The sequence below is a fragment of the Micromonospora sp. NPDC048909 genome (assembly GCF_040649635.1).
GTDB lineage: Bacteria > Actinomycetota > Actinomycetes > Mycobacteriales > Micromonosporaceae > Micromonospora.
Genome location: NZ_JBEZFU010000006.1, coordinates 344,853 through 401,367, shown reverse-complemented (window position 1 = coordinate 401,367; position 56,515 = coordinate 344,853). Strand labels below are relative to the sequence as shown.

The following is a 56,515-nucleotide window of genomic DNA, read 5'->3' as shown; positions in this document are numbered from 1 at the left end:
CGGGACGGCCGGATGCGGATCGTCGACACCGACCGTGGGCAGCTCGACCGCGACACCACCTTCGACCGGGCGATCGGGCCGATGCAGTTCATCCCGACCACCTGGCAGGAGATCGGCGCGGATGCCGACAACGACGGCCGCAAGGACCCGCACGACCTGGACGACGCGGCCCTGGCCGCCGGCAACTACCTCTGCAAGAACGGCCGCAACCTGAGCATCCCCGGCGACTGGTGGAACGCGATCCTGTCGTACAACGATGTGCGCCGTTACGCCCAGGACGTCTACAACACCGCCAACCGGTACGGACAGACGAGCCGTACGTGAAGTGATCGTCCGCCTACATTTGGAGAGCTGGACACTTCCCCCGGGCTGCGGTTAGCGGCAAGCTAGACAGGTGATGGTGCGCGAGTGGGACCCCAGGACCGCGTCGTCCGCCGAGATCTCGTCGCTGCTGGAGACGCTCAACGCGGTTCTCGCGGCCGATCTGCCACAGGATCCGCCGTGGCAGGAGAGTTCCCTGCGGGAATACCTCACCGAGGTGATGCCGGGCGAGCGCCGGATCTCCTGGGTCGGGCAGGAGGAGCCGGCCGCCAACGGGGCGCCGGGTGCCATCCTCGGCCAGGTGCACGTGCTGCTCCTCGGCGACATCGGCGTGCTGGAGGTGCTGGTGCACCCCTCCGCCCGGCGCACCGGCCTCGGCCGTGACCTGGTCCGGGTCGCGGCCCGACGGGTCTACCAGGAGGGCTTCTCCTCGATCGGCGTCGAGGTCGTCGGCGACACCCCGGCGATCGCGTTCTACGAGTCGCTCGGCTTCACCCGGGAATATGTCGAGACCCGCAGCGTGCTCGACCTCGCCGCGGTCGACTTCACCGAGCTCGCCGAGATGTCCACAGGGGTCGGCGCGGGCTACCACGTGGAGTTCCACCCGGGCGGGCCACCGGACGAGTTGATCGAGGCGTACGCCCGGGCCAAGTCCGAGGTGCGCGACGTCGACGACGGTGAGCTGCGGCCCAGCTCCTACGACCCGCAGCGACTGCGGGACAGCCTGGACTGCCTGCACCGGCGGGGCATGAAGCCCTACATCGTGCTCGCCCAGCACGAGCAGTCCGGTGAGGTGGCCGGCCTGACCGAGGTGGTGGTGCCGGCGCAGCACCCGACCCGGGCCGACCAGTACGACACGATCGTCGTGCAGGATCACCGGGGCTACGGCATCGACCGGGCGATCAAGGCGCGGATGCTGCTGGAGCTGCGCTCGGCCGAGCCCCAGCTGGCCGAGGTGCAGACCTGGAACGCCCAGGCCAACGAGGCGATGTTGAAGGTCAACGCCGAGCTGGGCTACCGGCCCGACCGCGACTGGTGCGAATACAGCGTGGACGTGGCCGAGCTGGTGCACCGCCTCGATCCGCCGCGCTGACCAGCTGTTCACGAAACGGTCCCGCGGGGGATGGACGCTGGCCACTGTGTGCCCTTAACGTGCGTTAGTTCACCGTCCACCCATCGTGGAGGCTTCATGCGCCCGCGCCGCACTCTCGCCGCGCTCGCCACCGCCGCCGCCGTCACCACCACGGCCATCGGCGTCGCACCAACCGCGGCCAGCGCCGCGCCCACCGACCTGTTCATTTCCGAGTACGTCGAAGGCTCGTCGAACAACAAGGCCATCGAGCTGTTCAACGGCACCGGAAGCGCGATCGACCTGGCCGCCGGGGGCTACCAGCTCCAGCTCTACTTCAACGGCTCCACCACGGCCACCAACCTCGCGCTGACCGGCACGGTCGCCGCCGGCGACGTGTTCGTCTTCGCCGCCACCTCGGCGGGGCCGGCGATCCTCGCCCAGGCCGACCAGACCACCGGCGCCAGCCTCTTCAACGGCGACGACGCGATCGTGCTGCGCCGCGGCGGGACCGTGCTGGACTCGCTCGGCCAAGTCGGCGTCGACCCGGGCACCGAGTGGGGCAGCGGCGTCACCAGCACCGCGGACAACACCCTGCGCCGGCTCGGCACGGTGACCGCCGGCGACACCGACCCGTCCGACGCGTTCGACCCGGCCGGCCAGTGGGCCGGTTTCGCGACCGACACCTTCGACGGTCTCGGCGCGCACACCGTCGACGGCGGCGGCCCGGTCGACGCGCCGGCCACGCTGAACTGCGGAGCCGCCCTGGTCACCCCGGCCGGCACCGCGGCGACCCGGGAGGTCACCGCGACCGACCCCGACGACACGATCGTCGACCTGGCGGTCAGCGCGGTCAGCCCGACGCCGAGCACCGGCTCGATCAGCCGCACCGCCCTCACCCCGGCCGACGGGGTTGGCGGCACCGCCCGGGCCACGGTGAGCACCAGCGCCGACCTGGCCGCCGGGGCGTACACCGTCACGCTGACCAGCACCGACGCCGGCGGCGGCACCGCGACCTGCACCCTGTCGGTGCAGGTGACCCGGGAGCTGACGGTCGGCGAGGTGCAGGGCCCGACCACCGACGGCGAGTCCGGCCCGGTCGACCGCTCGCCGCTCGCGCCGGCCAGCGGCAACGGCACCAGCAGCAACCTCTACGACGTCCGTGGCGTGATCACCCAGCTCACCCTGGCCCGGACCTCGGCCGGCGCGGAGCAGCGCGGCTTCTTCCTGCAGAGCCGCCGGGACGCCACCGACGGTGACCCGACCAGCTCGGACGGCATCTTCGTCTTCATGGGTGCCTTCACGTCGTTGATCGGCGGCTATGTGCCGACGGTCGGCGACGAGGTGGTGCTCCGGGCCCGGGTGTCGGAGTACTTCACCATGACGCAGCTCTCCGGCGCCTCGCTGGTCCGCAAGCTGGCCTCGGGCCTGGATGTCGACACGGCCGTCGAGGTGACCGACGCGGTGCCGCCGACCGAACTCGCCGACGCCGCCCGCTTCTGGGAGCGGCACGAGGGAGCCCGGCTGCGGGTCCGGGCGGGTAGCGGCGCGGTGAGCGGACGGGACGTCTTCGCCTCCACCGCCGACGCGGAGATCTGGGTGGTCGACCGCGACGACCCGCTGCTGGACCGCGCCGACCCGTACGCCCGCCGGGTCTTCCGGGACTCGCACCCGCTGGACAACGACCCGACCCGGCGCTTCGACGACGGCAACGGGCAGCGGATCATGCTGGGCAGCATGGGCGTGAAGGGCACCAGCGGGGACAGCACCGCCCTCCTCCCGCCGGCACACACCTTCGACACCCTGGGGCAGGACGCCATCGGCGGGCTGTACTACTCGTTCGAGAAGTACGGGGTGCAGGTCGAGCGGGCCGAGTTCACGGCCGGCGCGGACCCGTCGAAGAACAACCCGCCGAAGCCGGCCGACCGGTCCAAGGAGGTCGCCGTCGCGACCTACAACGTGGAGAACCTCTACGACTACCGCGACGACCCCTTCGACGGCTGCGACTTCACCGGCAACTCCGGCTGCACCGGGGTCAGCCCGCCGTTCGACTACGTGCCGGCCAGCGAGTCCGACTACCGCGAGCAGCTCACCTCGCTCGCCGACCAGATCGTCACCGACCTGCACGCCCCGGACCTGATCCTGGTGCAGGAGGCCGAGGACCAGGACATCTGCACGGTCACCGGCGCGGCCCTGAGCTGCGGCAGCACCGACAACGCCGACGGCGCGCCGGACACCATCCAGGAGTTGGCGCTCGCCGTGGCGGCGGCCGGCGGCCCGGCGTACGCCGCCGCGTACGACCGCACCGGTGCGGACGCCCGCGGCATCACGGCGGCGTTCCTCTACCGCACCGACCGGGTGCGGCTCGCCGAGGCGACCGCCGGAGACCCGGTGCTCGGCTCGGCGCCGACCGTGCAGTACCGGGCGCCCGGGCTGCCGGCGAACGCGGACGTGCAGAACCCGAAGGCACTCAACGCCCTGCTCCCGTCCGACGTGGACACGTCGACCGGGCGCGACGGCGACAACGTCTTCACCCGGGCCCCGCAGGTCGGCAGGTTCAGCGTGGCCGCCGCACCTGGCTCGGCCGAGCGCTACACCCTCTGGGCGGTCAGCAACCACTACTCGTCCGGCCCGGACAGCCGGGTCGGGCAGCGCCGGGAGCAGGCCGCGTACGGGGCCGCGATCGTGACCGCGATCGAGGCCGCCGACCCGAACGCCCGGGTGGTCTACGGCGGGGACCTGAACGTCTTCCCCCGCCCCGACGACCCGATCGCCACCGCCGCCCAGCCCACCCCGTCCGACCAGTTGGCCCCGCTGTACACGGCCGGGCTGCACAACCTCTGGGACGACCTGGTCGCCGAGGTGCCGGCGTCGGCCTACTCGTACAGCTTCGAGGGGCAGGCGCAGACGCTGGATCACCTCTTCGTCAACGACGCGATGCACCGGGACCTGGTGCAGGTGCGGGCGGCGCACATCAACGCCGACTGGCCCGCCGAACACGCCGGTGACGGTTCCCGCGGGTCCAGCGACCACGACCCGCAGGTGGCACGGTTCAGCTCCCGCGCGGCGCTGAGCGTCGCCGACGTCACCGTGGCCGAGGGGGACAAGGGCACCCGGCAGCTCACCTTCACCGCCACCGTCTCCCGACCGCTGTCGCAGCCGGTGCTGCTCTGCGCCGCCACCTACGGCACCACGGCGCAGGCCGGCTCGGACTACGACCCGTACGTGGGCTGCAAGGTGCTGCCCGCCGGCCGGACGTCGGTGGCGTTCCCGGTGACCGTCAACGGTGACCGGCGACGCGAGGCCGACGAGAAGCTGACCCTGCTGGTCGCCGGCGTGCCCGGCCTCCAGCTGGCCGACCCGCTCGCGGTGGGCACCATCAGCAACGACGACTGATCCCGAACCGGTCGCCGACGGCCCCGTCACCCGCCACCGCGGGTTGGCGGGGCCGTCAGTCATAGCCGCGCGGATCGGGCGGCGGCGGAACGTTGCGGTACTTGGCCACCCGTACCTCCCACTGGCTGCGGCGGCGCCGCACCTCGCGGTCGTACTGCGAGCGGTGGAAGGTCTCCGGCGGGCGGGCCAGCCCGTAGATGTCGGCCCACCACTCGCCCGGCTCGGGGTCGAGGATCGTGTTCAAATGGGACGGGTAGCGCCGGCCCGCTCCGTCGCGGATCCCCTCCCAGTCGGCCATCGGTTGGATGACGCGGCCGTCCTGGTCGACCACGGCGAGGTAGAGCCCGGCGGCACCCAGCAGCCGTTCCAGGACGGCGAGGCTCGGCGTCATCGTCCCGGCCTCGACCTTGCCCACGGTCGACGGCGCGACCTTGGCGAACCGGGCCATCTGCCGCTGACCGAGCCCGGTGGTCCGCCGGGCCCGGCGGACCAGGCCGGAGATGGGGAACGGGCCGACGGTCGGCCCGGTGGGCACAGGGTCGAGTGCGGAAGCCATGGCCCGACCCTCCCGGGCCGGCGACCACCCGGGCAACCCCTGTGGACAAACCTGTGGACACACCAGGTGATCGCCGCAATGGCGGGTGCTCGGGCGCCCCGCCCGTGCAGGCGCCCGCGCCGCCCGCCGCCCTCGGCTGGCAGGAACGATCGCCAGCAGTGAAGGCCGGCGGTGGAGGCCGGCGGCGCGGCAGGTACCCACGCGGGTCCTTTGCTCTGCTTCAGCCGAGGCAACAGATCATGGGGCTGAGTGTTGCCGGGAGTGAAGCAGAGCAAAGGACGCGAAGCATGCCCGTCCCCCGGGGCGCGGGAGCCGAGGCGCGGGAGCCCGAGACGCGAAAGCCCGAGACGCGAAAGCCCGAGGCGCGGGAGCCGCGCCGGCGGTCGTCCGCGGGCGCGGGGGCGCTGCGCTCAGTAGCGCTGGCGGAGGAGCTGTGCGGCCTCGACAGCCCAGTAGGTGAGGATGATCTGGGCACCGGCGCGCCGGATCGAGGTCAGCGTCTCCAGCATCACCCGCTCCCGGTCGATCCAGCCGTTCGCGGCGGCCGCCTCGACCATCGCGTACTCCCCGGAGACCTGGTAGGCGGCGACCGGGACGTCCACGGCGGCGCGGACCGCGGCGACCACGTCGAGGTACGGCAGGGCCGGCTTGACCATCACCAGGTCGGCACCCTCGGCGACGTCGAGCGCGACCTCGCGGAGCGACTCCCGCAGGTTGGCCGGGTCCTGCTGGTAGGTGCGACGGTCCCCCTCCAGCGCGGACTCCACCGCGTCCCGGAACGGGCCGTAGAACCCCGAGGCGTACTTGACCGCGTAGGCCAGCACGGCCACGTCCTGGTGACCGGCCGCGTCGAGCGCCCGGCGGACCACCCCGACCTGGCCGTCCATCATTCCGGACGGCCCGACCATCCCGACCCCGGCGTCGGCCTGGGCCACCGCCATCTCGGCGTACGCCGCCAGGGTCGCGTCGTTGTCCACCTCGCCGGCCGGGGTGAGCAGCCCGCAGTGCCCGTGCGAGGTGAACTCGTCCAGGCAGAGGTCGCTCATCACCACGGTGGCGTCACCGACCTCGGCGACGACGTCCCGGATGGCCACGTTGAGGATGCCGTCCGGGTCGATCCCGCCGGAGCCGGTGGCATCCCGCGAGGAGGGCACCCCGAAGAGCATGATCCCGCCGACCCCGGCCTGCACCGCCTCCACCGCGGCCTTGCGCAGCGAGTCCCGGGAGTGCTGGAGCACCCCCGGGAGCGAGGCGATCGCCCGGGGCTCGGTCAGCCCCTCCTTGACGAACATCGGCACGACCAGCTCGGCCGGGTCGACGCGGGTCTCGGAGACCAGCCGCCGCACCGCCGGGGTACGGCGCAGCCGGCGGGGCCGGATCTCGGGGTACGACATGGAGTGCCTCCTGACGACTACCGGAACCTCAGGGCGGTCGGCCCCTGCACCTTCGAGCCACGGCGCTGCTTGGCCGGCATGGCGGCGAGCTTCTCGCGCAGCTCGACGGCGTAGGCGGCGAGCGCCTCCACCAGGTCGGGCACCGAGGCGTGCGGCGGCTGGACGTCGACCCGCAGGCCGAACTCCGTCGCGGTCTCCGCCGTCTTCGGTCCGATGACGGCGACAACGGTACGCGCGTGCGGCTTCCCGGCGATGCCGACCAGGTTCCGGACCGTCGAGGACGAGGTGAAGAGCACCGCGTCGAAGCCGCCCGACTTGATCGCGTCGCGGATCTCGGCGGGCGGCGGCGCGGCCCGGACGGTCCGGTACGCGGTCACGTCGTCGACCTCCCAGCCGCGCTCGGTGAGCCCGGCGGCGAGCGTCTCGGTGGCGATGTCGGCGCGCGGCAGCAGCACCCGGCCCACCGGGTCGAGGATCTCGTCGTGCGGCGAGAACTCGGCCAGCAGCCCCTCGGAGGACTGCTCCCCGGCGGGGATCAGCTCCGGCTGGATGCCGAACGCGCGGACCGCGTCGGCGGTCGCCTCGCCGATGCAGGCGATCTTCACACCGCCGAAGTGGCGGGCGTCCAGACCGTGCTCGGCGAACTTCTCCCAGACCGCGCGGACCGCGTTCACCGAGGTGAAGATCACCCAGGCGTACCGGCCGTCGACGAGGCCCTTGACCGCCCGCTCCATCTGCGCCGGGGTACGCGGCGGCTCGACCGCGATGGTCGGGACCTCGCACGGGATGGCCCCGTACGCGCGCAGCCGGGCGCTCATCACGCCGGCCTGCTCCTTGGTCCGCGGCACGAGCACCTTCCAGCCGTACAGCGGCCGGTTCTCCCACCAGCTGAGCTTGTCGCGCTGGCCGACACCGACGCCGATGGTGAGCACCACCCGGCCGGTGAAGCCGAGCGCGGCGGCGACGAAGCTGTCCACCGTCGAGGTGGTGGTGTACTGGGTCTCGCCGGTGCCGTCGCCGGTCACCGCGACCGAGGTCGCGCCGTCCACCCCGGCGGCCAGCAGGCCGTCCCGGACGGCGGCGAGGTCGCCGGCGTCCACCGCGACCGCGAGCGAGCCCCGGCCGACGGCCGCGGCCAGCGCCTCGAAGTCCAGCGTGCTGACGTCCTCGACGTCGGCCGCGGTCCGTACGCCGGGCAGCGGAACGCCGGCGTAGGTGGCCACGCCCTCGGCCTGGCCGACGCCCGGCACCACCTCGAAGTGGGCGGCGGTGCGGGCCACCGCCTGCACCTCCTTGACCACCGAGTCGTGGCCGAACGGATCCCCGGCAACCAGGTGTACGGCGTTCTGCCCGGCGCGGGCCGCAGAGATCAGCACCTTCGCCACGTCCCCTGGCGCACCTTCGGCCGGGGTGAACTCGGCATCCTCGCGGGCCTCGGCACGCACGGCGGCGAGCAACGACTCGGGTACTCCCCGGTCGTACACCACCTGGTCGGCGTCGACCAGGGCGTCGTGCGCCCGGCGGGTCAGCAGGCCCGGGTCGCCGGGGCCGGCCCCGACGAACGCGATACGGCCTACGGGCTTACGGGTGCGGGTCATTCTGTGCTCCCAAATTGCTGGGTCCCCGGGCCGGCGTGTCCTTCTTGGCCGAGGATCGAGTCGGCGCCGAGTTCGAGGAGTTCGGCGGCGAGTGCCTTACCGATCTCCGCCGCGTCGGCGGGCGTTCCGGTGCGGGACAGCCGGAGGTCTCGGGAACCGTCCGGGCTGATCACCGCCCCGCGCAGGTAGATCTCATCACCGGCGTCGCCCTCGGCGACCTCGGCAAAGGCGGCGACGGGTGCGCTGCACCCGGCCTCCAGGGTGGCCAGCAACGCCCGCTCCGCGGTGACCGCGGCGCGGGACGGTGCGTGGTCGAGCACTGCGAGCAGCTCGACCAGGTCCGGGTCGTCGATCCGGCACTCCACCGCCAGCGCACCCTGAGCGGGCGCGGGCAGCATCAGCATCGGGTCGAGCGTCTCGGTGATCTCGCCGGCCCGACCGAGCCGGGCCAGCCCGGCCCGGGCCAGGACGACCGCGTCGAGGTCGGCGTCCGGGCCGAGCACCCGACCGAGGCGGGTGTCGACGTTGCCGCGGATCGGGGTGACCTCCAGCTGCAGCCCGAGCGCGTGCAGCTGGGCGATGCGGCGCAGCGCGCCGGTGCCGATCGTCGCACCGGGCGGCAGCTCGGCGAGGGTACGGCCGTCCCGGGCGACCAGCGCGTCGCGCGGATCCTCCCGGGGCGGCACCGCCGCGATGTGCAACCCGGCGGCGGTCGCCGTGGGCAGGTCCTTGTACGAGTGGACCGCGAGGTCGATGGTGCGGGCGATCAGCGCGTCGCGCAGCGCGGAGACGAAGACGCCCACCCCGAGCCGGTGCACCGGCGCGGCGGAGCGGTCGCCGGCGGTGACCACCTCGACCAGCTCGACGGGGCGGCCGGTGGCCGCAGTGAGGGCCTCGGCGATCTGGCCGGACTGGGCCATCGCCAGGGCGCTGCCTCGGGTACCGAGACGCAGGGGGGCGGTCATCGCTCACCTCCGGTGGACGGGGTGGGGTCGCTCTCCACGACCTCGGGGACGGTGTCGACCGGGGAGGTCTGTGGCACCTGGAGGTCGAACAGCTCGCGCAGCAGGGCGGCGTACTGGTCGCCGCCGGGCTCCGCGGCGAGCTGGCGGACCCGCACCGTCGGCTGGTGCAGCAGCCGCTGCACCACCCGGTGCACCGTCCGGGCCACCTCGGCCCGCTGGTCGTCGCTCAGGTCGGGCCGACGCTGGGCCAGTCGGCGCAGCTCGGCGGTGACCACGTCGTCGGCGCGGCCGCGCAGGGCGGCCACGGTGGGCGCCACGTCGGCGCCGCGCAGCCAGGTGAGGAAGGCCTCGACCTCGGTGGTGACGATCCGCTCGACGGCGGCGGCGTCGTCGGCGGTGGGGCCGTCGGCGAGCAGCGCGGCCATCCGGTCGATGTCGATCACCTCGACCCCGGGCAGCTCGGCCACGCCGGGCTCGACGTCGCGCGGAACGGCCAGGTCGAGCAGGACCAGCGGCCCTCGGGCCGGGCTCCGGTCGGCGAGCGCCCGGGCCACCACCGTTCGGGTGAGGACCGGTTCGGTGGACGCGGTGGCGGCCACTACGATGTCCACTGTGGAGAGCGCGGCGGTCAGCTCGGCCATCGGGACGGCGCTGGCCCCGTACGACTCGGCCAGCCGGACGGCCCGGTCGGCCCCCCGGTTGGTCACGGTGAGCGGCCCGGCGCCGAGCCGGGAGAGCGTCGCCACCCCGAGTGAGCCCATCGCGCCGGCCCCGATCACCAGGGCGGGCCGGCCGGTCAGGTCACCGTCGAGGTGACCGGCGGCCAGCTCCAGCGCGGCGGTGACCACGCTCTGGCCGGCCCGGTCGATGCCGGTCTCGGCGTGCGCCCGCTTGCCGACCCGCAGCGCCTGCTGCATCAGCTCGTGCAGCAGCCGGCTGGCCGAGTCGGCGCCGGTGGCCCAGTGGTACGCGTCACGGAGCTGACCGAGGATCTGCGCCTCGCCGACCACCATCGAGTCGAGCCCGGTGGCGACCCGGAAGACGTGGTCCACCGCCGCGGCGTCGTAGTGCACGTAGAGGTGGTTGGCGAGCGCCGCCGGCGCGCAGCCGGCCTGCTCGGCCAGGACGGCGCAGACGTCGCCGAGGCCGCCGTGGAAACCGGACACGGCGGCGTAGACCTCCACCCGGTTGCAGGTGGAGACGAGCACGGCCTCGCTCACGTAGGGCTGGGCGACCAGGCGGTCCAGGGTCCGGGTGAGCTCGGCGGTGGGCACCGCCAGCTGCTCCAGCGTGGCTACCGGGGCGGTGCGGTAGGACGCGCCGACGACGAGCAGTTTCACGTGCCGATCGCCTCCTGGGTGTCGGTGGCCGCGAGCCCACCGGGCAGAGCGGTGAGGGCGGACCCGCCGGTGGCGGGCAGCGCGGTCAGCGACGCCTTGCGGTGCTCGTGGAAGGACAGGATCTGCAGCTCGATGGCGAGGTCGACCTTGCGCACGTCGACCCCCTCCGGAACCGAGAGTACGCACGGCGCGAAGTTCAGAATGCTGGTCACGCCGACCGCGACCAGTTGGTCGGCCACCCCCTGGGCGGCGCCGGCCGGGGTGGCGATCACGCCGATGGCGATGGACTCCTCGGCGACGACCTGGGGAAGCTCGTCGACGTGCCGGACGATCATGCCGTTGATCTCCTCGCCGACCCGGGCCGGATCGGCGTCGAGGAGCGCGGCGATCCGGAATCCGCGGCTGGCGAACCCGTCGTAGCCGGCCAGGGCGTGACCGAGATTACCCACGCCGACCAGGGCGACGGCCCGGCGCTGGGTGAGCCCGAGGACGTACTCGATCTGCTCGATCAGCAGCGCCACGTCGTAGCCGACCCCGCGGGTGCCGTACGAGCCGAGGTGGGAGAGGTCCTTGCGCAGCTTGGCCGAGTTGACCCCGGCGGCGCTGGCCAGCCCCTCGCTGGAGACCGTCTCGTGGCCGCTGTCGGCGACGTTGTGCAGCGCGCGCAGGTATTCCGGGAGCCGCGCGACGGTCGCCTCGGGCAGGTCCGGGAGCGCCGGTACGGCACCGGCGCGGCCGGGCGCGCCAGGGTGACGATGCTGACTCATGAGACTCCGTGCGGTGCGATCCTCGGCCAACTCCGCTGGTCGGCCGCTTCGGGACTCCCGCTGGCGACCGAGATTGCCGGCTGTGCTAGCAGGGCGCGTCGGAATCACAGAGTAGGCGCTTGTGAAGACGTGCACAAATCGCGATCTTGTCAGCTCGCGACGCGGCTTCACCTGGCCCTCCATTCCGCAAGATCGATCCGGCGGCCTTCGCCGGCGCCGCGCGGTAATTATTGCTCAATCCCGACTTCTCTGACCAATCCCGCGCCGGTGGCCAAGACGGTTACGGGCGGCGGTAGGGCCAGCCCTACGGCGGAGAGGCTGGCCGACGGGATGGGGCGACAGTTCCCCGCTGCCTAGCCTTTGAGGCATGACCGCCGTTCCCGCCGCCGCCGGCCACCCAACCCTGGCGCCGAGCATCCCCCGCCAGCTCTTCCTCGACTCCGGCTACGTGCTGCTCGGATTTCCGCTGGCGCTGACCAGCTTCGTCGTCCTGCTGGTCGGCCTCTCGCTCGGCGTCGGCCTGGTGGTGACGGTGATCGGGCTGCCCATCCTCAGCGGCACCCTCTACGCCGCCCGGGGCTTCGCCGACATCGAACGGCTGCGGCTGCCGGCCGTGCTGCGCCAGCCGCGGGTCCGCCCGCGCTACCGGCTGGCCGAGCCGGGAGCCAGCGCCTGGCGGCGGATCTTCATCCCGATGGGCGACGCGCAGTCCTGGCTCGACCTGGCGCACGGCGTGCTCAAGCTGATCGTGGCGGTCGTGACCTTCGTCCTGACGCTGTCCTGGTGGGCGGGGGCGATCACCGGCACGCTCTACTGGGCGTACGACTGGGCGCTGCCGCGCGGCGGCGACGACAGCGACCTGGCGCAGCTGCTCGGCCTGGGCGACTCGGCCCTGGCGCGGGTCGGCCTGAACACTGCGATCGGGCTCTTCTTCCTGATCACCCTGCCGATCGTGGCCCGCGGCTGCGCGCTGCTGCAGGCCAGCTTCGGCCGGGCGATGCTGACCGGGGTGGCCGAGATGCGCAACCGGATCACCGTGCTGGAGGAGCAGAAGCGGGCCGCGGTCTCCGCCGAGGCATCCGCGCTGCGCCGACTCGAGCGGGACATCCACGACGGCCCGCAGCAGCGGCTGGTCCGGCTGGCGATGGACCTCAGCCGGGCCCGCCAGCAGCTCGCCACCGACCCGGAGGCGGCCGGTCGGACGCTGGACGAGGCGGTCACCCAGACCCGGGACACCCTGGCCGAGCTACGCGCGCTCTCCCGCGGCATCGCCCCGCCGATCCTGGTCGACCGGGGCCTGCCCAGCGCCCTGGCCGCGCTGGCCGGGCGCGGGCTGATCCCGATCGAGCTGCGGGTGGACCCCGAGCTGGGCACCCCGGACGGCCGGCTCGACGCGGCGGTGGAAAACACCGCCTATTTCGTCGTCGCGGAGGCGCTGACGAACGTGGCGAAGCACAGCCGGGCGGCCGCGTGCCAGGTCAGCGTGCGCCAGTCGGGGCGGCAGCTGACCGTGAGCGTGGGCGACGACGGTCAGGGCGGCGCGCACCTGGCGAAGGGACACGGGTTGGTGGGCATCGCCGACCGGGTCCGGGCCGCCGGGGGCGAACTGGCGGTGGTCAGTCCACCCGGCGGGCCCACCGAGATCCGTGCCGAACTCCCGCTCTGAGGTCGACGTGATAGACAACACCATCATGCAGATCGTCATCGCGGACGACGCCGTCCTGCTCCGGGAGGGGCTGGTCCGGCTACTGACCGAACACGGGCACCAGGTGGTGGCCGTGGTCGGGGACGGCGACGCGCTGGTCGAGGCGGTGGTGGCCCACCGTCCGGACGTGTCGATCGTCGACGTGCGGATGCCGCCGTCGCACACCGACGAGGGGTTGCGGGCGGCGGTGGAGGCCCGGCGCCTCGTGCCGCGCAGCCCGATCCTGGTCCTCTCCCAGTACGTCGAGGTCTCGTACGCCGACGACCTGCTGGCCACCACCGGAGGCTCCGGCGGCGGGATCGGCTACCTGCTCAAGGACCGGGTGGCGGCGATCGACGAGTTCCTCGACGCGCTGGCCCGGGTGGCCGCCGGTGGCACCGTGCTCGACCCGGAGGTGGTCGGCCAGCTCTTCGCCCGACGCCGCCGGGACGACCCGCTGCGCGAGCTGACCCCGCGCGAGCGGGAGGTGCTCGCCCTGATGGCCGAGGGGCGCTCCAACACGGCCATCGCGCGCACCCTGGTGGTCAGCGACGGCGCGGTGGAGAAGCACGTCCGCAACATCTTCACCAAGCTCAACCTGCCGCCCGACACCGAGCAGCACCGCCGGGTCCTCGCCGTGCTCGCCTACCTGCGCAACTGACCCCGGCTCAGGAGAGGGTCCGGGCGAGGGTGACGGCCTCGGTGAGGGTGTCGGCGACCGGGTGGCCGGAGGCGCGCAGCCGGGCCGGGTCGGTGAAGCCGCCGGTGTAGAGCACGGCCCGACCGCCCACTGCGGCGGCGGCGTCGGCGTCGTCGATCGAGTCGCCGATCAGCACCACCGAGCCGCCGTCCACGTCCAGCTCGGCGAGGTGCAGCCGGAGGGACTCCGCCTTCCGGTCGCCGCCGACCGTGCCGCGCAGCCCGTCCACCCGCACAAAGTGCCGGGTGAGGCCGTAGGTGTGCACGGTCGGCACCAACTCCTCGTGGAACCACATGGAGAGCAGGGACTGGTCTCCCGGCCACGCCGCCATCGCGTCCCGCGCGTCGGCGGCCAGCTCACAGGTGGTCAGCCCGCTGCGGTACGCGTCGTGGAAGATCCGGTCCAGCTTGCCGAACTGCTCGTCGTCGACGGCCTGCCCGAGCACCTCGGCGTAGTAGTCGGCGACCGGCCGGCGGAACCGCACCCGGTGCTCGTCGGCGGTGACCGTCGGGCCGCCGACGGTGGCGAAGACGGCGTTGGTGGAGGCCACCACCAGGCTGAGGTCGTTGAGCAGCGTTCCGTTCCAGTCCCACACCAGGTGCGGTCGTACAGGGGTCATCGGCGCACCTTATCGCCCCCGCTCAGAGCTGCGGCGTGGTCAGGTCGCGCAGCAGCCGGTCCTCCTCGACCCGCCAGTAGCCGTGCTCCCTGCCGTCCAGCAGCACCACCGGGAGCCGGTCACCGTACTCGCGCTCCAGCTCCAGGTCGTCGGTGACGTCCCACTCGACCCACTGGTCGCCGGTGACCGCGACCACCCGTCCCAGCGCGTCCCGGGCCTCGTCGCAGAGGTGGCAGCCGGGTCGGGTGATGAGGGTGAGCCGAGGGTCAGTGGACATCGGGTACCTCCGTGCGCGGGTCGATCGGGGTGGTCGCCGGGCGGAGCTGGGTCTTGCGGACCTTGCCGATCACCGAGTGTGGCAGGGCGTCGACGAACTCGACGCCGGTGGGGCACTTGAACCGGGCCAGGTTCCGCGCGCAGTGGGCGAGCAACTCCTCCGCGGTCACCGGCTCACCTGGTGTCCGCACCACGTACGCCCGGACAGTCTCGCCGGTCCGTGGGTGCGGCACACCCAGTACCGCCGACTCGGCCACCCCCGGGTGCGCTCCGAGCGCCAGCTCCACCTCGTGCGGATAGACGTTGAAGCCGTTGACCAGGATCAACTCGCCGAGCCGGTCGACCAGGAAGAGATCGCCGTCGTCGTCGGCGTAGGCCACGTCGCCGGTCGCCCACCAACCCGCGGCGTCCGGGCCGCCCCGGCCGTCCGGCCAGTAGCCGGCGAACAGGTTCGCCCCCCGGACCACGATCTGCCCTGGGTCGGTGCCGGGCGCGGCGTCGGTGAGATCCAGCTCGTCCGGGTCGTCGTCGGGCTCCACCGCGCCGTCGCGCCACAGGTCCGTGCCGTCCGCGCCGACCAGGCGCAGTTCGACGCCGGGCAGCGGCCGGCCGATCGAGCCGGTCTTGGGCACCCCACCGACCAGGGTGGAGGTGAGCACCGGCGCGGTCTCGGTGAGGCCGTAGCCGACGTGCACCGGCCGGCCGGCGACCTCCGCGAAGCGGGCCGCGACGGCGGGCTCCAGCGGGGCCGCGCCGCAGACCACCCGCCGGACCGACGCCATCGCCGCGGCGAGCGCGTCGGCGTCCGCCGCGCACCAGGCCAGCACCATCGACGGTACGCCGACGAGCACGCTCGCCCGGTGCCGGGCGATCTCGGCGAGCCCGGCGTCGGGGCCGAGGTCGTCCACGAGCACCCCGGTCGCGCCATGGTGGACCACCGCGCCGAGCCCCGAGTTGAGCCCGTACGCGTGAAAGAGCGGCAGCGCCAGCAGCACGGTGTCGGCCGGCCCGACCACCGGCGGGTCGATCCGGCCGATCTGCTCGTGGTTGGCCAGCAGCACGGCGTGCGAGAGCATCGCCCCCTTGGGCCGGCCCTCGGTACCCGAGGTGTAGAGCAGTACGGCCAGGTCGTCGCCGCCGCGGGCGGGGAACCCGGCGGCGTCGGGCACCGCTGCCGTCGGCGGTCTGCCGTGTACGGCGGTGAGCGCGGGCAGTTCTGCGGCCACCGCGGCGACCAGGTCACGGACCCGGTCGGTGGCGATCAGCACCGACGCGCCCGAGTCGGCGAGCACGTGCCGTAGCTCGGGCGCGGTGAAGCCGGGGTTGACCGGCACCGCGATCAGTCCGGCGCGCAGGGCGCCGAGGTAGCTGACCACGAAGTCGGGCGAGTTGGGCAGGGCGACGGCCACCCGGGCCGGATGGCCGGCGGCGTCCGGGGCCGGCGTGGCGGCGGCCAGGGCAGCGGCCACCTCGGTCACCAGGTCGTCCAGTTCGGACCAGTTGATCGTCCGGTCGCGCCAGTGCAGCGCGGGTCGGTCGCCGTGGGCGACGGCCGCCTGGCGGACCCGGTCGGCGAGGTTCGGCGCGGGGCTGCTCGCTGCGTCCTGCACGGTCGCTGAGTCTGGCACAGCGGACGGCCGACGGCCATGCCCCGCCGTCGGCCGCCGTCCGGCGGGAGGGTCCCGTACACGGGACGCGTTGGTGTGCCGTCGGTGGTGCAATCAGGTCTCGTCGGTGGGACGTGCGACACGCCGGGGAACGGGCCTCGTCAGTGCTGTCGGCTAGCTGACCGAGCCGGCCCGATCACGCCCGCCATCGCGGGACTGACCTGGCGTTCCATTGCAGACCACCGGAACCGTCGAAAGTCAACCACCCGCGACGGACAACCGGTCCGCCATCGGTGCGACACAGCGGGAAATACTTCCGCCCTGTGTAACGGACTTGCCACGCGCGGGTGACGTTGGCCCTATCATCACTCGGGTCGGCTCACCCCATTTTGCCGTGAGTCGACACCCCTCAGCCCGAGGAGGCCCCCGTGCCCGTGAGCGCATTGGACCAGCACCTCAAGGGGAAATGCCGCCCGTCGGCATACCCCGGAACCGCCCTGCCCGACCGCGGCACAGCCGCTCGGGCCGCCCGCGCGGCGTGTCGACCGGCTCGGCCGGCGACCAGCGGGACGGAGGCGGCACGGTGACCACCTTCGGCTACGCGGAACGACCGCTCGGCCTGACCGGACCGACGGTTCGCGCCACGGTCAACGAACGACCAGCGCCGGAGGATCCGGGCGGCACCGCCGTGCGGAGCGACGCGGGCAAGCGCCTCCGCAGCCGGCCCCACCACAACGAGCCGCCCGCCCGCCCCGCGGTGCCCGGCGGGAACGCCATGCCGACCGGCGGACGGGTGGCGGTGCCGGCCCGGCCGATCATGCCGGCCCAGAACCGCCGGGTCGGCGACTCACCGGCCGTGACCGACCCGTCCGCGAGCGAGACCGCCGTGCTGCCCGCGGTGCCGGCCGCCGCCGCGCCGGTGGCCGCCACGCCCGCCGGGACCGGCAGCACCACCGGCTACCCGAGCCGCCCCGACCCGTCCGACCCGGCGACCGAGGTCTGGGGGCTGGTCGAGCGCGCCCAGGCCGGCGAGGCCGAGGCGTTCGGCCTGATCTACGACCGCTACGTCGACACCGTCTTCCGGTTCGTCTACTTCCGGGTCGGCAACCGGCAACTGGCCGAGGACCTGACCTCCGACACCTTTCTGCGGGCGCTCAAGCGGATCGGCAGCTTCACCTGGCAGGGCCGCGACCTGGGAGCCTGGCTGGTCACCATCGCCCGCAACCTGGTCGCCGACCATTTCAAGTCCGGCCGGTACCGGCTGGAGGTGACCACCGGCGACGTGCTCGACGCCGACCGCGAGGATCGCGGTCCGGAGGGCAGCCCGGAGGCCGCGGTGGTCGAGCACATCACCAACGTCGCCCTGCTCACCGCCGTCAAGCAGCTCAACCCGGAACAGCAGGAGTGCATCGTGCTCCGGTTCCTGCAGGGCTTCTCGGTCGCCGAGACGGCGCGGGCGATGGGCAAGAACGAAGGCGCGATCAAGGCGCTGCAGTACCGCGCGGTCCGGGCGCTTGCCCGGCTCCTGCCGGACGGTTTCCAACCGTAGTCCCGTGGCCGGGACCGGTGACGAGGCCTAATTTTGCGAAATCGCAGGCCAGGCCCTGTCACGTGGGGTGACGCCGGTCACTTTCTGTAATTTCCGCCCCGCCGGCCCCGTAACCCGTGCCCGGCAAGGACCGTTTCTCCGGGTGCGACCGGTGGTTGCCCCGGCATCCCCCCGGGCTCCCGAGGTCGACGGCGCACCCGCGCCGCGATCTCGCCTCCCGCGGCGTCACGTTGCCGCCGGTCGCTGGCTACGACGGCGGCCGACCGGCCGTGACCAGCGAGAGGAGGTGCCCGCGGTGGATAACATCCTCTTCTCCCGCCGGCGCGCCGAGCGCTTCGCGCAGCTGCTCGACGAGGCCAACGGCGGCCGGCGGCACCATGTCCGGTCCCGGGTCGACGACCAGCTCGCACCGCTCGTCGCGGTTGGGCAGCGGCTCAGCGCCGAGCGCCCCAGCGTCGAGGTGGACCCGGAGTTCCGCACCGGCCTACGGGCGATGCTCCTGGCCACTGCGGAACGCGAGGGCCTCGGCACCCCGGCGGCCAGCACGGCGGCCGACCCGGACGGCAAGCGCACCGCGGGGAGCACCCGTGGCTCGTTGCTGCCCGCGGTCACCGCGCGTCGGGCTCGGGCCCGGGGCGCCATCCTGGTCGGCATCGCGGCCGGCGCCGTCGCCGTCTCCGGCATCTCCGCGGCCAGCGAGAACGCGGTGCCGGGCGACGCCCTCTACGGGATGAAGCGCTCCACCGAACGCGCCCAGCTCGCCCTGGCCAGCTCGGACATCAGCCGCGGCCAGCTCTTCCTCGACTTCGCCCGGACCCGCCTCGGCGAGGCCGCCGAGCTGCGCGGCGACCAGGTCGGGTTCAGTGCCGTGCTCGACGACATGGACGCCGACACCCGTCAGGGTGTACGGCTGCTGACCACCACCGCCGCGCAGCGTTCCGACGCGGCGGGTCTGGACGCGGTCAACACCTTCGTCACCGGGCAGCGGCGTGCGGTGAGCGATCTGCTCGACGGCGCCGGCCGGGCCGACCGGGAACGCACCCGCCGTTCGCTGACCCTGCTCGACGCGGTCCGCGAACGCTCCGACGCGCTACGCGCCGCCATCGGCTGCGGCCTCCCCGCGCCGAAGGCCAGCGACACCCTGGGTCCGGCCCCGGCCAGCTGCCCCGCCGACCGCTGAGCCGCCGGCTCGCCCGGACTTCCCTCCGCCACGGCGAGGTCCGGCTACCCTCGATCGAGGCGCACGTCGCGCCGGTCGAGGGAGGTTGGTCGCGTGGCCCGCAGCCGCAAGGTGACGGTGAGCACCGACGCCCACGGTCACACCGCCGGCTGGGCCGAGGCCGGGCCGGCGGCGACACCGCCGGAGCCCGACCCGACCGCGGCGGCCTTCTTCGACGTGGACAACACGATGATGCGGGGCGCCTCGATCTACTGGTTCGCACGCGGGCTCGCCGCCCGCGACTACTTCACCACCGGCGACCTGGCCCGGTTCGGCTGGCAGCAGCTCCGGTTCCGCCTGCTGGCGCGGGAGCACGCCGGCGACATGTCACAGGCCAAGCAGGCCGCGCTCGCCTTCATCGAGGGTTGGCGGGTGGACGACGTGGAGCGCCTCGCCGAAGAGATCTTCGACGAGTTGATGGCGCCGCGGATCTGGGCCGGCACCCGTGGGCTCGCCCAACGCCACCTGGACTCCGGTGAGCGTGTCTGGCTGGTCAGCGCCGCCCCGGTGGAGATCGGCCGGGTGATCGCGACGCGGCTCGGGCTGACCGGCGCGATCGGCACGGTCGCGGAGATCGTCGACGGCGCCTACACCGGCCGGCTGGTCGGCGATCTCATGCACGGCCCGGCGAAGGCCGAAGCAGTGGCCCAACTCGCCGCGGTGGAAGGGCTCGACCTTGCCCGATGCGCCGCCTACAGCGACTCCGCCAACGATCTGCCGCTGCTCTCCACCGTCGGCCGCGCGGTCGCGGTGAACCCCGACGGCGTGCTGCTGCGGCGGGCCCGGGAGCACGGCTGGGAGGTACGCGACTTCCGCACCGGTCGGCGGGCGGTCAAGGTCGCCGTCCCGTCGACCGCGGCGGCCGGGCTGCTGGCGGGTGCGGTCAGCGCCGGACTGGCGCTGCACCGCCGTCGCCGCGCCGACTGAGCCGGCTCACGGGCCGAACGGGTCCGGACGCCGCTCCAGCAGCCGGTGCAGGGTCTGCTGGATGGTCTCCCGCACCTGGTCAGCGAGGTTGAACACGACAAGCGGGTCGTCGGCGGAGTCGGTCAGGTGTGCCGTCGGGATCGGCGGGCAGAACTCGATCAGCCACTTGCTCGGCAACGGGACCATGCCCAGCGGCCCGAGCCAGGGGAAGGTCGGGGTGACCGGGAAGTAGGGCAGCTTCAGCAGCCGCGCGAGGGGCTTGATGTCCGCGAGCATCGGATAGATCTCCTCGCCCCCGACGATCGCCACCGGCACGATCGGGGTGCCGGTACGCAGCGCGGCCGAGACGAACCCGCCCCGGCCGAAGCGTTGCAGCTTGTAGCGCTCGGAGTAGAGCTTGCCGATGCCCTTAAAGCCCTCGGGGAAGACGCCGACCAGCTCGCCGGTGCCGAGCAGGCGCTCGGCGTCCGGGTTGCAGGCCACCGTGCCACCCGACTTGCGGGCCAGCTCGGAGACGATCGGCATCCGGAAGACCAGGTCCGCGCCGAGCAGTCGGAGGAAGCGGTGTGCGGGGTGCTGGTCGTGCAGGGCGGCCGAGAGGATCAGCGCGTCCAGCGCCACGGTGCCCGAGTGGTTGCCGACGATCAGGCCGGCGCCGTCGCCGGGCACATGTTCGATGCCGCTGACCTCGGTGCGGAACCAGTCCCGGTAGAGCAGCCGCAGCACGGGGTGGAAGACGGACTCGGTCAGCTCCGGGTCGAAGCCGAACTCGTCGACCTCGTAGTCGCCGGCGAGCCGGCGGCGCAGGAACGCCAGGCCGCTCGCCACCTTGCGGTCCCAGGGGTCCCCCGGCCGGTCGGCCACCGCCGGCCCGTCCGGCCGCGACGCCGCTTCGGGGGCGGCCGGGCCGGTGTGGTGGTGCCCGTTGCGCCGCGCCGGCTCCGCGTCCGGACCGGGCGGGTTCGGCGGTACGTCGAACCGGCCGCCGAGCTCGGCGCCGTCGCGCCCCGGCCCGTTCACGGCCGCTCCCGTACGGCGGCCCGCACCTGCCGGATGCCGTCCAGCACCAGTTGCTCGGCGACGGCCAGGTGGCCGCGGGTGACCACCGCGCCGCCGTGGTGCGCGCGGATGAAGTCGTCGAACGCGGCGGCGGTGGAGCGTGGGGTGAAGCCGTACTCGCGCTCCAGCCGGCTGGTGTCGACCACCCGGCCGTGCACGAAGAGGTCGACCTGGTCGAGGCCGTAGCGGCCGAAGCCGAGGTTGCGGGCGAGCGCGGCGGCCCCGGAGAGGCCGGGCTCCAGCACCGGCAGGGTCACCCGGCCGGCCCGCCGGATCGCCTGGGTGAGGTTGAGTACGCCCGGGCCGGCCACGTTGTAGGTGCCCGGATGCTCCTCGACGACCGACCGGTGCAGCACCTCGAGCGCGTCGTCGAAGTGCAGGAACTGCAGCCGCGGATCACGGCCGAAGACGGTGGGCACCACCGGCTGGGAGAAGTAGCGGGTCAGCGTGGTGTCGGCGGTCGAGCCGATGAACGGCGCGAAGCGCAGCACCGTCGCAGTGACGTCGGGCCGGCGTCGGCGGAAGCCGCGGACGTACCCCTCGATGTCGAGGATGTCGCGGCCGAAGCCGCCGCGCGGCACCTCGCGCGGCTCGGTCTCCTCGGTGAAGACGGCCGGGTCGCGGAAGGACGCCCCGTACGCGGCGGTCGAGGAGCGGACGACCAGCTTGCGCAGCCGGGGCGCGCGCTGACAGGCGGCGAGCAGCTGCATGGTGCCGATGACGTTCTGGTCCTTCATGGCGGACCGGCCACCGTGCTGCTGGTCGGGGGCGGTGACCAGCGCGAGGTGCACCACCGCGTCGACCTCGAGGTCGGCGAGGAGGCCGCCGAGCGAGCCGGGGTCGATCCGGATCCGCTCGACCCCGTCGAGCAGCTCGGCGAACTCGTTGCCGGACTCCGCCGGGTCGATGCCGATCACCCGCTCGATCCGCTCGTCGCCGGCGAGCCGCGCGGCCACGTGCGCGCCGAGGTAGCGGCCCACCCCGGTCACGACGACGACCCCCGGGGCACCTGGGGTGCCACCGGGGGTCATCCTTCGCACCTCCCCCGGCAGGCGTGATCGAGCCGGGACATCCGCGGCCTGATCACCTGAGCCTCCGAGGGTCGACAGTTGGCAAGTGACGCCGTTGCCGGGCCGCGGGCCCGGCGTGGGTCACTTGCCGAGACGGCGACGCTGGACGCGGGTCTTGCGCAGCAGCTTGCGGTGCTTCTTCTTAGCCATGCGCTTGCGGCGCTTCTTGACCACCGAGCCCATACGACAGCCTTTCGATACAACGTGCGGGGCGGATCGGGTGACGCCACGCGGGTGGCATCGGCGACCGCTTGCGGACAACGGACCGGACCAGGTCGGGCGGCAGGGCGCACGGGGTGCGGTCACGGTCGGGGTCCAGGGTAGCGGGAGAGCCTCATCAGGACCAACGCGCCCCCGTCGATGCACCCGCCGGGGCGATCCCGCGTTCAGGGCCGCGGGCCCGCGCGGTCACTCCTCGCGCTCACAGAGAGCTGGCCTGGCTCGCGACTGCGGGGCTCGCAAGCTCACTCCTCGCGCTCGCGGAAAGCTGGCCTGGCTCGCGACTGCGGGGCCTGTCAGGTTGGGGGCGACGGGCTGTCCGGTGGCTCAGGCGGTCTCCTGAAAGGCGCCCCGGAGATATTCGTGCACCGCGTGTTCGGGCACCCGGAACGACCGGCCGACCCGCACCGCGGTGAGTTCACCGCTGTGCACCAGGCGGTAGACCGTCATCTTCGACACCCGCATGACCGTCGCCACCTCGGCGACGGTCAGGAACTTGACCTCCGACAGCCGACCGTCGGACTGCGACCCGGCCATGGCTCACCGACCCATCCCATGCCCGGCGCGTGCCAATCCGACGGTTGCTCCCGCTCGCACCGGCGACGCGCGTGTTACCAGTACGGTAGCGGGGCCGCTGTTACCGGCGCGATCCCTTCGTACAACTGATCATGAATCGAGCCTCGGTTCACCCGTTCTGAGCTGCCGGTACCTCCCTTCCTGCGTCGCGCGTCCCGTTGCCGGAACCGCTGGCGCGGGACACGGAGCGCGACCGGCGGGCGTCTTCCGCTCGACGTGGCTGGAGCTTTCACTCCGCGCGTAGCGCGACCACCGGGTCGAGCTTTCCGGCCCGTTGCGCCGGGACCACCCCGAAGATGATCCCCACCGCCGCGGACACCCCGAAGGCGAGCGCCAGCGACCACCAGGTGATCGCCGCCGGGATCGGCGACACGGCGTCCACCAGCAGCGCGGTGCCGACCCCGAGCGCCATGCCGGTGAGCCCGCCGATCGAGGTGAGCAGCACCGCCTCCAGCAGGAACTGCACGCCGATGTCCCGGGGTCGGGCGCCGACCGCCTTGCGCAGCCCGATCTCCCGGGTCCGTTCCCGGACGCCGACCAGCATGATGTTGGAGACGCCGACCCCGCCGACCAGCAGCGAGATGCCCGCGATGGCGGCCAGCACGCCGGTCAGCACACCGAGGATGTCGCCCAGCACGCCGAGGATCTGCTCCTGGGTGACCGCGCTGAACTCGGTGCCCGGATGACGACGGGTCAGCTCGGCCACGATCCGGTCGCCCAGCTCGTCGATCCGCTCCCGGTCCGGCGCCTTCACCGCGATCCCGTCGACCCGCTGGGTGCCGTAGAGCCGCTGCGCCGCGGTGACCGGGATGTGCACCTCGTCGTCGCGGTCCACGCCGAGGCTCTGGCCGAGCGGCGCGAAGACACCGACGACCCGGAACCGCACCCCGGCCACGGCGATCTGCTGGCCCAGCGGGTCCCGGTCGGGAAAGAGCGCGCCGGCCACGGCGGCCCCGAGCACCGCCACCCGGCGGCCGGTGTCCACGTCGGATCCGCTCAGGTAGCGGCCCCGGGCCAGCTCCCGGGTGAAGACCTGCGGGGTGGTCTCCAGCACCCCCTGCACGGTGCTGAAATCGGTGCGGTTCCCGGCTCGCACGGTGGCGCCGGAGGCGACGGTGACCGCGACCCGGTTCGGGTCGCCGACCACCCGGGTGACCGCGTCGACGTCGGCGAGGGTGAGCGGGGAGACCGCCGGGGCGGCGCCGACGTCCAGCCGGCCGGGAACCACCAGGAGCAGGTTCGAGCCGAGGCCCTCGACCTGCCGCTCGACCTGCTCCTTGGTGCCGGTGCCGATGGCCACCAGCACCACCACCGAGGCGACGCCGATGATCACTCCGAGCATGGTGAGCGCACTGCGCAGCCGGTTCGCGCGCAGCGCGTCCAGCGCCACCCGCCACGCCTCGGCCAGCCTCACCGGTCGTCCCCGTCCGGTGCGCCGGTCCCGCCGGCGGTCGGTCGCGGAAGGCGCCCGGTGGCTCCGGTGGCGCCACCGGAGCCACCGGGCGGGCACCCCGGGCCGCTTCCGGACGCGGACCGGGGCTCCGCGCTGGGAGCGGGGACCAGTGTCTCAGGTACGCCGGAGCCGGCGGACAGCGGTGGATCATGAAGGTCGGATCGGGCACTGTCGGCGACCACCACGCCGTCGCGAAGGGTTATCCGTCGCCGGGCCCGGGCCGCGACCTCCTGGTCGTGCGTCACCATCACCAGGGCGACGCCGGAGTCGGCGTTCAGCTCCTCCAGCAGCTCCAGCACCGCCGCGCCGGTCACGCTGTCCAGGTTGCCGGTCGGCTCGTCGGCGAGCAGCACGGCCGGGTCGGTGACCAGCGCCCGGGCGATGGCGACCCGCTGCTGCTCGCCGCCGGAGAGCTGGTTGGGCCGGTGGTCGAGCCGGTGCCCGAGCCCGACCCGGCCCAGCATCGCCGCCGCCCGCTGCCGCCGCTGCCGGGCACCGACGCCCCGGTAGACCAGCGGCAGCGCGACATTGTCCACCGCGGACGTCCGGGGCAGCAGGTGGAACGCCTGGAAGACGAAGCCGATGGTCTCGTTGCGCAGGGTGGCCAGCTCCGGCGCGCTGAGGCCGGCCACCTCCCGGCCGCCGATCGCCAACCGGCCGCCGGTCGGCCGGTCCAACCCGCCGAGCAGGTGCATCAGCGTCGACTTGCCGGAGCCGGACGGCCCGACCAGGGCCACGTAGTCGCCGGCCGCGACGGTCAGCGTCACCCCGCGCAGCGCGGGCACCGACACCCCGTCGAGCTGGTACGTCCGGGACACGTCGACCGCCTCGATCGCCGGCACCGTCGGGCTCACCCGACTTCCTGGCCCTCGCGGACCTGGTCGGCGCCGCGGACCACGATCCGCTCGCCGGCCTGCACCCCGCTCACGATCTGCACGAGGTCCTGCCCCTGCACGCCCACCGTCACCGCCGCCCGGTCGGCCCGGCCCTCCCGGACCACCCACACCGCGTCCCGGCCGTCGGCCGAGAAGACCGCCGAGGCGGGTACGGTCAGCGCGTCGGTGGCCTCGCGGACCCGCAGGTGGACCACGGCGTTCATGCCGGGGCGTGGCGTCGGGGCGGCTTCGCCCTCGCCGAGCCGACCCGCGCCGAGGGTGAGCCGCACCCGGTAGGACACCCCGCCGCGCGCCGAGTTGGTCGGCAGCACGTCCACCGAGCGCACCGTCGCGTCGTACGTCGCACCGGTCACCGCGTCCAATTCGACCTCGGCGGTGAGCCCGACCCGGACCAGCAGCACGTCGGTCTCGTCCACCTCGGCGAGCAGGCCCAGCTCCCCGAGGTCCACCACGGTCAGGACCGGCGTGCCGGCGGTGACCCGCCCGCCGACGGGGACCGCACCGTCCACGCCGGGCGGCGGACCGGTCGGCGCGGGGGCGAGCGCCCCGGGGGCGAGGCCGGCCGGCACGCCACCGGCACCGAGCAGCCCGGCGAGCGCGTCGGCCGAACTGCCGCCGCCGCTCGTTCCGCCGGGCTGCACCACGCCGCCGATCGGGGCGCGCAGGGTGAGCGCGTCGACGGTCGCCTTTGCCAGGTCGTACGCCTGTTGGGCTTGCAGCCGTTGCGCGGCGGAGAGCGCGCCGACCGCGGAGTTCAACCCGCGGATGCCCTGCTGCACTGCGCGGACCGCCTGGTCCGCGGTGCGCGCGGCGGCGGTGTACTGCCGCTCGGCGGCCTCGACCTGGCGCAGCAGCGCGTCGCGCAGACGCGGGTCGCCGACCTTCCCGGCGGCGATCCGCGCCGCGTCGAACGCCTCGGCGGCGGCCCGGTCGGTGCCGCGCCGGCTGCCGCCCAGCTCGCCGACCCCGACGCCGCGCCCGGCCCGCTTCGCGGCGGTCAGCGCCGCCCGGGCCTGCCGGAGCCGGTCCTGGGCGGACGGGGAGCTGATGACGGCCAGCACCTGGCCCTTGCGGACCCGCTGGCCGGGCTGGACACGCAGGCTGGTGAGCGTGCCGTCGGCGGGCGCGGTGAGGGTGGCCGCCGCCCGTGCGGTGACGGTCGCCGGGGCGTCCACCACCTCGGTGACGGCGGACCGGCCGACCGCGGCGAGCGCGAAGGGCGACGGATCGTCGCCGCAGGACGCGGCGGTGGTGCCGGTCAGGACAACCGTGGCGAGCAGGGCGACGAGCAGGCGGGGCCGCATGGCTGCGCGCAGCCGCGGCGGATCGGTGCGGCGCACGCGGCCCATGCTACGAGCCGAAGTCGACGCCCGCCGATGTGGCTGCCTCGGCGGGCACCAGGTGCGGCGGCAGGCCGCCGGATCAGGTGACGAGGGCCCGGATGTAGGCGACGCACTCGTCGTGCAGGGCGGGCCAGGGCTCGCCGAGGGTTCGTTCGGCGGCCTGGTCTATCGGCCTGCGCTCGTGCACCACGGCGGCGAAGAAGGCGAGCACCCGCTGCTCACCGAACCGGTCGACGAGGTGCCGGACGGCCAGATAGCCCAGACCGTAGCTGCTGGCGACCCGCTCGGCGGACGCGTCGTCGGCGGGCGCTATCCCGTCCAGCTTCCCGTTCCAGCCGCTCCGGACCAGCTGCCGCACCTCGGTCAGCCCGCTGTACCGGCCGACCGGCTCGCCGTCCGCCCCGGCGTACTCGGCCAGACCCTCCACCAGCCACCAGTCGTCCGCGCCCGGGTAGCCCCGCTCGGGCAGGGACGAGGCGTGGGTCAGCTCGTGCCGGAGGAGGTCGTCGGTGCCGGCGGGGGTCAGCCCGTCGGCGTTGAGCACCACCTCCTGGTGCCCGCCGCCAACGGTGACCGCGTACCCGCCCGTCCACTTCGGCCGGCCGCCGCCGTACCAGCTCTCCCACTCGGCCCGCCCGGCGTAGAAGATCCGGTAGCGGTCGGGGACCGAACCGGTCGGCGCGTACCGGTCGGCCACCTTCGCCGCCGCCTCGGCCTGGGCCAGCAGGCTCGGCAGTTTGCCGCGCAGCGCGGGTGTGGTGGCGACGATGGTGCGCGGTCCGGTCGCGACGGCCAGCTCGCTGATCTCCCACGGCCGGGTACCGGTCTGCGCCGACTTGGATTCCTCGACCGCGACCAGCCGGGGAACTCCCCCGGCGTCCCGCCAGCGGGTGCCGGCCAGCACCGGGCTGGGCCGGCAGCCGGCCACCACGAAGCAGTACTGGAATCGCACCAGCAGCCGCCACTCGCCGGCCCGGTCGGGTGTCGGGGTGGGCAGGCCGGTCACCTCGGCCCGCCAGGTGGTCACCTTCAGCGCGCGAAGGGCGGCGAACCGGCGCTTCAGGTCGGCGTGTGCGGCCGGCTCGGCGATCGCGAGGAAGCCGGCCCGGTCGCCGGCCAGCAGGGCCGCCGACTGCCGGTCCAACTCGGCCGTTATCCGATCGGCGAGCTGACGCCCGGCCCGGGTCGCCGGATCGTCGGCCGTCGCGTCGGCCCGGCTCAGCACCGCCCGGTGGGTCCCATCACGGAGCACCCCGACCACCAGCACCGCCGGCAGTCCGCAGGTGAGCAACAGCACGACCACCCCGAGCACCGTCCACACCGGCCAGAGTCGGCGCGGGGGACGTGGCTCGTCCAGACCCTCAGTCACGGGCGAAGGGTAACGACCAACCGGCCGATCGGGCGAGGGGCCGCGACCGATCGGTTCGCCCGGCCGCTACTCCGGGTCGCCCGAACGGCACCTACGCCGGGCGACCGGCGCGGCGGAGCAGGGTGACGGTGACGGCCCAGACGGCGACCAGCGCGACCCCGAGCAGCGGCCGGCCGAGCAGGGCGAGCAGGCCGCCACCCAGCACGAACCAGGCGGCCTGGAAGGTGTGCTTGGCCGGCGCCGACAGCGGCACCCGGGCCTTCGGCGAGCCGAAGACCCCCCAGAGCACGGCGAGCAGCAGTGGCACCGCGGCGGCGGCGAGCAGCCGGACCGGGGTGGCCGCGTCCAGCGCCCAGCCCCACCAAGCGCCGATTCCCAGCACGGCGAGCTCCAGCAGGAAGAGCAGGAGCAGCCCGAGGGCGCGGATCATCGCCGCCGCCCGGGCCACGCCTGGAAGGCGGTGTCCAGCGCGGCGATCAGCTCGTCGTACGAGCGGTCGACGTCGCGGGGCAGGCCGAAGCCACCGGCCGCCTCCAACGCGACGAACCCGTGCAGCGCGCTGCGCAGCATCCGGGTGGCGTCGACGGCTTCGTCGCCGGTGAGCCCGTAGCCGCGCAGCACCGCGTAGATGGCGCCGACCGCGCGCTCCCCCGCGGCCACGTGCTCCGGGTCGGCCGGGTCCGGCACCCGCTGCGCGGCGGGATAGCGGCCGGGGTGCCGGTGGGCGTACGCCCGGTAGGCGGTGGCGATGGCGCGCAGGGCGTCCACCCCGGCCCGGCCGACGGCGGCGCCGGTCAGCTCGGTGGCCAGCTCGGCGGTGGCCAGCGCGGAGAGCTTCTGGGTGAGCGCGTCGGCGCCCCGGATGTGCTTGTAGAGGCTGGGCAACGCGACGCCGAGGCGGGCGGCCAACGCGGCGAGGGTGAGCTGCTGGTAGCCGACCTCGTCGGCCAGCCGGGCGGCCTCACGCACCACGGTCTGCTGGTTGAGGCCGACCCTAGGCACCGGCGGCCACCGCCAGGAACGCGGTCAGCTGCTCGGCCGTGCGCGCCGGCTGGTCGGTGTGCGGGTAGTGACCGGAGTCGGCGATCATCCGGGCCTCGGCGGTGGCGAAGAGCCGGCGCGCCGCGCGCGCCTCGCCGCCCGGGTCCTTGAAATCCGGGTCGCGCGCGCCCATCAGCACCAGGACCGGCTGCCGGACCTCGCGGGCGCGGGTGGTCCAGTGCGGCTCGACCGGCTCGACGACGCCCCGCAGGGCCGCCATCCGGCCCGGCTGGCGCAGGTTGGCGACCATCGCCCGGCGGTAGTCGGCGTCGTCGGCGGGGCGCACGGCCGGGAACAGGGTCTTGTGGAACATCCCGAACGCCCGGGGGCTGTGCAGCACCACGGCCAGGACGGCCCGCATGACCGGGTTGAGCTTCGGCTGGTCGACGAACGCGCCGATCTGCACGATGCCGGCGACCAGCTCGGGCGCCTCGGTCGCCGCGAAGACCACCGCCGCGGCGGCCGACGAGCTGCCGACCAGGACGGCCGGACCGCCGCCCAGGTCGCGGACCACCGCCAGCAGGTCGCCGCCGACCTCCGCCGGGGCGTACGTCGACCAGCCGACGCTGGACGCGCCGTGCCCCCGGACGTCCATCGACGCGACCCGGTAGCCGGCCGCGACGAGCAGCGGCACCAGGTGGCGGTAGGAGCCGCGGTTCTCTCCCATGCCGTGGGCGAGGACCACCAGCGGCCCGGCGCCGTGCACCTCGTAGGCGATCCGACCGCCGACCCGATCAACGTAGCTAATGTCCATAACCAGAAAGCTAACCCCATTAGCCGCTGGCGTCAAGTCGAAACGACGGACGGGCCGGCGGGACGTCGTCCCACCGGCCCGTCCGGGCGATCGGTTGCGGCTACTTCTTGGAGACCAGGGCGCGGCCGAAGAAGACCAGGTTGGCCGGGCGCTCGGCGAGCCGGCGCATCAGGTAGCCGTACCACTCGTCGCCGTACGGGACGTAGGTGCGCACGGTGTAGCCCTCGGCGACCAGCCGGGCCTGCTCCTCCGGGCGGATGCCGTAGAGCATCTGGAACTCGAAGCGCTCCGGCCCCCGGTCGAACCAGCGGGCCCGGTCCTCGCCGATGGCGATCAACCGCGGGTCGTGGGTGGCCAGCATCGGGTAGCCGTCGCCGGACATCAGCACGTTCATGCAGCGGACGTAGGACTTGTCCACCTCGCGGGCGGACTGGTAGGCCACCGACTCCGGCTCCTTGTACGCCCCCTTGCAGAGCCGCACCCGGGAGCCGGCAGTGGCCAGCTCACGGCAGTCCGACTCGGTCCGTCGCAGGTACGCCTGGAGCACCGCGCCGGTCGACGGGAAGTCCTTGCGGAGCTTGGCCAGGACGTCCAGGGTCGAGTCGGTGGTGGTGTGGTCCTCCATGTCCAGGGTGACCGTGGTGCCCGCCGCGTCCGCCGCCGCGCAGATCGCCCGGGCGTTGTCGTACGCCAACTGCTCGTCGAACTTCTGCCCGAGCGCGGAGAGCTTCACGCTGACCTCGGCGGCCGGGGTGAGCCCCGCACCGGCGAGCAGCCGCAGCAGCTTCAGGTACTCGTCCCGGGTGGCGTTGGCCTGCTCGGGGGTGACGGTGTCCTCACCGAGGTTGTCGAGGGTGACCGCGAGACCGTCGTCGACGAGTGCGCGGGTGGCGCGCAGCGCGTCGTCGGTCTTGGCGCCGGCGACGAACCGGCGGACGACGTCCCGGGTGAACGGGGCAGTCGCGACGAGCCGCTCGACCTGGGATGACCGGGAGGCGGCGAGGATGACGGAACGGAGCATGAGCCGAGCGTAACGCCCGTGCACGGGCCCGCGCCGAGGGGCGGCGGCCTTCCCTGGGAGCCGCCCCGGGGCACACGGACATGGCACGGATCGGCTACAACGATGCCGTGGAACGACACCCTCGCCGCCGGCTCCGGTCGGCCTCCGTGCAGCTCGGCGCGCTCACCGCCCTGGCCCTCGCCCTGTCCGGCTGCAACCTGACCTCCGACGACGACGATGACGACGACTGCGCGCTCGGGCCCGGAGGCGGCGGCGACACCGTGGCGCTGGCGATGCGGGTCGCCGGTCCGTCCACGGCGCGCAGCGCCCCCGAGCCGGCCGCCGCGGCCGTGCCCGATCGGGGCGGCTTCGGCACGCACCTCGCCTCCTGCGGCGGCTGAGGTGCGCCGGAAGTCGGTCACCCCCCGACCGGACTGGGACGCCACCATCCGCGCGCAGGGGCTGGTGTACGTGGACACCGAGCTGCCCGACGGCGGGGTCATGTCGTACTGGGACGAGACCGCCGCCTACGCCTTCGACCTCGCCGAGGTGCTGCGGCTGGAGGAGGCGACCGAGCAGCTGCACCGGATGTCGGTGGCCGCCGCCGAGCACGTGGTGGCGCGCGGGCGGTACGCCGAGTTCGGCATTCCTGCCTGGGCGGCCGAGGCGGTGGCCCGGTCGCTGCGCGAGGGGCCGCCGACCCTCTACGGCCGCTTCGACCTCGCCTACGACGGCAGCTGGCCCCCGAAGCTGCTGGAGTACAACGCCGACACCCCGACCTCACTGGTCGAGGCGGCGATCGTGCAGTGGTACTGGCTGGAGCAGACCCGCCCGGAGCTGGACCAGTGGAACAGCCTGCACGAGCGGCTGGTCGGGGCGTGGGCGGCGGTCGGCGGCGGGCTGCACGATCGCCGGGTGCACGTGGCCTGGTCGAGTGAGGAGGAGTCGGGCGAAGACCACATGACGGCCGGCTACCTGGCCGAGACCGCCCGTCAGGCCGGGCTGGGCGTCGAGCTGCTGCCGATCCAGGAGATCGGCTGGGACGGCCGGCGCTTCGTCGACGCGGCCGACCAGCCGGTCACCACCTGCTTCAAGCTCTATCCGTGGGAGTGGATGCTCGCCGAGCCGTACGGCCGGCTCGCGCTCGAACCGGGCACGCCGACCACCTGGATCGAACCGGCCTGGAAGCTGCTGCTCTCCAACAAGGCGCTGCTCGCCGTGCTCTGGGAGCTCTACCCCGGGCACGAGTACCTGCTCCCCGCGTACCTCGACTCGCCGCGCGGGATGTCCGAGTACGTGGCCAAGCCGCTGCTCGGCCGGGAGGGCGGCTCGGTGCGGATCGTCACGCCCACCGAGGAGATCACGAACCCCGGGATCTACGGCGACGAGGGCTGGTGTTACCAGGAGTTCCGCCCGCTACCCGAGTTCGACGGCAACCGGACGGTGCTGGGGAGCTGGATCGTCGCCGGTGAGTCGGCCGGCGCCGGGGTACGGGAGAGCGTCAGTCTGATCACCGACGGTTACGCGAGGTTCCTGCCGCACTACATCGACGCGCCGCGTCCCGCCTGAGTCGTCTACCTTTGTGGGGTGAACTTCGACGCGTACGCGCGAACCGGCGTTGACCTCGTCAACGCCCGCCTGGACGACCTCGACGACCTGCGGGCCCTCTTCCCCGAGACCAGCGCCTGGATGCGCGAGGAGGCCGCGGAACGGGACCTGGCGATCTTCCGGCGGGCGCAGAAGCGCCTGCGCGACGTCTTCGACTACGGCACCTCCGGGCGGGACGCGCAGGCGGTCGCCGAGCTCAACGCCCTGCTGGAGGCCTACCCGGTGCAGCCCCGCATCTCGGGTCACGACTCCAGCGACTGGCACATGCACGTGACCAGCCGGGGCGCCTCGGTGAGCTCGGAATACCTCGCCGGCGCGGTCTGGGGCCTCTCGGTCTGGCTCTGCGAGTACGGCAGCGCCCGGTTCGGCGTCTGCGCCGACGAGCGCTGCGGCAACGTCTACCTGGACACCTCGTCCAACTGCTGCCGGCGATTCTGCTCGGAGCGCTGCGCCACCCGCTCGCACGTGGCCGCTCACCGGGCGCGCAAGCGGGCGGCGGTCGGCGAGCAGGTCCCCGTCGCCGCCCAGCCGACGGCGACCACCGAGTCGCTCACCCCGGTCAGCTGACTCCACCGACCGGGCCGGTCGGGCCGGCAGCGGTCAGGTCGGCACCGGTCGGGCCGCGCAACGGTCAGGCGTCGACCGGGGACGGCGTGCTCAGGTGCTGGCGCGCGAAGTCCAAGGCGGCCCGAAGGTCCGCCTCGCGCACCGCGCGACTCTTCGCGCCCCGGGTCGACACCTCCACCGCCACCGAGCCGGTGAAGCCGCGCCCGGCCAGCGATCGCAGCAGCTCGGCGCAGGGCTGGGTGCCCCTGCCCGGGACCAGGTGCTCGTCGCGACCCTCACCGGTGCCGTCGCCCAGGTGTACGTGCGCCAGCGCGTCGCCCATCCGGTCGGCCATCTCCAGTGAGTCGGTGTGCGAGGCGGCGCAGTGTGAGAGGTCGAGCGTATAGGCGGGGTAGCCGGTCTCAGTCGGATCCCACCCGGGGACGTAGGGGACGAACTGCCGGCCGGCCATCCGCACCGGGTACATGTTCTCCACCGCGATGCGCAGCCCCGGGTACTGTCCCGCGACGGCGTCCAGCCCGTCGCCGAAGGTCCGCGCGTAGTCGCGCTGCCAGGTGAACGGTGGGTGCACCACCACCGTGGGCGCCTCCAGCGTCTCGGCCAGCTCGGCCGAACGGCGCAGCCGCTCCCACGGGTCGGGGCTCCACACCCGCTGGGTGACCAGCAGGCAGGGCGCGTGCACGGAGAGCACCGGCACCCCGTAGTGCTGGGAGAGGCCGCGCAGCGCGCCGGCGTCCTGGCTTACCGCGTCCGTCCAGACCATCACCTCGACACCGTCGTAGCCGAGCGCCGCGGCCAGCTGGAATGCCGCCGCGGTCCGCTCGGGGAAGACCGAGGAGGTGGACAGGAGCACCGGGACGCGGGAAGTCACACCAGCCAGGGTAGCCCGGTCGCGCCGAAGCATCGTGACGAGAAGTCGTAAAGCGGCCGGAACCGCCCCCCGCCGACTCAGCCGGGACCGAGCTGGTCGAGTCGGCTCAGGATCACGCCCTCCCGCAGCGCCCAGGGGCAGATGTCCAACGCGTCCACGTCCAGCCGGCGCATCACCGCCTCGGCGACGACCGCGCCTGCCATCAGCTGGTGGGCCCGGCCCATGCTGACCCCCTCCAGCTCCGACAGGTGCCCGGGCGGAATGTGCCGGATGAAGCCGATCACCTGGCGCAGACCGGTGCGGGTGAGGCGTCGCCGGGCCCAGAGTCCCGCGCCGGACGGGGCCGCGCCGGCCAGCCGGGCGAGGGTGCGGAACGTCTTCGAGGTGGCGACCGGCCGATCCCAGCCCACCTCGGTCATCTCCTTGACCACCGGGTCGAGCACCCCGTCGACGTACGCCCGCAGCTCGTCGACGGCTTCGGTGCTTGGTGGCGCGGCGTGGCCGGGCACCACCCGCAGCCGCTCCCGGGTCAACCGGCCGGCACCGAGGGGCAGCGAGACGGCCAGGCTCGGGTCCTCGTCGATCCCGGCGGCGATCTCCAGCGAGCCGCCGCCGATGTCCAGCACCAGCAGCCGCCCGGCGGACCAGCCGAACCAGCGTCGCACCGCGAGGAACGTCATCCGCGCCTCGTCCGCGCCGGAGAGCACCTCGAGGCGTACGCCGGTCTCCTCCCGGACGCGGGCCAGCACCTCAGCCGCGTTGGTGGCCTCCCGAACCGCGGAGGTGGCGAACGCGATCAGGTCGTCGGTGTCCAGGCCGGCGGCCGCCGCCTTGGCCATGCTGACCGCCTTGACCAGCCCGTCGGCGCCGGCCTCGGTGAGCGCGCCGTCCGGGCCGAGCTGTTCGGCCAGTCGCAGCACCACCTTCTCCGAGTGCGCCGGCCAGGGGTGCGCGCCGTGGTGTGCGTCCACCACCAGCAGGTGCACCGTGTTGGAGCCGACGTCGAGGACACCCAGTCGCATGCCCTGACCCTAGGGGCAACACGTTTGCGCGGCTCGCCGGCCCGCGCGGTGTCCCCCGCGTAGGCTGGGCCGGGTGACGATGGAGCTCCGCGTGCTGGTGGACGAGCCCGACGACCCGCGCAGTCGTGAGGTGCCGCTGGACTTCCCTCGGGAGTGGATCGAGTTCGCCGACCCGGCGGACGAGAACCACCAGATCCGCGCCGACCTGACCTGGCTGCTCTCCCGGTGGACCTGCATCTTCGGTCAGGGCTGCCACGGCATCATCGCCGGCCGGGCCGCCGACGGCTGCTGCTCGCACGGTGCCTTCTTCACCGATTCCGACGACGAGAAGCGGGTGCGCGCCGCCGCCAGGCGGCTCACCCCGTCGACCTGGCAGCACTTCCGCCGGGGCTTCAAGAACTGGACCGAGAACGACACCATCGACGGGAAGAACCCGGCCCGACGGACCGCCACCCAGGACGCCGACGGCCCCTGTGTCTTCCTGAACGACGCCGACTTCCCCGGTGGCGGCGGCTGCGCGCTGCACGCCCAGGCGCTACGCGACGGGGTGCACCCGTTGGAATACAAGCCGGACGTCTGCTGGCAGTTGCCGATCCGGCGGGATCAGGACTGGGCCAAGCGGCCGGACAACACCAAGGTGCTGGTCTCCACGCTGTCGGAGTTCGACCGGCGCGGCTGGGGCGCCGGCGGGCACGACCTGCACTGGTGGTGCACCTCCTCGACGGACGCGCACGTCGGCAGCGAGCCGATGTACATCTCCTACGGCCCCGAGCTGACCGCGCTGATCGGAGCGCCCGCGTACGCGAAGCTGGCCGAACTCTGCGCGGCCCGCGTCCGCCAGGGGCTGGTCGCCCCGCATCCCGCCGACGCCTCCTGACCCCGACCGCCGCGACCAGGCCAGCTAGTCACGCGCCGTCACAGCCCTTCCGGCGGGCGGGGATCCTGGTTCCGTCCTTTGCTCTGCTTCACCACAGGAAACAGTCACCCTCCGCGTTTGGCGCTGAGAACCCCGAGCCGCGCCCTCCGGCGAAACCGCAGCTCACGTCGGTGTTGCCGATGGTTCAGCAGAGCAAAGGATGAAAACGGCACCTGGGCGAGGCCGGACGGGCCGTCGTGCTGGGTGATTGGCACCGGAAGACGCTTTGTTACCGAACGTGACCTGTGCGGCCGGGCGCCGGCACGGGGTCCCGGCGACAGCACCGGGGCCGGCAATCCGCGGCGGGCCCGCGCTCAGGCGGAGCCGACGTACCGACGAGGGCCCCGGCAGGGGCGTGGGCCCTCGTCGCGTTCGTCGATCACGGCTCGAACTTGTAGCCCAGGCCACGGACGGTCACGATGTAGCGCGGCGCGGAGGGCTCCGGCTCGATCTTGGAACGCAGTCGCTTGACGTGCACGTCCAGCGTCTTGGTGTCGCCGACGTAGTCGGCGCCCCAGACGCGGTCGATGAGCTGCCCCCGGGTGAGCACCCGCCCGGCGTTGCGCAGCAGGAGCTCCAGCAGCTCGAACTCCTTCAGCGGCAGCTGCACGGCCCCGCCGTCGACGGTCACCACGTGCCGCTCGATGTCCATCCGGACCGGGCCGGCGGCCAGCGTCGGGGCACCCGACTCGGCCACCTCGGGGGTCTGCCGGCGCAGCACCGCCCGGATCCGGGCCACCAGCTCCCGAGGCGAGTACGGCTTGGTCACGTAGTCGTCGGCGCCGATCTCCAAGCCGACCACCTTGTCGATCTCACTGTCCCGCGCGGTGACCATGATGATCGGCACGTGCGAGCGCTGCCGGAGCTGCCGGCACACCTCGGTCCCCGACATTTCGGGCAGCATCAGGTCGAGCAGCACGATGTCGGCGCCGGTCCGGTCGAACTCGGTGAGGGCGGAGGGGCCGGTCGCGGCGACCGAGACCTCAAAGCCCTCCTTGCGGAGCATGTACGACAGGGCGTCGGAGAACGACTCCTCGTCTTCGACCACCAGAACGCGGCTCAACGGAGATTTCCTTTCCATTGCTGTCAGACCTGCCGAAGCTCGGCCGGACCGGGCTCGATCCCAACCGGCGGCAGTGTCGCCAGGAGGTCGTCCGGGGGACGGGCAGGCAGCCGGATGGTGAACGTCGATCCACCACCAAGAGTGCTCGCGACATCGACCCGTCCGCCATGGTTGCTCGCGATGTGCTTCACGATCGCCAGACCGAGCCCGGTGCCGCCGGTCGCCCGCGAGCGCGCCTGGTCCGCGCGGTAGAACCGCTCGAAGATCCGGTCGACGTCGCTGGGGGCGATACCGATGCCCTGGTCGGTGACGGAGATCTCGACGTGCTCCTCGCTGCCATGAGCGGTGACCCGTACCGTGGTGTCCTCGCCCGAGTAGTTGATGGCGTTCTCGACCAGGTTGGCCACCGCGGTGGCCAACTGGGTGTCACTGCCGTACGCGGTCAGACCGCGCTCCCCGGACACCGCCACCTCGATCCCCCGGGCCGAGGCCGTGGTCCTGGTCCGGTCGACCACCTCGGCGACCACCCAGTCGATCGAGACCGGCTCCGGTGCCGGCTGCGGCTCGGCGCCCTGCAACCGGGTCAGCTCGAGCAGTTCCTGCACCAACCGGCCGAGCCGGGTCGACTCGTGCTGGATCCGCTCCGCGAAGCGGCGGGCGGCGACCAGGTCCTCGGAGAGGTCCGGGGCGACCTCGCTGGCCGGCTCGGTGGCGTCCAGCAACGCCTCGGCCAGCAGCTGCAGAGCGCCGATCGGGGTCTTCAGCTCGTGGCTGACGTTCGCCACGAAGTCGCGCCGCACCCGGGCCAGCCGGTGCGACTCGGTCACGTCGGCCGCCTCCACGGCGATGTAGCCGGCACCGACCCCCATCGCCCGCAGGTGCACGCCGAGCGGATTGTCCCCCGCGTTGTCGCGACCCCGGGGCAGGTCCAGCTCGATCTCGCGCCGGATGCCGGTCCGTCGGACCTGCCCGGCGAGGGTACGGATGAGGGGATGAGCAGCGATTGAGCCCGGGCTGGTCCCGGTGCGGAGCAGGCCCATCGCCCGGGCCGCCGGGTTGACCAGTACGGGAACATCGTCGGGATCCAGCACCACCACGCCGGCCCGGAGCGAGTCGATCGTACGGCGGCCGAGCCCGACCTGCGGATCGTCGGCTATCGCGGGCCTCCCCATGTTCCAGAGGGAGCTACCGCTCCCGGTCGACGCGACGCGACGGCCCAGCGCCGGCACGATCCGGGGCAGCATGAACCCGGCGACCACTCCGGTCGCCAGTGCTACGGCCACCACGACCGCCACCGCCCAATCCACCTGGCGATCGTAGGGTCATTGTTAACCTGGCTACCGCCCAGACCAGGACGAACCAGGCTCGCTTCCGGCAAAGTTCACCCGTGCGTCTGGCGTCGTTCACCGGGGTTCATGTCGGGGCCGTCCGTCCCGCCTACCGTGGTCGTCGCACCGCCCACCCGGCGCCGGCCCCCGGCCGGCGGCAATCCGACCACAGGACGTGACAATGCGCGACGAGTTCCGGGCCGACCTGCAGATCGTCAGCCAGCTGCTGGTGGACATGGCCGAGGGGATCCGGTCCGCCATGCGCCAGGCCACCCGCGCCCTGCTCACCGCCGACCGGCAGGCGGCCGAGACGGTGATCGAGCGGGACGCCGAGATCGACGACCTCTACCGGCACGTCGAGGAGCGGGTCTGCGACCTGCTGGCCCGGCAGGCGCCGGTCGCCTCCGACCTGCGTGCCATGATCACCGCCCTGCACGTCGCCGCCGACCTGGAGCGGATGGGCGATCTGGCCGACCACGTGGCGAAGACGGCGTTGCGGCGGCACCCCTCGCCCGCGGTGCCGGCCGAGCTGCGCCAGATCTTCACCGACATGGCCGCCATCGCCGACCGGATGGCCGTGAAGATCGGCTCGGTGCTGGCCAAGCCCGACGCCGACCTCGCCGCCGAACTCGACCGCGACGACGACGCGATGGACGACCTGCACAAGACCCTGTTCAGCGTGCTGCTCGGCGACGACTGGCCGTACGGGGTGGAGACCGCGATCGACGCCACCCTGCTGGGCCGCTTCTACGAGCGCTTCGCCGACCACGCCGTCAACGCCGGCGAGCACGTGGTCTACCTGATCACCGGGGAGCAGGCGCCGAGCGCCAGCTGACCACCGCACGACGAAGGCCCCCGGTCCACTGGACCGGGGGCCTTCGCGCAGGTCAGCGGCCCTGGTTGGCGACCGCGGCGGCGGCCGCCTTCGCGGCGGCCGGGTCGAGGTAGGTGCCACCCAGGGTGAGCGGGCGCAGCTGCGGGTCGAGGTCGTAGCGCAGCGGGATCCCGGTCGGGATGTTCAGCTTCGCGATCGCCTCGTCGGAGATCTGGTCGAGGTGCTTGACCAGCGCGCGCAGCGAGTTGCCGTGCGCGGCCACCAGCACGGTACGGCCGGCCAGGATGTCCGGGACGATCGAGTCGTACCAGTACGGCAGCATCCGCTCAACGACGTCCTTCAGGCACTCGGTGCGCGGCATCAGCTCGGTCGGCAGCAGCGCGTACCGGGAGTCGCCCACCTGGGACCACTCGTCGTTGTCGTCGATCGGCGGCGGAGGCGTGTCGTACGAGCGGCGCCAGAGCATGAACTGCTCCTCGCCGTACTCGTCGAGGGTCTGCTTCTTGTTCTTGCCCTGCAGGGCACCGTAGTGACGCTCGTTGAGCCGCCACGACCGGCGCACCGCGATCCAGTGCCGGTCGGCGGCGTTCAGCGCCAGTTCGGCGGTGCGGATCGCGCGGCGCAGCACGCTGGTGTGCACCACGTCCGGCATCAGGCTGTGCTCACGGAGCAGCTCGCCGCCGCGCCGCGCCTCCTCCTCGCCCTTGGCCGTCAGGTCGACATCGACCCAGCCGGTGAAGAGGTTCTTCGCGTTCCAGTCGCTCTCGCCGTGCCGCAGCAGGACCAGCGTCCCGATGGTGGGCCCCTCGCTAGCAGTCATGCGGATCATCCTGCCGTACGGCGCGTCCGGACACGCGGTGACCTGTCGTGACGACCACCACGTGGAAAAGCTGATGACCGGCGTTCCCGCGGACGACTAGGTTGTAAGGCGCTTGGGATAGACCGGTCATTACCAAACGGGGGCGGCGGATGCGGACGGTGCACGGCTGGTTGCAGGACACGGCGGGTGGACTGCCGCGGCGGTTCTGGTACCTCTGGGCCGGCACCCTGATCAACCGACTCGGCTCGTTCGTGCTGGTCTTCCTGGCCATCTACCTCACCCAGGAACGTGGCTTCTCCGCCTCGCAGGCCGGGCTGGTGATCGGGCTCTGGGGCGTCGGCGGCGCCTTCGGCACCACCGTCGGCGGCACCCTGACCGACCGCTGGGGACGCCGGCCCACCCTGCTCGTCGCGCACCTCGGCGCGGCCACCATGATGCTGGCGCTCGGCCTGGCCCGACCGCTCTGGGCGGTCGCCCTCGGCGCGCTGCTGCTCGGTACGTTCGCCGAGGCGGCCCGGCCGGCGTTCGGCGCCATGATGATCGACGTGGTGCCGGAGAAGGACAGGCTGCGCGCCTTCTCGCTGAACTACTGGGCGATCAATCTCGGCTTCGCCTGCGCGGCCGTGCTCGCCGGCTTCGCCGCCCAGGCCGGCTACCTGCTGCTCTTCGTGGTCGACGCGATCACCACGCTGGTCACCGCCCTGATCATCTTCATCCGGGTGGGCGAGACCCGACGGGCCGCCAGCCCCACCGGAAAGGGCGCGCCGGCACCGGCGGGCGCGCTGCGCACCATCCTCACCGACCCGATCTACCTCGGCTTCGTCGCGCTCAACCTCTTCAGCGCGCTCGTCTTCCTCCAGCACATCTCGATGCTGCCGATCGCGATGGGCGACTCCGGCCTGACCCCCGCCACGTACGGCTCGGTGATCGCTCTCAACGGCGTACTGATCGTGGTGGGTCAACTCTTCGTCCCCCGGCTGATCCGGGGCCGGAGCCGGTCGCACGTGCTCGCGCTGGCCGCCGTGGTGATGGGCGTGGGCTTCGGGCTCACCGCGTTCGCCGAGGCAGCCTGGTTCTACGGGCTGACCGTGCTGATCTGGACGGTCGGCGAGATGCTCAACTCGCCCTCCAACGCCACGCTCGTCGCCGAACTCTCCCCCGCCGCGCTGCGCGGCCGCTACCAGGGCGTCTTCTCGCTCTCCTGGCAGATCGCCGGGGCCAGCGCGCCGATCCTCGGTGGGCTGGTGCGCGAACACATCGGCAACAGCGCGCTCTGGTTGGGCTGCGCCGCGATCGGCGGGCTGATGGCGGTGGCCCACCTGATCTCCGGACCGGCCCGGGAGCGCCGCGCCACCATGCTGCGCCGCAGGGCCGCCGCGCCGGCCGTTCCGCTGACCGACGTCCGCCCGCCCGTGCCGCAGGCCGCCGAGCCCGCGGCCACCGCGCCGACCGAGCCGATCGGGACCGCCGAGCCGGCCCGGGCCAGCTGACCCGGGGCGGTCGAGCCGAGGAGCCGGTCGAGGGCGGGGGGCGGGCTCCCCGCCCGCCCGAGGTCCGATAACGTCGGGATCGGTAATGGTTAACAAAGCGAACTGTCGGGAGGGGCGCTTGCGCGGCCTGCAGCGCTGGTGGCAGGAGACCGCGGGTGGGCTCCCCGCCACCTTCTGGTTTCTCTGGGCCGGCATCCTGATCAACCGGGCCGGCGCCTTCGCGATGCTCTTCCTGTCGCTCTACCTGACCGACGCGCGGGATGCCAGCGAAGCGCTCGCCGGCGCGGTCGTCGGGGCGTACGGCGCCGGCGGGGCGGTCGGTGTGCTGCTCGGTGGGGTGTTGGCCGACCGGTGGGGGCGGCGGGCCACCCTGGTCACCGCCCATCTGATCGCCGGCGGCCTGATGGTGGCGCTGGCCCTGAGCCAGCATCTGGCGCTCATCGCGGCGCTCGCCGCGCTGGTCGGGGTGGTGCACTCGATGCCCGGCCCGGCGTTCGTGGCGGCGATCGTCGACCTGGTGCCCGAGCAGCGCCGGTCGCGCGCCTTCAACCTTCAGTTCTGGGCCTTCAACCTGGGCATGGCGGTCGCCTCGCTGCTGGCCGGGGTGCTCGCCGAAGCCAGCTTCCTGGCCCTGTTCCTGGTCGACGCCGCCGCCACCCTGGCCACCGCAATAGTGATCGCGTGGAAGGTGCCGGAGACGCTGGGCCGGGCAACCACCCCGCCGGCCGGCCGAGCGGAGGCTGGCGGGCGGCGGCCGGGGCTGCGCACGGCACTCACCGACCGGATCTTCCTGACCTTCGTCGCGCTGACCTTCGTGCTGGCCGTACTGACCATGCAGACCTCGACGATCATGCCGCTGGCGATGCGCGCGGACGGGCTCGGGCCGTCGTCGTACGGTCTGGTGGTGGCGCTCGGCGGCGCGCTGATCGTGCTCGGCCAACTGTTCGTGCCACGGCTGATCGACGGCCACCGCAAGGACGTGGTGCTCGCCGCCTCCACCGCGCTGATGGCGCTCGGGTTCGGGGCGCTCGCGCTCGCCAACGGGCTGGCGGTCTATCTGGTCGCGGCGGTCGTCTGGACGATCGGGTCGATGCTCGCCGCCCCGCCCAACGCCCAGATCAACGCGGACCTGGCGCCACCCGCGCTGCGCGGTCGCTACCAGTCGGTGTTCTACCTGACCTTCCCGGCCGCGTCCTTCGTGGCGCCGACGCTGGGCGGGGTGAGTCTGCAGTACCTGGGCGCCGGGCACTGGCTCATCGTGGGTGCGCTCGGGCTGCTCGCCGCGGGAGCCCACCTGCTCGCCGGGCCACCCCGGGAGCGCCGGGTCGCCGCGCTGCGCCGGGCCACCGCCGCGGCAACGTCCCGAGCGGTGTCGAGCGTGGGGGCCGGGAGGTCCACCGAGGGACGGACCGGGGATCCGGCGACCGCCGGCGAGCGGAGTTCCGCCGGCTGACCCGGGGGCGGTTCACAACCCGCCGGGGGCCACCGCCCTGGACAAAACGGTCACAGAACGCAGATATGCGAAGTGCCCACCACGCCCCGAATGGCAGTGGTGGGCACCTCGCGCACTGTGGGGCCGGCGGCGGCGGGCAACACTCACCCCCGTAAGCGTCGCCCGCTCGCGCCGCCGGTCCAAACAGGTGGGCACCGTCCCCCAACGGTTGGTCCACCCGTCTCATCGCACCTCGCCCGGTGCGCGGATCTGATCGATCCGCCGCTCCCCCGAACGTTTCCGAGCGTGGTGCGGTGCAATAAAGTTAGTTCGCCCAGATTCCGGATTCAACCCGCATCGGCTGTCTCGCCGGTCACAGAAACCGGCCTCCCGCTACTCCGGGCCTCGGTCTTCCCAACACCGGCTACCCGCCGACGATTCCCGCAAACGGTCAGCCGTCCTCACGATCGGGTGACTCGGTCCGGAAGAAGTTGCTCTGCCGACCGTCGCGCATCTGCTCCTGGTAGATGAGGTTCAGTCGGCGCAGGTCGAAGGTGTGGAACCACTCGTCCCAGGTGATCTCGCGGATCCGGCTGCTCTCCCGGTAGCCCGGGATGTTGAACGTGAGGACGCCGGCCCGACCTTCCCGCTCGGTGCCCGCGATCGTGGCCGGCTTGGCCCCGCGTTCCTGGGCCCACCGCTGGATCACCTCATGGTTGCTGGTCACCAGGCTGCGACCCGGCCGCTCCGGCCGGTCGGCGAGCGAGGAGATCGTTTGGGACGACCGTGCCGACCGGGAGGTGCTGCGCCCGGTCCGCAACCCGCCGCCGGTCGGGGCCGCCGCCGTACCGCCGCGGGCTGCGCCCCCGCGCGCCGCCGTGGGCCGGTTCGCCGGGGCGGTCTTCTTCGCCGCGGCCGTCGCCCGCGCCGACGTGGTCCTCTTCGCGGGGGCCGCCCGCTTCGCCGCCGCCGTCTTCCGGGCGGCCGTCGTGCGCTTGGCCGCGGTCGTGGTCCGGGCAGTCGTCGTCTTCCGTGCCGGCGCCGTCTTCCGCGCCGCGGCCGTCTTCTTGGCCGCTGTCGTCTTCTTGGCCGCGGTCGTCTTCCGTGCCGGGGCCGTCTTCCGGGCCGGCGTCGTCTTCTTGGCCGCGGTGGTCTTCTTGGCCGCGGTGGTCTTCTTCGCCGCGGTGGTCTTCTTCGCCGCCGACTTTCGGGCGGTCGACTTCGCCGCCGCCTTCTTCACGGCCGCCTTCTTCGCCGGCGCGGTCTTGTTCGCCGGGACCGCCCTGGCCCGGCTCGGCGCGGCCTTGGCCGCCCGGCCGCCGGCGGCCTTCTTCGTGGCCGCGGCGCGGCCGGCCGTCCTGGTGCCGGTCGCCCGGCCGGCCGGCCCGGTGCTCGTCCGGGCGGCGCCGCCGCGGCGCAACGTCCGCACCAATTCCTTCACCAGGTCCGGCTTGCGCAGCGCGGAAATGCCGGACACTCCGTACCGGCGAAGCTGCCCCCGGATGTCGTCCACCCGCATCCGGCCGATCTCGGTCTCCGAGATCCCCGGGGTGTTCGGGGTCCGGTTCCCCGCCGGCCGCCTGGTACTGGTCGCAGTCCCGCCGCGACCTGAGCTGTTCCGCTGAGCCATGGCACGCTCCTCGACAGTCCGTCCTCGGCGCGCGGCGGGTCCCCAAACTGCCGCACCGCGCGGGGCGGCATACCCGTCAGGACGGCTCCGAACCTCCGGACGGCTCGAAGAGGTGGGCGAACGCGGCAAGGTTCGCGGTCGACTCACCGCGCTTGACCCGCCACTCCCACTCCCGCCGGATCGAGCTGCCGAAGCCGATCTCCAGCATGGTGTCGAAGGACTCGTCGGAGTACGACAGCACCGCGCCGAAGATGCGGTCCAGCTCCTCGGCGTCGACGCCGGCCGGGTTGACCCGGCCGGTCAGGTAGACGTCGCCGACCGCGTCGATGGAGAACGACACCGCGTACATCCGGGCGTTGCGCTGCAACAGCCAGGCCCACAGTTCCTCACGCCGCTCGTCGGGCTGGCGCATGACGAACGCCTCGATCCGTAGCGCGTGCTCGCCGACGATCAGGTTGCAGATGGTCTTCAGCTTGTGGGTGCCGGGCAGGGTCACCGCGTACGACTGCGGCCCGGTCCGCTCCCAGGCCAGCTCCCGCTCGTCGCAGACCGACTCGATCAGGCCGCCAAGATCGCTCTTCCCGCTCACCGGACCCACTCTACGGTCGCTGCCGCCCGGCCACCGGATGGCGGCCGGGCGGGGCGGGGCCCCGGTCAGAGCGGAGTCACCACGAGCAGGAGAGGGCGGGGTCGCCAGCGAGTTCGGCGGCGAGACGCTCCCGGTGCGCGACCATCGCCTCGCCGTACACGCTCAGCAGGCTGGCGACCGTGCGGTCCCAGGAGAAGCTGTGCGCGTGCCGCTCGGCGCCCCGGGCCAGCGTGGCGCGGCGCCGCCGGTCCGGCAGCAACTGGCCGAGCGTACGGGCCCAGTCGACCGGGTCGTGCCCGTCGATCAGCACGCCGCTCACCTGGTCGCGGACCGCGGTGACCAGACCGCCCACGGCGGCGGCCAGCACGGGCGTACCGCACGCCTGGGCCTCCAGCGCGACCAGGCCGAACGACTCGTTGTGCGACGGCACCGCGACCAGGTCGGCGGCCCGGTAGAGCGCCGGCAGGTCGTCACCGGTCTGCGGCGGCAGGAAGCGCACCCGGTCGGCGACACCCAGCGAGGCGGCCAGCTCGATCAGGGCGGTGGGCCGGTCCAGCCCACTGCCGCTCGGGCCACCGCAGATCACCACGGTCAGCTCCTCGGCCAGCGCCGGGTCGCGCTCACGAAGCGCGGCGACCGCTCGCACCAGCACGTCCGGCGCCTTCAACGGCTGGATCCGGCCGACGAACGCCACCACGTAGCCCCGGGTGGGCAGGCCCAGCCGGCGGCGGGCGGCCACGGTGGCGGCGGCCCGGTCCCCGGCGGCCGGGCGGAACCGGTCCAGGTCGACGCCGGGCTGCACGACCGCGACGCGGGCCTGGTCGGCCGCGTACCGCTCGATCAGGTCACGGGCCTCGACCCGGGTGTTGGCCACCAGCCGGTCGGCCTCGGCGACCACCTGCTCCTCGCCGATCACCCGCGCCTTCGGCTCCGGCCGGTCGCCGACGGCGAGCTGGGCGTTCTTCACCTTGGCCAGCGTGTGGGCGGTGTGCACCAGGGGCACCCCCCATCGCTCCTTGGCCAGCCACCCGACCTGACCGGAGAGCCAGTAGTGCGAGTGGATCAGGTCGTAGTGGCCGGGCGGGCGGGCCGCCTCCGCGCGGAGCACCCCGGCGGTGAAGGCGCAGAGCTGACCCGGCAGCTCCTCCTTGGTCAGCCCCTCGAGCGGGCCGGAGGTGACGTGCCGGACCTGCACGCCGGGGGCCATCTCGACCACCGGGGGCAGGTCGCCCGAGGTCGCCCGGGTGAAGATCTCGACCTCGACGTTCGCCTCGGCGAGCCGCCGGGCGACCTCCAGGATGTAGACGTTCATGCCGCCGGCATCGCCTGTGCCGGGCTGGTGCAGCGGTGAGGTGTGCACCGACAGGGTGGCGATCCGTCGGGGCCGCGGCCACGGTCGGGCACCTCGCTGACGACCCACGCCGGTGTGCAGTTCCGCCACGTCCGCTCCTTTTGTCACGGTTGATGCCGTCTGGCACGACCGGCGCTTCGGTCAACCTTTACGCCGGTTGACATCTTCCCCATCGGGCTTCGGAAATGCCTCGCGGCGGCCGACCGGCGTGACGGACCTCATCGTGGACGCCCACCCGCCCGCGCGGATCGACGGCACGGGCGGGGGTGACAATGGCCGGATGACCTCTGTCGCCATCGTCACCGGAGCGTCCAGCGGGATCGGCGCGGCCACCGCCCGCCGGCTCGCCGCCGAGGGTTTCCACGTGCTCGCCGCGGCCCGACGCACCGACCGGCTCACCGACCTGGTCACGGAGATCACCGCCGCCGGTGGCCAGGCCACCGCGGTGGCCTGCGACGTCACCTCGGACGAGTCGGTCGCCGCGCTGGCCGAGGCGGCCGCGGTCGCGCCGGGGCCGGTCACCCTGCTGGTGAACAACGCCGGCGGCGCGCGCGGGCTGGACCCGGTGGAGTCCGGGTCGCTGGGCGACTGGCAGTGGATGTACGACGTCAACGTGCTCGGCACGCTGCGGGTCACCCAGGCCCTGCTGCCCGCGCTGGAGGCGTCCGGGGCCGGCACTATCGTGATCGTCTCGTCCACCGCCGGATTCACCGTCTACGAGGGCGGCGGTGGCTACACCGCGGCCAAGCACGCGCAGACCGCGATCGCCGGGACGCTGCGGCTGGAGCTCAACGGGCGGCCCGTCCGGGTGATCGAGATCGACCCGGGGATGGTGAAGACCGACGAGTTCGGGCTGGTCCGCTTCGACGGCGACACCGAACGGGCGGCGGCGGTCTACGCCGGGGTGGCCGAGCCACTCGTCGCCGAGGACGTGGCCGACTGCATCGCCTGGTGCGCCACCCGCCCGCACCACGTCAACGTGGACCGGCTGGTGGTCCGCCCGCTCGCGCAGGCCGCCCAGCACAAGGTGCACCGGGTCGGCCAGTGAAGACCGGATGACCGGACCGACGCGGCGCCGGCCGTACGGCGTGGTCACCCGGGGCACCACCAACCCCAACCGGCTCCGCCGGGTGGACAACTGGATCGTGGCCAGCTGCGGCGACCTCCTCCGCGCCGCAGCCGACCCGCTGGTGGTGGACCTCGGCTACGGGGCGACCCCGGTCACCGCGGTGGAGTTGCGCGCCCGGCTCGCCACCGGGGTCCGCGCCGACGTCCGGCTGGTCGGGCTGGAGATCGATCCGGCCCGGGTGGCCGCCGCGGCGCCGGCCGCCGACCCGCCGGGGCTCACCTTCGCCCGGGGCGGGTTCGAGCTGGCCGGTCTGCGCCCGGTACTGGTCCGCGCGCTCAACGTGCTCCGCCAGTACGACGAGAGCGAGGTGGCCGGGGCGTGGCGGACGATGACGGCCGCGCTGGCCCCCGGCGGGGTGCTGGTCGAGGGCACCTGCGACGAGCTTGGCCGGTTGGGCGGCTGGCTGCTGATCGACGCCGACGGGCCGCGCTCGCTGACCCTGGCCGCCCGGCTCGCCACCCTGACCAGCCCGGCCGAGCTGGCCGAGCGGCTGCCGAAGGCGCTGATCCACCGCAACGTCCCCGGTGAGCCGGTGCACGACCTGATCCGCGCTCTGGACGACGCCTGGCAGGCCGCGGCCGGCTACGCGACCTTCGGCCCGCGCCAACGCTGGCTGCACGCCGTCCAGTCCCTCAAGGACGCCGGCTGGCCCCTCCTGGACCGCCCCGCCCGCTGGCGCCTGGGCGAACTAACCGTCCCCTGGCTCGCCGTAACCCCCCGCTAACCCCCGGCACCGCCTCACCCGCCCCGGCCGCCGCCCGCCGCCGTTGATCATGCACCTGTGGTGCCCGGATCACGGGCTTCCGAGGCTTTTGTCACCCACCACAACCGCATGATCGACGCGGGTCCGAGGTTGCCCTGAGCCCCGGGTCAGATGGTGCAGTTGATGAGGACGGGTTCGGGGTGGAGGGTGACGGCGAAGCGGGCGTGTACGCCGTCACGGATCTCGCGGGCCAGGGCGACCAGGTCGGCGGTGCTGGCCCGGCCGCTGCGGTTGGTCAACGCCAGCGTGTGCTTGCTGGAGATGGCGACGCCGCCGGGACCCGGGTGGCCCTTGCCGAAGCCGGCCTTGTCGATCAGCCAGGCGGCGCTCACCTTGACCACGTCGCCGGCACCCGGCCAGGACGGCGGCTCGCCCAGGTCGGCGGCGCGCTCACGGAGCAGCTCGTACGCCGCGCGGTCCAGCACCGGGTTGGTGAAGAACGAGCCGACCGAGCGGGTGTCCGGGTCGGCCGGATCGAGCACCATGCCCTTGCCACCGCGCAGCCGCAGCACCGCCGCGCGGGCGTCGGCCAGCGGCACCCGGTCGCCGACCTCGACGCCGAGCGCCCGGGCCAGTTCGGCGTAGCGCACCGGGCCGGAGAGCGGTGAGCGGGTCAGCCGGAAGTCGACCGACAGCACCACCCAGCGGTCGCTGTACTTGAAGATGCTGCCCCGGTAGGCGAAGCCGCAGTCCGCGGCGGCGATCTGACCGGTGGTGGCCTCGACCCGGTCGTGCACCTCGACGCCGGTGATCGTCTCGGCGACCTCCTGGCCGTACGCGCCGACGTTCTGGATCGGGGTGGCGCCGGTGGAGCCCGGGATGCCGGAGAGGCACTCCAACCCGGACCAGCCGTTGGCCACGGTCGCGGCGACCAGGTCGTCCCACGGCTCGCCGGCCTCGACCCGTACGGTCACCGTGTCGGCGTCCTCGGCGACCACCCGCAGCCCGCGGGAGCGGACCAGCACCACCGTGCCGGGGAACCCGGCGTCGCCGATCACCACGTTGCTGCCCCCGGCGAGGATCAGCACCTGCTCGTCCCGACCGCTCGCCTCCCGGACCGCCCGTACGATCTCGTCGGCGCTGGTCGCCGGCACGATCCGGGCAGCCGGTCCGCCCGTCCGCAGGGTGGTGTAGCTGGCCAGGAGGCTCACGTCGGCCGGGTCGGTTCCGGTTGTCGGCTGGGCGTAGACGTCTGACACACCTTTCACCCTAGGCTGAGGGGTAGCCGCGGCACCCACTGGTGGCCGGGTCACCCCCGGGAGGATGGCGATGAGCAGACTGCATGGCACGAAGGACTTCTGGATCGGCGCTCTCCGGGCGGAGGGCCCGTCGTTCGCCGCGGCCGTGGCCGAGGCCCCGGCCGAGACACCGGTGCTCTCCTGCCCTGGCTGGACCGTCGCCGACCTGACCCTGCACCTGGGTAGCTGCTACCACTGGGTGTCCTCGTTCGCCGGCTCCGGGTCGACGACCGCCCCGGGCAAGCGCCCCGAGCCGGTCGACCCCGGCCCGGGCGTCACCCCGCTCGAGTACTGGCAGCGCGGATACGACCAGCTGATGGCCCTGTTCGAGGGCCTCGACCCGGAGGCCCCGGCGTGGAACTGGGCGCCGCAGCCGAAACGGGCCGGCTTCTGGCCGCGCCGGATGGCGCACGAGACCGCGGTGCACCGCTGGGACGCCCAGCTCGCCATCGCCGCCGGTGAGCCGATCGAGGCGAAGCTCGCGGCCGACGGGGTGAGCGAGGTGCTGGACACCTGGCTCCCGGCGGGCCGGCGGCGCGCCGAGGGGCAGTGGCACGGGGTGGTGCAGCTCGCCGCGGTGGACGCCGCGCAGTCCTGGTATCTGCGGCTGCGCGGCGAGGGGGTGGCGCTGCTGGACACCGACACCATCCTCGACCACGACGACCACCACGCCCGTGCGCAGGTCACCGGCACGGCCAGCGACCTGCTGCTGGCGCTCTGGGGCCGGGTCAGCTTCGACACCCTGGACATCACCGGCGACCCCACCCTGCTGGACGGCCTCCGGCTCCGCTGACCCGGGCCCGATCCGACAGCCTTCCCGCGCAGCAGCGGCCATTCCCACCGGAATGGCCGCTGCTGTCGTCTTCGGGTCCGGAACGGATCCGAGAGAGCGCTCTCTTGACATGTGTCGAAGCGCACACCACCCTGTCGTGAGAGCGCTCTCTCGGATTCGTACCCACCACCGCCCACCCGACCTGAGAGGGGTCCGACACTGATGGGTGTCATTGCGCGCCGCCGCCTCGCGGCGGTGGCCCTCGCCGCCACCACCGCCCTGGTCGTCACCGCCGGCTGCGGCGGCGGCGACACCGCCGAGGACGGCCCGATCACGCTCACCGTGGACGTGTTCGGCCAGTTCGGCTACGAACAGCTCTACCAGGAGTACATGGCCGCCCACCCCGACGTGAAGATCGTCGAGCGGGGCACCGGCGGCAACCTCGACGAGTACTCGCCGAAGCTCACCCAGTGGCTCGCCGCCGGCAAGGGCGCCGGCGACATCGTCGCCATCGAGGAGGGGCTGCTGGTCGAGTACAAGGCCAACCCGGACAACTTCGTCAACCTGCTCGACCACGGCGCGGCAGAGCTCAAGGGCAACTTCCTGGAGTGGAAGTGGAACCAGGGGCTGACCGCCGACGGTAAGCAGTTGATCGGGCTCGGCACCGACGTCGGCGGCATCGCGATGTGCTACCGCAAGGATCTCTTCGCCAAGGCCGGCCTGCCGACCGAGCGTGACGCGGTGTCCAAGCTCTGGCCGACCTGGCAGGACTACATCGCCACCGGCGAGAAGTTCAAGGCCGCGAACACCGGGGCGTCGTTCCTGGACGGGGCCACCAACACCTTCAACACGATCCTGCTCCAGACCGCTGGCAACACCTCGGGCTACAGCTACTACGACACCAGCAACACCCTGGTCGTCGACAGCAACCCGGCGGTGAAGCAGGCCTACGACACCACGATGGACATCATCGACTCCGGCCTCTCCGGCAAGTACGGCTCCTGGTCGGAGGAGTGGGTCTCCGCGTTCAAGCAGTCGAAGTTCGCCACCATCGCCTGCCCCGCCTGGATGACCGGGGTCATCGAGGGCAACTCCGGGCCGGCCGCCAAGGACAGGTGGGACATCGCCAAGGTGCCCGGCAACGGCGGCAACTGGGGCGGGTCGTTCCTCGCCGTGCCCAAGCAGAGCGAGCACCGGGCCGAGGCGATCGAGCTGGCCAAGTTCCTCACCAGCGCCAAGGGTCAGATCGGCGCGTTCCAGGCCAAGGGCCCGCTGCCCTCGTCGCCGCAGGCACTCGACGACCCGGCCATCGCGAACGCGACCAACGCGTACCTGTCCGGGGCGCCGGTCGGGCAGATCTTCGCCGCCGGCGCGAAGAGCCTGAAGCCGGTCTACATGGGCCCCAAGAACCAGGCCGTGCGCACCGAGGTGGAGAACGCGGTGCGGACCGTCGACCTGGGCCAGCGCAGCCCCGAACAGGGCTGGACCGACGCGGTGGCCAACGCGAAGAAGGCCGCCGACAAGTAGCCCGAGCCAGCGGGCGGGCGGGCTCCGGAGGCCGGAGTCCCGCCCGCGCCGTGGAGAGGAGTCCCCGGGCATGACCGTCCAGCTCGACGCCCGCCCGCCGGCCGCGCCCGCGCCCGGCCCCCGGCACCGGTCGCGGGAAGGCCGGCTCAGCCGGCTCGACACGCGGTACTCGCCGTACCTCTACATCGCGCCGTTCTTCCTGCTCTTCGCGATCTTCGGGGTGTACCCGCTGGGCTACACCCTCTGGGTCTCGCTGCACGACTGGGACCTGCTCGGCAGCGACCACCCGTTCGTCGGGGCGGAGAACTACACCAGGCTGCTGGCCGACGCCGACTTCTGGCACGCGGTGGTCAACACTCTCGGCATCTTCGTCATCTCGACCGTTCCGCAGCTGCTCACCGCGCTCTGGCTGGCCAACCTGCTCAACCGCCGGCTCCGGTTCCGCACCGGCTGGCGGATGGCGGTGCTGATCCCCAACGTCACCTCCACCGCCGCGGTGGCGATCGTGTTCGGAGTGCTCTTCGGCCGCGAGTTCGGCATGGTCAACTGGCTGCTCGACGTGGTCGGGCTGGACGCGGTGGACTGGAAGTCCAACCGGGTCGCCTCCTGGGTGGCCATCTCGGCCATGGTCGACTGGCGGTGGACCGGCTACAACGCGCTGATCTTCCTGGCCGCGATGCAGGCCATCCCGCGCGACCTCTACGAGTCGGCGGCGATCGACGGTGCGAACCGGGCGCGGCAGTTCTGGTCGATCACCGTGCCGCTGCTGAAGCCGACGATCATCTTCTGCGTCATCATCTCCACCATCGGTGGGCTGCAGCTCTTCACCGAGCCCCGGCTCTTCCACTCCGGCACCAATCCGATCCGGGGCGGACCACTGCGCGAATCACAGACGGTGACCATGTACATGTTCGAGAACGCGTTCGCGCCGCACTACAACTTCGGCTACGGCTCGGCGGTCGCCTGGCTGCTCTTCGCCCTGATCGCCGTCGTCGCGGCGATCAACGTACTGGTCATCCGCCGACTCGGCGGAACGCCGGGCGCCCGAGCGATGAAGCGGGGTCTGCGATGAGCCGCCTCTGGCGGGCCAGCCCGCTGACGTACGGCGCCCTGATCCTCGCCGCGGTCATGTCGATCTTCCCGATCTACTGGATGTTCGTGGTGGCCAGCCGCTCCAGCGACGCCATGGGTCAGGTGCCGCCACCGGTCACCCCCGGCGGCAACCTGGGCGCGAACATCGCCCGGCTCTTCGACAACACCGACGCGTACTTCCTGACCGGCCTGATCAACTCGACGATCGTGGCGACCACGGTCACCGTCTCGGTGGTCTTCTTCTCCAGCCTGGCCGGGTTCGCCTTCGCCAAGCTGCGCTTCCGCGGCCGCAACGCGCTGTTGCTGGTGATCATCGCGACCATGATGGTGCCGACCCAGCTCGGCGTCATCCCGCTCTACCTGTTGATGACCAAGCTGAACTGGAACGACCGGCTGCCGGCCGTGATCGTGCCCGCGCTGGTCACCGGGTTCGGGGTGTTCATGATGCGGCAGTACGCCGGCCAGGCGGTCAGCGACGAGCTGATCGAGGCGGCCCGGATGGACGGCTGCGGCACCGCTCGGATCTGGTGGAACGTGGTGGTGCCGGCGCTTCGCCCGGCCGCCGCCGTGCTCGGGCTGCTCACCTTCATGACCACTTGGAACGACTTCCTCTGGCCGTACGCTGTGCTGAACGACCCGGAGAACCCGACCGTTCAGCTCTCCCTGCGGGCCCTCTCGGACGGGTACTACCAGGACATGTCGCAGGTCTTCACCGGGACAGCCCTCGCGACGCTGCCGCTGCTGCTGGTCTTCGTCCTGTTCGGCCGCCAGATCATCGGCGGGATCATGGAAGGTGCGGTCAAGGCGTGACTGAACTCCGATTTCCCGAGAACTTCCTCTGGGGCGCCGCCACCGCCGCGTACCAGATCGAGGGCGCGACCCGCGACGACGGTCGCGGCCCGTCCATCTGGGACACCTTCAGCCGCACCCCGGGGAAGGTGTATCAGGGGCACACCGGAGACGTCGCCTGCGACCACTACCACCGGTACGCCGACGACGTGGCGCTGATGGCCGAGCTGGGGCTGCGGGCGTACCGCTTCTCGGTGGCCTGGCCCCGCATCCAGCCCGACGGCACCGGCCCGGTCAACCCGCGCGGGCTGGACTTCTACGACCGGCTGGTGGACGCCCTGCTCGACCGGGGGATCGACCCGATCGTGACGCTCTACCACTGGGACCTGCCGCAGACCCTGGGTGACCGGGGTGGCTGGACCAGCCGGGAGACCGCCGAACACTTCGCCACGTACGCCACCGCGATGTACGCGCGCCTGGGCGACCGGGTCGACGTCTGGACCACACTCAACGAGCCGTGGTGCTCGGCGTACCTCGGATACGGCAGCGGCGTGCACGCTCCCGGCGAGCAGGACCCGGCTGCCGCCTTCACGGCCGTACACCACCTGCTGCTCGGGCACGGCCTGGCGGCCCGGGCGCTGCGCGCGGCCGGCGCGCGCACCGTCGGGATCACCCTCAATCCGGCCGACGTACGCCCGGCGGACGAGTCCAGCGCCGCCGACGCCGCGGCGGTACGCCTGGTCGACGGGCTGCACAACCGGATCTTCCTGGATCCGCTGCTGGCCGGCGGCTACCCGGAGGACGTGCTGGAGCACCTGAGCCGGATCGTCGAACCGACCTTCATCCGGGACGGCGACGAGAAGCTGATCGCCGCCCCGATCGACCTGCTCGGCATCAACTACTACCAGCCGACCTACGTCGCCGGCCGGCCGGACGGCGCCGGCGGCGGTGGCACGTACCCGGGGACCGACGGCGCGGTGGAGTTCCTGCCACCGGTGGGGCCGCTCACCGAGATGGGCTGGATGGTGGAGCCGGCCGGGCTGACCCGGCTGCTGGAGCGGATCGCCACCGACTACCCGGGCGTGCCGCTGCTGATCACCGAGAACGGCGCGGCGTACCCGGACAAGCCCGGCACCGACCCAGCCGGCGGCCCGGGCCAGGTCGCCGACACCGACCGGATCGCCTACCTCGACGGTCACCTGCGCGCGGCACACGAGGCGATCTCCCGGGGCGTGGATCTCCGCGGTTATCTCGTATGGTCGTTCCTGGACAACTTCGAGTGGGCTGAGGGCTACCGCAAACGGTTCGGGATCGTGCACGTCGACTACCTGAGCCAGCGTCGCACACCGAAGTCCAGCGCCCGGTGGTACCAGGAGGTGATCTCCCGGAACGGGCTGTGACGGGGGGTTGGCGGCGATGACGACGGCGCAACGGCCGACGCTCGAAGAGGTGGCCCGGCGGGCCGGGGTGTCCCGGGCCACCGTTTCCCGGGTGGTGAACGGCTCCACCACGGTGGCCGAACCGATCCGGGAGGCGGTCCAGCGGGCGGTGGCCGAGCTGGGCTACGTGCCGAACCTGGCCGCCCGCAGCCTGGTGACCCAGCGGACCGACTCGGTCGCCCTGGTCATGCCCGAGGCGGCCACCCGGGTGTTCTCCGACGACCAGGTCTTCCCCGGCATCATCCGGGGGGTCAGCCAGGAGCTGGAGGCGGCCGACAAGCAGCTGGTGCTGATGCTGGCCGGCTCGCCGGCCGGGCACGCCCGGGTGGAGCGCTACACCACCGGGCGGCACGTCGACGGGGTGCTCTTCGCCTCGCTGCACGGCGCCGACCCACTGCCCGGCACGCTCGCCCGGCTCGGCATCCCGGTGGTGTGCAGCGGTCGCCCGCTCGGCGACGTCCCGGTGCCGTACGTGGACGTCGACCACGTCGGCGGGGTCACCGCCGCGGTCCGGCACCTGATCGACACCGGCCGGCGGCGGATCGCCACCATCGCCGGCCCGCAGGACATGGTGGCCGGCATCGAGCGGCTCACCGGCTACCGGCAGGCGATGGCGGCGGCCGGCCTGCCGGAGCGGGTGGCGACCGGTGACTTCACCCGGGAGTCCGGGGCGGCGGCGATGCGCGAACTGCTCGCCGCCGACCCCGACCTGGACGCGGTCTTCGCCGCCTCCGACCTGATGGCGCACGCCGCGCTCCGTACGCTGCGCGAGGCGGGCCGACGGGTGCCCCAGGACGTCGCGGTGATCGGCTTCGACGACATCGAGACCGCGGCCTACACCGAGCCGCCGCTGACCACCGTCCGGCAGCCGATCCAGGAGATCGGCCGGCAGATGACCCGGCAGCTGCTCCGGCTCGCGGCCGGCGGGACGATCGAACCGGCCATGATGCTGCCCACCGAGCTGATCCTGCGCGACTCCGCGTAACCGACGAATCGACCCCCGACTCCAACTCGACCCTCCGCCGCCTCCCGGCACGGGGCGGGGGCCCTCCTCGGCGAGGAGGGCCCCCCGACTACCCGGCGGTCGCTCTGGCGTCCGGTAGTCCCTGTCCGGTCAGACCTCCGCGTCACGCCGACGGCGTACAGCGATGAGCGCGGCGCCGAGCGCAACCGCGCCGAGGCCGACGATCCCCATCGGGATCAGGCTTCCCGCCGACATGCCGGTGAGCGGCAACTTGCTCTCGCTCGGAGCGGCCGAGGGCGAGGTGGTGGTGGACGGCGACGGCTCGGCGGTGGACGGGGCCACCGCCGCCGGGTCGACCGGCAGCGGCTCGGCGGTGGACGGCGCCTCCGCCGACGGCACGACCGGCGACGGCACGGCGGTGGACGGCGCCTCCGCCGACGGCACGACCGGCGACGGCACGGCGCTCGACGGCGCCTCCGCCGACGGCACGACCGGCGACGGCACGGCGCTCGA

The 56,515-nt window shown here is 73.2% G+C and carries 54 protein-coding genes and 1 pseudogene (1 of these 55 running past the window's edge); 24 read left to right on the top strand and 31 right to left on the bottom strand.

Annotated elements, in window-relative coordinates:
- The 3 genes from AB0C04_RS19535 to AB0C04_RS19525 form a co-directional block, all read left to right on the top strand.
- On the top strand, positions 1-324 hold the 3' portion of the coding sequence (locus tag AB0C04_RS19535; protein ID WP_357056277.1) for a lytic murein transglycosylase. 1,326 nt of this gene lie to the left of the window's left edge; the window shows 324 of its 1,650 coding nt (coding positions 1,327-1,650); its start codon lies beyond the left edge, outside the window; the stop codon is at positions 322-324.
- Positions 325-397: 73 nt separating this feature from the next.
- A complete protein-coding gene (locus AB0C04_RS19530) occupies positions 398-1,414 on the top strand; it encodes a GNAT family N-acetyltransferase (protein WP_357056571.1) in 1,017 nt (338 codons plus the stop codon).
- A 96-nt stretch (positions 1,415-1,510) separates the two neighbouring features.
- Positions 1,511-4,786 (top strand): lamin tail domain-containing protein, encoded by a 3,276-nt coding sequence (locus AB0C04_RS19525; protein WP_357056274.1) that lies wholly within the window; start codon positions 1,511-1,513, stop codon positions 4,784-4,786.
- 55 nt (positions 4,787-4,841) lie between these two features.
- Here AB0C04_RS19525 and AB0C04_RS19520 read toward each other — a convergent pair whose 3' ends face one another.
- The 6 genes from AB0C04_RS19520 to AB0C04_RS19495 form a co-directional block, all read right to left on the bottom strand.
- On the bottom strand, positions 4,842-5,342 hold the full coding sequence (locus AB0C04_RS19520) for a helix-turn-helix transcriptional regulator (RefSeq protein ID WP_357056271.1): 501 nt from the start codon (positions 5,340-5,342) through the stop codon (positions 4,842-4,844).
- 410 nt (positions 5,343-5,752) lie between these two features.
- Positions 5,753-6,736: a porphobilinogen synthase gene (gene hemB, locus AB0C04_RS19515; protein WP_357056268.1), complete on the bottom strand. Its 984-nt coding sequence runs from the start codon at positions 6,734-6,736 to the stop codon at positions 5,753-5,755.
- A gap of 17 nt (positions 6,737-6,753) precedes the next feature.
- Complete coding sequence (locus tag AB0C04_RS19510) at positions 6,754-8,334, bottom strand: uroporphyrinogen-III synthase (RefSeq protein ID WP_350875666.1); 1,581 nt, start codon at positions 8,332-8,334, stop codon at positions 6,754-6,756.
- A complete protein-coding gene (hemC, locus tag AB0C04_RS19505) occupies positions 8,331-9,299 on the bottom strand; it encodes a hydroxymethylbilane synthase (protein WP_357056265.1) in 969 nt (322 codons plus the stop codon). The genes AB0C04_RS19510 and hemC overlap by 4 nt, the downstream gene beginning before the upstream one ends.
- Positions 9,296-10,639, bottom strand: a complete 1,344-nt coding sequence (locus tag AB0C04_RS19500; protein WP_357056262.1) for a glutamyl-tRNA reductase — start codon at positions 10,637-10,639, stop codon at positions 9,296-9,298. The genes hemC and AB0C04_RS19500 overlap by 4 nt, the downstream gene beginning before the upstream one ends.
- Complete coding sequence (locus AB0C04_RS19495) at positions 10,636-11,406, bottom strand: redox-sensing transcriptional repressor Rex (protein WP_350875672.1); 771 nt, start codon at positions 11,404-11,406, stop codon at positions 10,636-10,638. The genes AB0C04_RS19500 and AB0C04_RS19495 overlap by 4 nt, the downstream gene beginning before the upstream one ends.
- 367 nt (positions 11,407-11,773) lie before the next feature.
- Here AB0C04_RS19495 and AB0C04_RS19490 point away from each other — a divergent pair, with 367 nt between their 5' ends.
- Together AB0C04_RS19490 and AB0C04_RS19485 are read left to right on the top strand one after the other, a co-directional pair.
- Entirely contained in the window at positions 11,774-13,072 is a 1,299-nt protein-coding gene (locus tag AB0C04_RS19490) for a sensor histidine kinase (RefSeq protein ID WP_357056258.1), read from the top strand.
- Positions 13,073-13,097: 25 nt separating this feature from the next.
- Positions 13,098-13,751, top strand: coding sequence for a response regulator transcription factor (locus AB0C04_RS19485; RefSeq protein WP_357056255.1), 654 nt, complete (start codon positions 13,098-13,100; stop codon positions 13,749-13,751).
- 7 nt (positions 13,752-13,758) lie between these two features.
- Here AB0C04_RS19485 and AB0C04_RS19480 read toward each other — a convergent pair whose 3' ends face one another.
- From AB0C04_RS19480 to AB0C04_RS19470, 3 genes are read right to left on the bottom strand one after another with little or no spacing between them, the layout of a single operon-like run.
- On the bottom strand, positions 13,759-14,409 hold the full coding sequence (locus AB0C04_RS19480; RefSeq protein WP_357056252.1) for an HAD hydrolase-like protein: 651 nt from the start codon (positions 14,407-14,409) through the stop codon (positions 13,759-13,761).
- A gap of 22 nt (positions 14,410-14,431) precedes the next feature.
- Entirely contained in the window at positions 14,432-14,686 is a 255-nt protein-coding gene (locus AB0C04_RS19475) for a glutaredoxin family protein (RefSeq protein WP_357056249.1), read from the bottom strand.
- Complete coding sequence (locus tag AB0C04_RS19470; RefSeq protein ID WP_357056245.1) at positions 14,676-16,295, bottom strand: AMP-binding protein; 1,620 nt, start codon at positions 16,293-16,295, stop codon at positions 14,676-14,678. The genes AB0C04_RS19475 and AB0C04_RS19470 overlap by 11 nt, the downstream gene beginning before the upstream one ends.
- Before the next feature lie 580 nt (positions 16,296-16,875).
- On the opposite strand from AB0C04_RS19470, the gene AB0C04_RS19465 reads away from it, so the two are divergent.
- The 3 genes from AB0C04_RS19465 to AB0C04_RS19455 all read left to right on the top strand — a co-directional run bounded on the left by AB0C04_RS19465 (position 16,876) and on the right by AB0C04_RS19455 (position 19,987).
- On the top strand, positions 16,876-17,841 hold the full coding sequence (locus tag AB0C04_RS19465; protein WP_357056241.1) for an ECF subfamily RNA polymerase sigma factor, BldN family: 966 nt from the start codon (positions 16,876-16,878) through the stop codon (positions 17,839-17,841).
- Positions 17,842-18,136: 295 nt separating this feature from the next.
- Positions 18,137-19,021 (top strand): DUF5667 domain-containing protein, encoded by an 885-nt coding sequence (locus AB0C04_RS19460; protein ID WP_357056568.1) that lies wholly within the window; start codon positions 18,137-18,139, stop codon positions 19,019-19,021.
- Positions 19,022-19,114: 93 nt separating this feature from the next.
- The gene (locus AB0C04_RS19455) at positions 19,115-19,987 is read left to right on the top strand and encodes an HAD-IB family hydrolase (protein WP_357056238.1); all 873 of its coding nucleotides are present in this window, start codon (positions 19,115-19,117) and stop codon (positions 19,985-19,987) included.
- A 6-nt stretch (positions 19,988-19,993) separates the two neighbouring features.
- On the opposite strand, the gene AB0C04_RS19450 is transcribed toward AB0C04_RS19455, so the two are convergent.
- The 12 genes from AB0C04_RS19450 to AB0C04_RS19395 all read right to left on the bottom strand — a co-directional run bounded on the left by AB0C04_RS19450 (position 19,994) and on the right by AB0C04_RS19395 (position 30,788).
- Entirely contained in the window at positions 19,994-20,851 is an 858-nt protein-coding gene (locus AB0C04_RS19450) for a lysophospholipid acyltransferase family protein (protein ID WP_357056565.1), read from the bottom strand.
- A 152-nt stretch (positions 20,852-21,003) separates the two neighbouring features.
- A complete protein-coding gene (locus AB0C04_RS19445) occupies positions 21,004-22,077 on the bottom strand; it encodes an NAD-dependent epimerase/dehydratase family protein (RefSeq protein WP_357056235.1) in 1,074 nt (357 codons plus the stop codon).
- Positions 22,078-22,197: 120 nt separating this feature from the next.
- Positions 22,198-22,299: an AURKAIP1/COX24 domain-containing protein gene (locus AB0C04_RS19440; protein WP_007465623.1), complete on the bottom strand. Its 102-nt coding sequence runs from the start codon at positions 22,297-22,299 to the stop codon at positions 22,198-22,200.
- 363 nt (positions 22,300-22,662) lie between these two features.
- Positions 22,663-22,872: a helix-turn-helix domain-containing protein gene (locus AB0C04_RS19435; RefSeq protein WP_007465625.1), complete on the bottom strand. Its 210-nt coding sequence runs from the start codon at positions 22,870-22,872 to the stop codon at positions 22,663-22,665.
- Between the two features lie 268 nt (positions 22,873-23,140).
- Entirely contained in the window at positions 23,141-24,325 is a 1,185-nt protein-coding gene (locus AB0C04_RS19430; RefSeq protein WP_357056232.1) for an ABC transporter permease, read from the bottom strand.
- Positions 24,322-25,218, bottom strand: a complete 897-nt coding sequence (locus AB0C04_RS19425; RefSeq protein ID WP_357056229.1) for an ABC transporter ATP-binding protein — start codon at positions 25,216-25,218, stop codon at positions 24,322-24,324. Before AB0C04_RS19425 ends, AB0C04_RS19430 begins: the two co-directional genes overlap by 4 nt.
- On the bottom strand, positions 25,215-26,609 hold the full coding sequence (locus tag AB0C04_RS19420; protein WP_357056226.1) for an efflux RND transporter periplasmic adaptor subunit: 1,395 nt from the start codon (positions 26,607-26,609) through the stop codon (positions 25,215-25,217). The genes AB0C04_RS19425 and AB0C04_RS19420 overlap by 4 nt, the downstream gene beginning before the upstream one ends.
- A gap of 73 nt (positions 26,610-26,682) precedes the next feature.
- Positions 26,683-27,972 (bottom strand): hypothetical protein, encoded by a 1,290-nt coding sequence (locus AB0C04_RS19415; protein WP_357056223.1) that lies wholly within the window; start codon positions 27,970-27,972, stop codon positions 26,683-26,685.
- A gap of 91 nt (positions 27,973-28,063) precedes the next feature.
- Positions 28,064-28,402 carry a DUF2568 domain-containing protein gene (locus AB0C04_RS19410; protein WP_357056220.1) on the bottom strand — a complete coding sequence of 113 codons (339 nt, stop codon included), beginning with the start codon at positions 28,400-28,402 and terminating at the stop codon, positions 28,064-28,066.
- Entirely contained in the window at positions 28,399-28,974 is a 576-nt protein-coding gene (locus AB0C04_RS19405) for a TetR-like C-terminal domain-containing protein (protein ID WP_357056217.1), read from the bottom strand. Before AB0C04_RS19405 ends, AB0C04_RS19410 begins: the two co-directional genes overlap by 4 nt.
- Positions 28,967-29,767 (bottom strand): alpha/beta hydrolase, encoded by an 801-nt coding sequence (locus AB0C04_RS19400; protein WP_357056214.1) that lies wholly within the window; start codon positions 29,765-29,767, stop codon positions 28,967-28,969. The genes AB0C04_RS19405 and AB0C04_RS19400 overlap by 8 nt, the downstream gene beginning before the upstream one ends.
- Positions 29,768-29,867: 100 nt before the next feature.
- The gene (locus AB0C04_RS19395; RefSeq protein WP_357056211.1) at positions 29,868-30,788 is read right to left on the bottom strand and encodes a proline dehydrogenase family protein; all 921 of its coding nucleotides are present in this window, start codon (positions 30,786-30,788) and stop codon (positions 29,868-29,870) included.
- Between the two features lie 107 nt (positions 30,789-30,895).
- Between AB0C04_RS19395 and AB0C04_RS19390 the strand changes: the two genes are divergently transcribed.
- Genes AB0C04_RS19390 through AB0C04_RS19380 form a run of 3 tightly spaced genes read left to right on the top strand, consistent with a single transcriptional unit; the run spans position 30,896 to position 32,942 of the window.
- Positions 30,896-31,168 carry a hypothetical protein gene (locus AB0C04_RS19390; RefSeq protein WP_350875707.1) on the top strand — a complete coding sequence of 91 codons (273 nt, stop codon included), beginning with the start codon at positions 30,896-30,898 and terminating at the stop codon, positions 31,166-31,168.
- A 1-nt stretch (position 31,169) separates the two neighbouring features.
- Entirely contained in the window at positions 31,170-32,336 is a 1,167-nt protein-coding gene (locus tag AB0C04_RS19385; protein WP_357056208.1) for a glutathionylspermidine synthase family protein, read from the top strand.
- A gap of 18 nt (positions 32,337-32,354) precedes the next feature.
- Positions 32,355-32,942, top strand: coding sequence for a CGNR zinc finger domain-containing protein (locus AB0C04_RS19380; RefSeq protein ID WP_357056205.1), 588 nt, complete (start codon positions 32,355-32,357; stop codon positions 32,940-32,942).
- 64 nt (positions 32,943-33,006) lie between these two features.
- Here AB0C04_RS19380 and AB0C04_RS19375 read toward each other — a convergent pair whose 3' ends face one another.
- Together AB0C04_RS19375 and AB0C04_RS19370 are read right to left on the bottom strand one after the other, a co-directional pair.
- Positions 33,007-33,813 carry a sugar phosphate isomerase/epimerase gene (locus tag AB0C04_RS19375; protein WP_357056202.1) on the bottom strand — a complete coding sequence of 269 codons (807 nt, stop codon included), beginning with the start codon at positions 33,811-33,813 and terminating at the stop codon, positions 33,007-33,009.
- 77 nt (positions 33,814-33,890) lie between these two features.
- The gene (locus tag AB0C04_RS19370) at positions 33,891-34,835 is read right to left on the bottom strand and encodes a Ppx/GppA phosphatase family protein (RefSeq protein ID WP_357056199.1); all 945 of its coding nucleotides are present in this window, start codon (positions 34,833-34,835) and stop codon (positions 33,891-33,893) included.
- A gap of 79 nt (positions 34,836-34,914) precedes the next feature.
- On the opposite strand from AB0C04_RS19370, the gene AB0C04_RS19365 reads away from it, so the two are divergent.
- The gene (locus AB0C04_RS19365) at positions 34,915-35,712 is read left to right on the top strand and encodes a hypothetical protein (RefSeq protein WP_357056562.1); all 798 of its coding nucleotides are present in this window, start codon (positions 34,915-34,917) and stop codon (positions 35,710-35,712) included.
- A 418-nt stretch (positions 35,713-36,130) separates the two neighbouring features.
- Here AB0C04_RS19365 and AB0C04_RS19360 read toward each other — a convergent pair whose 3' ends face one another.
- Positions 36,131-36,814, bottom strand: a complete 684-nt coding sequence (locus AB0C04_RS19360; RefSeq protein ID WP_350875712.1) for a response regulator transcription factor — start codon at positions 36,812-36,814, stop codon at positions 36,131-36,133.
- A gap of 23 nt (positions 36,815-36,837) precedes the next feature.
- Positions 36,838-38,121: an ATP-binding protein gene (locus AB0C04_RS19355; protein ID WP_357056195.1), complete on the bottom strand. Its 1,284-nt coding sequence runs from the start codon at positions 38,119-38,121 to the stop codon at positions 36,838-36,840.
- A 202-nt stretch (positions 38,122-38,323) separates the two neighbouring features.
- Between AB0C04_RS19355 and phoU the strand changes: the two genes are divergently transcribed.
- Positions 38,324-38,977 (top strand): phosphate signaling complex protein PhoU, encoded by a 654-nt coding sequence (gene phoU, locus AB0C04_RS19350; protein ID WP_350875717.1) that lies wholly within the window; start codon positions 38,324-38,326, stop codon positions 38,975-38,977.
- 52 nt (positions 38,978-39,029) lie between these two features.
- Here the strand turns inward: phoU and AB0C04_RS19345 are convergent, their stop codons facing one another.
- Complete coding sequence (locus AB0C04_RS19345) at positions 39,030-39,797, bottom strand: phosphoglyceromutase (protein WP_357056192.1); 768 nt, start codon at positions 39,795-39,797, stop codon at positions 39,030-39,032.
- A 149-nt stretch (positions 39,798-39,946) separates the two neighbouring features.
- On the opposite strand from AB0C04_RS19345, the gene AB0C04_RS19340 reads away from it, so the two are divergent.
- A complete protein-coding gene (locus tag AB0C04_RS19340) occupies positions 39,947-41,287 on the top strand; it encodes an MFS transporter (RefSeq protein ID WP_357056189.1) in 1,341 nt (446 codons plus the stop codon).
- Positions 41,288-41,405: 118 nt separating this feature from the next.
- Complete coding sequence (locus tag AB0C04_RS19335; protein ID WP_357056186.1) at positions 41,406-42,740, top strand: MFS transporter; 1,335 nt, start codon at positions 41,406-41,408, stop codon at positions 42,738-42,740.
- Between the two features lie 430 nt (positions 42,741-43,170).
- Here AB0C04_RS19335 and AB0C04_RS19330 read toward each other — a convergent pair whose 3' ends face one another.
- From AB0C04_RS19330 to mshA, 3 genes are all read right to left on the bottom strand, one after another.
- Positions 43,171-43,959 carry a hypothetical protein gene (locus tag AB0C04_RS19330; protein WP_357056559.1) on the bottom strand — a complete coding sequence of 263 codons (789 nt, stop codon included), beginning with the start codon at positions 43,957-43,959 and terminating at the stop codon, positions 43,171-43,173.
- Positions 43,960-44,425: 466 nt separating this feature from the next.
- Positions 44,426-44,938 (bottom strand): YbjN domain-containing protein, encoded by a 513-nt coding sequence (locus tag AB0C04_RS19325; protein WP_357056183.1) that lies wholly within the window; start codon positions 44,936-44,938, stop codon positions 44,426-44,428.
- A 76-nt stretch (positions 44,939-45,014) separates the two neighbouring features.
- Complete coding sequence (gene mshA / locus AB0C04_RS19320) at positions 45,015-46,379, bottom strand: D-inositol-3-phosphate glycosyltransferase (protein WP_357056180.1); 1,365 nt, start codon at positions 46,377-46,379, stop codon at positions 45,015-45,017.
- Between the two features lie 190 nt (positions 46,380-46,569).
- On the opposite strand from mshA, the gene AB0C04_RS19315 reads away from it, so the two are divergent.
- Both AB0C04_RS19315 and AB0C04_RS19310 read left to right on the top strand, forming a co-directional pair.
- Positions 46,570-47,337 (top strand): SDR family oxidoreductase, encoded by a 768-nt coding sequence (locus AB0C04_RS19315; protein ID WP_357056177.1) that lies wholly within the window; start codon positions 46,570-46,572, stop codon positions 47,335-47,337.
- A gap of 7 nt (positions 47,338-47,344) precedes the next feature.
- Positions 47,345-48,142, top strand: coding sequence for a class I SAM-dependent methyltransferase (locus AB0C04_RS19310; RefSeq protein ID WP_357056174.1), 798 nt, complete (start codon positions 47,345-47,347; stop codon positions 48,140-48,142).
- A gap of 146 nt (positions 48,143-48,288) precedes the next feature.
- Here the strand turns inward: AB0C04_RS19310 and AB0C04_RS19305 are convergent, their stop codons facing one another.
- Positions 48,289-49,380, bottom strand: coding sequence for a UDP-N-acetylmuramate dehydrogenase (locus AB0C04_RS19305; protein WP_357056171.1), 1,092 nt, complete (start codon positions 49,378-49,380; stop codon positions 48,289-48,291).
- Positions 49,381-49,450: 70 nt separating this feature from the next.
- Between AB0C04_RS19305 and AB0C04_RS19300 the strand changes: the two genes are divergently transcribed.
- From AB0C04_RS19300 to AB0C04_RS19275, 6 genes are all read left to right on the top strand, one after another.
- Entirely contained in the window at positions 49,451-50,212 is a 762-nt protein-coding gene (locus AB0C04_RS19300; RefSeq protein WP_357056168.1) for a maleylpyruvate isomerase family mycothiol-dependent enzyme, read from the top strand.
- 201 nt (positions 50,213-50,413) lie between these two features.
- Positions 50,414-51,718 carry an extracellular solute-binding protein gene (locus AB0C04_RS19295; RefSeq protein ID WP_357056165.1) on the top strand — a complete coding sequence of 435 codons (1,305 nt, stop codon included), beginning with the start codon at positions 50,414-50,416 and terminating at the stop codon, positions 51,716-51,718.
- Positions 51,719-51,788: 70 nt separating this feature from the next.
- Positions 51,789-52,790, top strand: a complete 1,002-nt coding sequence (locus AB0C04_RS19290) for a sugar ABC transporter permease (RefSeq protein WP_357056162.1) — start codon at positions 51,789-51,791, stop codon at positions 52,788-52,790.
- Complete coding sequence (locus AB0C04_RS19285; protein WP_350875740.1) at positions 52,787-53,620, top strand: carbohydrate ABC transporter permease; 834 nt, start codon at positions 52,787-52,789, stop codon at positions 53,618-53,620. The genes AB0C04_RS19290 and AB0C04_RS19285 overlap by 4 nt, the downstream gene beginning before the upstream one ends.
- Positions 53,617-54,999: a GH1 family beta-glucosidase gene (locus AB0C04_RS19280; RefSeq protein WP_357056159.1), complete on the top strand. Its 1,383-nt coding sequence runs from the start codon at positions 53,617-53,619 to the stop codon at positions 54,997-54,999. Before AB0C04_RS19285 ends, AB0C04_RS19280 begins: the two co-directional genes overlap by 4 nt.
- A gap of 16 nt (positions 55,000-55,015) precedes the next feature.
- Complete coding sequence (locus tag AB0C04_RS19275) at positions 55,016-56,023, top strand: LacI family DNA-binding transcriptional regulator (RefSeq protein WP_357056156.1); 1,008 nt, start codon at positions 55,016-55,018, stop codon at positions 56,021-56,023.
- A gap of 129 nt (positions 56,024-56,152) precedes the next feature.
- On the opposite strand, the gene AB0C04_RS19270 is transcribed toward AB0C04_RS19275, so the two are convergent.
- Positions 56,153-56,233, bottom strand: coding sequence for an LPXTG cell wall anchor domain-containing protein (locus AB0C04_RS19270; protein WP_357056556.1), 81 nt, complete (start codon positions 56,231-56,233; stop codon positions 56,153-56,155).
- Between the two features lie 28 nt (positions 56,234-56,261).
- On the opposite strand from AB0C04_RS19270, the pseudogene AB0C04_RS19265 reads away from it, so the two are divergent.
- Positions 56,262-56,515, top strand: a pseudogene (locus AB0C04_RS19265) (hypothetical protein); the annotation flags it as partial.

Coding starts and splice junctions, on each gene's coding strand:
- AB0C04_RS19530 (WP_357056571.1), top strand. CDS start 398: ATGGTGCGCGAGTGGGACCCCAGGACCGCGTCGTCCGCCGAGATCTCG.
- AB0C04_RS19525 (WP_357056274.1), top strand. CDS start 1,511: ATGCGCCCGCGCCGCACTCTCGCCGCGCTCGCCACCGCCGCCGCCGTC.
- AB0C04_RS19520 (WP_357056271.1), bottom strand. CDS start 5,342: ATGGCTTCCGCACTCGACCCTGTGCCCACCGGGCCGACCGTCGGCCCG.
- hemB (WP_357056268.1), bottom strand. CDS start 6,736: ATGTCGTACCCCGAGATCCGGCCCCGCCGGCTGCGCCGTACCCCGGCG.
- AB0C04_RS19510 (WP_350875666.1), bottom strand. CDS start 8,334: ATGACCCGCACCCGTAAGCCCGTAGGCCGTATCGCGTTCGTCGGGGCC.
- hemC (WP_357056265.1), bottom strand. CDS start 9,299: ATGACCGCCCCCCTGCGTCTCGGTACCCGAGGCAGCGCCCTGGCGATG.
- AB0C04_RS19495 (WP_350875672.1), bottom strand. CDS start 11,406: ATGAGTCAGCATCGTCACCCTGGCGCGCCCGGCCGCGCCGGTGCCGTA.
- AB0C04_RS19490 (WP_357056258.1), top strand. CDS start 11,774: ATGACCGCCGTTCCCGCCGCCGCCGGCCACCCAACCCTGGCGCCGAGC.
- AB0C04_RS19485 (WP_357056255.1), top strand. CDS start 13,098: ATGCAGATCGTCATCGCGGACGACGCCGTCCTGCTCCGGGAGGGGCTG.
- AB0C04_RS19480 (WP_357056252.1), bottom strand. CDS start 14,409: ATGACCCCTGTACGACCGCACCTGGTGTGGGACTGGAACGGAACGCTG.
- AB0C04_RS19475 (WP_357056249.1), bottom strand. CDS start 14,686: ATGTCCACTGACCCTCGGCTCACCCTCATCACCCGACCCGGCTGCCAC.
- AB0C04_RS19445 (WP_357056235.1), bottom strand. CDS start 22,077: ATGACCCCCGGTGGCACCCCAGGTGCCCCGGGGGTCGTCGTCGTGACC.
- AB0C04_RS19440 (WP_007465623.1), bottom strand. CDS start 22,299: ATGGGCTCGGTGGTCAAGAAGCGCCGCAAGCGCATGGCTAAGAAGAAG.
- AB0C04_RS19435 (WP_007465625.1), bottom strand. CDS start 22,872: ATGGCCGGGTCGCAGTCCGACGGTCGGCTGTCGGAGGTCAAGTTCCTG.
- AB0C04_RS19420 (WP_357056226.1), bottom strand. CDS start 26,609: ATGGGCCGCGTGCGCCGCACCGATCCGCCGCGGCTGCGCGCAGCCATG.
- AB0C04_RS19410 (WP_357056220.1), bottom strand. CDS start 28,402: ATGATCCGCGCCCTCGGGCTGCTCCTGCTCTTCCTGCTGGAGCTCGCC.
- AB0C04_RS19400 (WP_357056214.1), bottom strand. CDS start 29,767: ATGGACATTAGCTACGTTGATCGGGTCGGCGGTCGGATCGCCTACGAG.
- AB0C04_RS19395 (WP_357056211.1), bottom strand. CDS start 30,788: ATGCTCCGTTCCGTCATCCTCGCCGCCTCCCGGTCATCCCAGGTCGAG.
- AB0C04_RS19370 (WP_357056199.1), bottom strand. CDS start 34,835: ATGCGACTGGGTGTCCTCGACGTCGGCTCCAACACGGTGCACCTGCTG.
- AB0C04_RS19365 (WP_357056562.1), top strand. CDS start 34,915: ATGGAGCTCCGCGTGCTGGTGGACGAGCCCGACGACCCGCGCAGTCGT.
- phoU (WP_350875717.1), top strand. CDS start 38,324: ATGCGCGACGAGTTCCGGGCCGACCTGCAGATCGTCAGCCAGCTGCTG.
- AB0C04_RS19345 (WP_357056192.1), bottom strand. CDS start 39,797: ATGACTGCTAGCGAGGGGCCCACCATCGGGACGCTGGTCCTGCTGCGG.
- AB0C04_RS19340 (WP_357056189.1), top strand. CDS start 39,947: ATGCGGACGGTGCACGGCTGGTTGCAGGACACGGCGGGTGGACTGCCG.
- AB0C04_RS19315 (WP_357056177.1), top strand. CDS start 46,570: ATGACCTCTGTCGCCATCGTCACCGGAGCGTCCAGCGGGATCGGCGCG.
- AB0C04_RS19310 (WP_357056174.1), top strand. CDS start 47,345: ATGACCGGACCGACGCGGCGCCGGCCGTACGGCGTGGTCACCCGGGGC.
- AB0C04_RS19300 (WP_357056168.1), top strand. CDS start 49,451: ATGAGCAGACTGCATGGCACGAAGGACTTCTGGATCGGCGCTCTCCGG.
- AB0C04_RS19295 (WP_357056165.1), top strand. CDS start 50,414: ATGGGTGTCATTGCGCGCCGCCGCCTCGCGGCGGTGGCCCTCGCCGCC.
- AB0C04_RS19290 (WP_357056162.1), top strand. CDS start 51,789: ATGACCGTCCAGCTCGACGCCCGCCCGCCGGCCGCGCCCGCGCCCGGC.
- AB0C04_RS19285 (WP_350875740.1), top strand. CDS start 52,787: ATGAGCCGCCTCTGGCGGGCCAGCCCGCTGACGTACGGCGCCCTGATC.
- AB0C04_RS19275 (WP_357056156.1), top strand. CDS start 55,016: ATGACGACGGCGCAACGGCCGACGCTCGAAGAGGTGGCCCGGCGGGCC.
- AB0C04_RS19270 (WP_357056556.1), bottom strand. CDS start 56,233: ATGGGGATCGTCGGCCTCGGCGCGGTTGCGCTCGGCGCCGCGCTCATC.